We start from the raw sequence: 57,671 nt of genomic DNA, 5'->3' as shown, positions 1-57,671 counted from the left end.
CGGCGGGTTTTGCCGCATCGGATTTTACGTCGGCTTTTCCCGCATCGCCCTTTGCCGCACCGTCTTTCATCTTGAGCGCTTGCCCCGGAAAGAGTTCGGTACGTAATTTTTTTTCGATATTTGCGGCAAAATCTTTATTCGTTTCGAGGAACTGCACTGCGTTTTCTTTACCCTGTCCGATTTTATCTTCTCCCGCCGAATACCACGCGCCTCTCTTTTCGATGAGGCCGTGCTTTACTGCGGAATCGAGGAGGCTCGCCGAAGCGGATACGCCTTTTCCGAAATAGATGTCGAGTTCGACTTTGCGGAACGGAGGAGCGACTTTGTTTTTGACGACTTTTACGCGTACGCGGTTTCCCATCGCCTCTTCGTCGCCCTTCCCTTCGATCGATTCTATGCGGCGGATTTCGAGACGCACCGACGAATAAAATTTAAGCGCATTGCCGCCCGTCGTCGTTTCGGGATTTCCGAACATGATACCGATCTTCATGCGGATTTGATTTATAAACACGAGAATCGCATTCGACTTGCCGATGATCGCCGTGAGTTTTCTGAGCGCTTGGCTCATAAGGCGCGCCTGCAAACCCATGTGGCTGTCGCCCATCTCTCCTTCGATTTCCGCCTGCGGAGTTAAGGCCGCGACCGAATCGATAACGATGATATCGACCGCACCGGAGCGTATCAAATCTTCTGCGATCTCAAGCGCCTGTTCTCCCGTGTCCGGCTGAGATACCCAAAGGTCGTCGATATTGACGCCGAGGCTTTTCGCATACTGCGGATCGAGGGCGTGCTCCGCGTCGATAAAAGCGGCGATGCCTCCGAGCTTTTGCGCTTCGGCGATCGCATGGAGGGCAAGCGTCGTCTTTCCCGAAGACTCAGGTCCATACATTTCGATGATGCGTCCGCGCGGATAGCCTCCGATGCCGAGCGCTTCGTCGAGCAAAATCGAACCGGACGGAACCACATCGAAACCAGCAGTGTCCGCTTTCGTGCCGAGCTTCATCAGAGAACCCGCGCCGTATTGCTTTTCGATCTGGAGCCGAGCGGCTTCCAAAGCCTTTAATTTTTCCGACTTATCCGCCGGCTGGTTTACAGCTGCCGTTGCCATTACACACCTTCCTTTATCAATTTTTTTCCGCACCGCTTTCGCACAAAACGGGGCGCCGCAAAACTCGGACAGGCTCCAAAAACCGAATCGATTTTTTAGAGCTGCCCTCTATAATATCGCCGAAACTTTGCCATTTTACGCGGAAATCACATAAAAAACTACAGTCTACGGCGTTTCGAGAAAATCCTTTACGTTTTGATACACCGATCTCCCTTCAAGGCTCAGCTTTCCGTTATCGAATACGATCTTTCCGAGTACTTTAACCGGAAGTGCGCTCGCAATTCCCGGATCGGATTGGAATTGTACCGGCACGATGCCGACGACTTTTTCCATCGTTTCGTAGCCGACAAGCAAATCGAAACGGTATGAAGTACCCTGTGTTACGGCATTTGAAACGCGCCCCGACCATGAGGCATAGCAGTCTTCGTAGAGCACGGGATTTTTCACCGCATCTTCATACGAGGGATTGTCGGCTATCGTGTCGAAAGTCGGAGGTGAAAGATAGCTCATCAAAACGCGCGCTTTTTGTTTGATCGAAAGCGATGCGTTCGAATGTAAAATCCGGTTGATTTCGATCTGTGCCGCATTGTCGCGATAGGCTTGAAAATACCGCTGAGAACGCGCATAGCTTTCGGTTATCTCTTTGTTCGACAGGATAAACGCATAGGCTGAAGACGCCATATCCTTTTCCTGAGCGTATTTCGTTTCGTCGGAAGAAAGCGCGAGTGCCGATAAGTCCGCCCGCTCCCCCTCGGGAGCGTTTCGCGGAAATCGGATAATGAGCAGCACAAACAGCGCGCCGAGCACGCAGGCCGCCGCAGGAACGGCGATTCCTAAAATTTTTCCGATATTCGCGCCGAGCGGCGGATAAAACCGTTCGATCTTTCCGTTGTCGATCCACCGGCAAATCGTATCGTAATCGCCCTGCGTTCGGATAAATTCAAGCGCTCGCTTTGCGGTTTTATTTTCGGGATCGCCGTCGAGCACTTCCAGATAATACTGCACCGCGCGGTCGGTATTGCCCCTGCGCAAAAAAAGAGCGGCTTGTCCCAAAAGCAAGCCGGTGTCGGTAAGTTTTATCTCGCGCGCCTTTTGATAATACATCGACGCCGTTCCCGCATCCCCCGCATAGAGGCACGCGTTTGCGAGCAAAATATAGTAATCGAAATTACCTTCGTAAATTTCGCTTCGCCCTTCGAGGAGCTTTATCGCAGACGGAAAATCCCTGCGAGAGAGCATTTTTGAAGCGACATCGAGAACATCGCGCGGCATAGCTTACTGCTGCCTCAGCTGCTCGAGGATCGCGTCGAGTTCCGCATTGAGCGCGTCGAGTTCGTCCGTATTATCATCGTAATCGCTCAATGCCCGGATCCTTTGCAAAAGAGAGTCGACGTATGCTTTGTTGAGTTTCCATTCGGGAACGGCTCTCTCGGACGCGATTTTCGTTTCCGCTTCATCCGGAAGTGTTTTATCAAAAGAAGCGATATACGCCTCTCCTTTGGGCGGATTCCCGTCTGCGGAAAGCGCGATGTAAAAGACGATATTCGCTTCCGCCCCGCTTTCAAGCACCGCTTTCGGCCAATTTACGGCGAGCGCGGAATTGTTATACGACGTCACGCTGTCGAAAGAACGGGCGGGAACAAAAACCGGACACCACATCGGGAGGGAAAGCACGTCTTTATTGCCGAGCGTCGCCTCTTCGATCTTTGTCGTATCCGCTCCGTACAATAAAAACTGCACGGCCGCTTCCTGCCCCTGCGACAAAATCCAGCGGGATACGCTCATATCGTGAAACTGCGTTTCCGCATTGATCGATTTTATATCAGCCGTCGAAAAATGCCTTTGCGTTTTTTCTCCGAGTACCGTATCGAATACGCCCTTGAGCGCAAAGGTATTCCGCTTTTTCCCCTTATTGATGACGGAAACGCGCACTTTTACGATATCGTCGAAAGGGCTTTCGGGAGACCTTGCAAACGAAAAATCGACCGTTACGTCCGCAATTTTGTACAGCTTATAGACGAGCGTCCCGCCGTCGGGATTCGCTTTCGCCCCCGTTGCGGCTCCGCCGGACGAACTTAAAAGGTATTCTTTTTTTCCGGCAAGAAGCGAAAAATACGTCGATGTAAACGCGTCCGCTCCGGAAAAAACCGCCGTTTCGCTTCCGTCTTCTCCGAGCGCGTATATCTGAAATGTCCCTCTCTCGCCCCGAAGCACGAGTTTTACGCTTCCCGAAGATACTGTGACGGTCTTCGCCTGCGGCCCCTCTTTTGCAAAGAGATTTCCGGACATCGATAAAACGAAGCAAACGGCAAAGACGGCGCCTCTCAAAAAAAATCGTCCGTTCACTGTGCGCCCTCCCCCATCAGCGCTTCCACTTCGCGCGCTTTCGCTTTGAGGCGGAGCACGCGCTGGTTTGCTTCGGCTTTTTGAGCAGCGAGGCGGTTTTGCAGATCGGCAAGCTCCGCCTGCAGGCGTTCGTTTTCCGCCGCAAGCGCTTCGTTTTTTTTCTGCAGATCGGCCGCTTTTTTTTCGCTTCCCGAAGAAGTGATGCTCACCGCATCGTACATGTGCAGCTGCTTTTCATAATCTTCTTTTGCCGCCAAATACGCTTCCCCCGTTTTTTTCAGGAGATACAATAATTTTTCTTCGCGCGTACGCTGCGCGATCGCTTCGATGCGATGCTCTGCCGCCTGAGCTTTTGCGTCGGATGAAAATTCGCGTACGATGCGCTCGTACAGCGGAAGCGCTTCATCGTAATTGTAGCCGGCATAAAAGGATTCGGCGATCCAAAACAGAGACGATGCGTACATTTCGTGATCGGCATGCTGATGACAAAAATCGCTCAAAAGCAAAACCGCTTTTTCGTATTCTCCGAGATAAAAAAACGCCCTCCCTTTTTGATACTGCACGTACGACGCGTATTTCCCATCCGGAAAGCGTCGAAAATAATAATCACAGTCGGCAAGCGCTTCCGTATATGCTCCGGCATACATTTCCGCCGCAATGAGCATATAGCGCGTATCAGCCGTATCGTTTTCGGGATAGGTCGCCGCTTTGCGGAGGGAAATCATCGCCGAATGCCAATCGTTCGATTTAAATGCGTCACAGCCCTGAGCAAGAGCCGCCTGTCCTTCACGGGATGCGGAGAAAACGGCTGCCGCACAAAAAACGAGAGCGGCAAGGACGAACGCAAAACGTTTTACGCTGACGATCATATCGACTCCAAATCGAATTCGCCTTTAAAAAACGCGGAACCCGACACGAGAATGTCGGCACCCGCGCCGATCACGAGAGGCGCCGTCGCTTTATTGACGCCTCCGTCGACGGAAATATCAAATGAAAGATTTTTCGCTTTTTTAATTGCCGAAAGCTCTTCGATTTTGCCCACACACGACGAAATCAACGCTTGTCCGCCGAAGCCGGGATTTACCGTCATGACGAGCACGAGGTCGACGAGGGGCAATATTTCGGAAAGCGCGGAAACGGGCGTCGACGGAACGAACGCGATGCCCGCTTTTTTGCCGAGCGATTTGATGTGCTCGATGAGCCGATGAACGTGTACCGTCCCTTCGATATGAAAGGTGATCCAGTCGGCGCCGCAATCGGCAAAAGAATCGACTTGAAGCTCGGGATGTTCGACCATGAGGTGTACGTCGAACGGCAACTTCGTATGTTTTCTCAAAGAAGCAATAACCGGCTGCCCGTACGAAATCTGCGGCACGAAGCTTCCGTCCATCACGTCGATGTGCACGGAACCGCTGTGGTTCTGTTCGATAAATTTAAGCGCCGCCTCCAAATGCGCAAAATCGGCGGAAAGCAGCGACGGAGAAAGCCTAACCGTACTCATTTTATTTATTATATCAGAATACGGGCAAACTGTCTATTATCGTTTCGATGTATCGCGGCAGGTGACCGTACCGGAAACTATTTTATAAAACATATATTAAAACGGAAACCGCTCAGCCTCTTTCTTTCAGCGCTTCGTATTGCTCCGTTCGCTTCATGAGTTCGGCGTTCACTTTTTCGGCACCGTACGTTTCGACGAGCGTTTTTTCACCCGAATAAAGCGAGCGGCCGAAGCCGAGAGCGCGGCCTTCGATCGTACAGCCGATGCTTTCGAGCATGGTCGGAAACATATCGTAGGGGGCAAAGCGCCGGTTTTTTTGTACGGATTGCGGCGGCGTCAAAACCGAATTGACGATAAGGTCGAGCCAGCGCCGCTCGGCATTTGCGCCTCTAACGGGACTTTCGTCGACAATAAAATTATTGTGCGGAGCGACGAGAAAATTGTGGTCGCCCATGATGACGACGGTCGTATTGTTCCACCACGGCTCGCCTGCCATCCAGCCGATAAGATCGCTCACTTGCTTATCGGCGCAGCGGATAACGTTCATAACCTGCCGTTTATCCGTATCGGGACACAGCGGGCATTTGTAACCGTCGGGAAAATGCGTGTCGACGGTGAGCATACCGAAAAAAAACGGTTCATCGCCCTTTCCCAATTCTTCAAGCTCGCGACGGGCGAGCGGATACAATTTTTGATCCTCGAATCCCCAAAACACTTGATACTGCATGGGAATCAATCCGTGCGCTTTATACCAGTGGATATCGTGAATTTCGACGCCGTGATTTTCGAGAAAAATATCGCGATTTTCAAACTGTTTGTCGCTTCCGAAAGCAAAGCGGCAGCGGTAGCCGTTTTCGCTTAAAATATCCGTGAGCGCGACGGCGCTTTGAAGACAGCTGAGTTTTCCGTCTTCGGTCTTGGCAAAGGGCGCAAAATACGGAAGCCCGCTGAACTTCGAAATGATGCCGGCGGCTGTCCACGACGTGCCTGCAAGGTTTTCCCCGCCGCCGAGTTTTTCGTTTTGGCTGAAATTGACATTCGCCTTTGCAAGAGCAGTGATGCCGGGGATGAGGTTTTCGCGAAAGAGTCCGCCCTCTTCGATCGACGCAAACGACGACTCGACCGATTCCATAAAGATGACGACGAGATTGCGCTTGGTTTCGGGAAACTCGATGCGTACCGATGCGGGATCGACATAGTGCGTATCGTAAAAATCGGAATGCACCGGAGTTTTATGTACTTCGTATAAAATCTCAGCGTACTTCCACGCGCGGAGCGTTACGACGGTTATCGCGGCGGCCAAAATCACATACGAAATGCCAAACACAAAACACTTATCCGCATCCGCCAAAACGGAACGGAATTTCCGTCCTTTGATTTTTTTATACGCTTTTGCAAGGGCAAAGTTACAGAGCAAAACAAAAACGTATATGCTTCCTGCCGGTACGATGACGCTTTTAAAGTACGATAAAAACGTACCCGAATCGTGTCCTTTCATATTTGCACCGACGACAAAAAACACCGCATAGGCGTTATCCATCGGATACTGTATTCGAGACCAGCGGAGCGCAAATAATGTTGCAACTGCAAGGATACATAAAACGTGGGCGATAATTAATTTAATTGATATTCTACGCATGAATCACAAATCCGTTGTGCTACTGTAGCAAAAAACGGCGATCTGTACAATAAGGCGCAAATCGATACATTTCACAAGGATTGCAAAAGGCGCTTCTATGCGATATCATATACCGTATGTGGATTTCAACCGTTCTCTCATTTGTATTAAGCGCTTGCTCTTTCCCGTTTATCATAGCCCTATGTAAACGCTATCGGCTCTACGATCCGATAAGCGCTCGGAAAATCCACTCCGGCAATATCCCGCGATTAGGCGGCATCGGTATCGTAAGCGCATATTACATCAGTCTATGCGTCTATTCGCTTATTTTAAAAAGGCTTTCTCTGTTGATCCTTCTTCCGATTTTTATTTCCGGCATCATTATCTTTGCGTTCGGCATACTGGACGATCTTCGCGCTATGCCGCCGGTATATAAACTCATCGCACAGATTATCGCCGCATGCATCGTCATATACGGAGGCTTCGAATACCGGCAAATATTCGGCATCATCTTGCCGCGCTGGATAAGCATACCGTTTACGATCCTTTGGATTATCGGTATAGTCAATGCGTATAACCTCATCGACGGTCTCGACGGTTTGTGCGGGGGGCTTGTTGTCCTTACGACGCTTACGCTTTTTATTCTTTTCCATAAAATAGCAAATCCGATTGCCGGACTATTTTTGCTTATCGCAGCGGCAGTATTCGGTTTTCTGTTGTTTAACGAACCGCCTGCAAAAATTTTTATGGGCGACGGAGGAAGTCAATTTTTAGGCTTCATCGTAGCGACAGCTCCGCTGTGCTTTGCTTCGGAACCATTTGAATTCAATAAATTGCTGATAATGTTTGTCCTCATATCGATTCCGATGTTGGACACGATTGCCGCTATTTGGCGGCGCGTTCGCGATCACCGTCCCATCATGACTCCCGACCGCGCGCACTTGCACCACAAATTGCTCAATATCGGTTTTACCGCAAAACAAGCAATGATTACGCTCGTTTCCATTCAAGCGATATTGTGCAGTGCGGTTTGCTTTACAATATACTTAAACAAAACACAGAGCACTGTTTTGCTTTCCATCGCATACGCATTTATGATTTTTTTCTTTTCGATGATTCATTTTATAAATAGGGCGGTCAATAAACGACGACACCCTCGATCCGAATAAAAAAAGCGCACTTTTCGCCGTGCGGGATTTTCCGCTAAAAACTGTACGTGCGATTTGTTTTCGAGGGATTGATGACGAAGTTTCTTATCAACGGAAATTTTTTGTGCCGAAATCTCACCGGCATCGAACGCTTTGCATGGGAAATCTGCGCTCGGCTTGACGCGCTTCTCACTCCATTCGACGACGTATCGATTTTCGTTCCGGCAAATGCAAAGAGCGTTCCCGAATACGCGCATATCAAAGCGATTAAATCCGATACCGCGCTCAAAAGTTTTCCGCTTTGGGATTTACTTGTGTTCGCAAAAGCGTGCCGAACGCACGGCGCAACTGCGCTCGATTTTTCAAATACGGCGCCGCTCGGCAAAACCTGCGGCGTCGCGTTTATCCACGATATATATGCAAAAGACTTTCCGAACGATTTTACATCGTTTCGAGATAAGCTCGTCGCCGCCTATTGCCGCTTCCATTACCGGAGCATCTGCAAAAATGCGCGCCTCGTCTGTACCGTGTCGCATTTCAGCAAAGAGAGAATTGCAAAAGTCTACGGCGTTTCCGAAAACCGCATCGCCGTCATCGAAAACGGTTGGGAGCATTTTAAGGAAGTGCAATCCGATACGGGCGTTTTTACGCGTTTTCCGAAATTAAAAAATAACAATTATTATTTTACGCTCGGCAGTTTGAGCAAACGGAAAAACCTCGCATGGATAGCATCTCATGCGGCACAGTATAAGGACGAACTTTTCGCAGTCAGCGGAAAAGCGATCAGCGGTCTCGTGCCGCAAGAACTCGAATCGCTGAAAAAACTTTCAAATGTCGTGCTTTTAGGCTATGTATCGGACGGAGAAGTAAAAGCGCTCATGGAAGCGTGCACCGCTTTTATCTTTCCGTCGTATTACGAAGGTTTCGGTATACCGCCGCTCGAAGCGCTTTCGTGCGGTACATGTGTCATCTGCGCAAACTCGGCGAGTCTGCCGGAAATCTATCGAAACTGCGTGCACTATATCGATCCGAAAAATTCTGCCGTCGACCTTCCCTCCCTGCTTGCACAGCCTGTTGCCGCGCCCGATGAAATCCTCGCTGCCTGCACGTATGAAAACGCCGCGAAAAAATTATACGCCGCGCTCAACAGCCTGTAGCCCTATCGACAGGGGTGCTGCAAGACGATAAAAGTCGAATACGAAATTCGCTTTCATTGAAAAATATTTTCCCTTACGCTATACTTTCCGGTATGGCTCATTTTCTCTATACGATTATCATCTATCCGCTCTATCAAATCATAGAATTCGCATTTAAATTTTTCGGCGATGTTTTCAAAAATACCGGTATTTCAGTTATAGGCGTCAGCATGGCCGTTTCGATACTCTGCCTGCCTCTGTACATCGTCGCCGAACGATGGCAGCAGATCGAACGCGATACGGAAAAAGCGCTCGAAGGCGGCGTGAAGCGCATCAAATCGGTTTTTTCGGGTGACGAACAATACATGATGCTTTCGACGTATTACCGACAGCACCGCTATCATCCGCTCATGGCGCTCCGCTCTTCGTTCGGCCTTTTAATTCAAATTCCGTTTTTTATCGCAGCCTACGTTTTTCTTTCAAACCTGTCCGCGCTGAGAGGCGAACACTTTTTGTTTATCCGCGACATGGGAGCCGAAGACGCTCTCTTCCGCATCGGAAACTTTCCCGTAAACGTACTTCCGATCGCGATGACGCTCATCAATATCGTCGCGGGAGCCGTCTATACGAAAGGCTTTAAGCTCAAAGACAAACTGCAGATTTACGGCATGGCGCTCGTGTTTCTCGTTCTCCTGTACAAATCGCCGGCGGGTCTCGTCCTCTACTGGACGATGAACAACGTCTTTTCGCTCGTAAAAAATATCTTCTACAAAATAAAACGCCCGCTCCTTGTCCTGTATGTTATACTGTGCGCCTGTATTTTAGGAGCCGATTATTTTTTGCTATTTAAACATAACGGTTTATTGCATAAACGGATTTTGCTTACCTGCGTCCTTTCGCTGCTGCTTTTTGCGCCGCTTGTCGTAAAATTTTTGCAGCGTCTGCTCGATACCGCGCTTTCCCCGCTCGTCGAAGATAAAAAACTGCGCTTTACGCTTTTTATCGCTTCGGCAGTATCGCTGTGCGTGCTCGCAGGCTTTGTGATCCCTTCCTACGTTATCAATTCCTCAGCCGTGGAATTCGCCGACATCGACGGTTACGGAAGTCCGCTCGCTTTTTTGCTCGAGTCGACGATGCAGATGCTCGGTCTCTGCGTTTTTTGGCCCGTCTGCATCTATTTTTTATTCAGGGCCCGCATACAAACGCTCATCACGCTTTTTTTGACGACGGCGCTCATCGCAGGTATCGTCAACACTTTTTGCTTTTCGGGCGATTACGGAACCTTGTCGCGCCTCATCACTTTTTCGACATCGCTTTCACAGCCGCCGAAATTGTTGATTATTATTAACATACTTGCGATGCTTGCAGTCATTGCTTTTCCGATCGTCGTCGTCGCGCTCGGACGGCAAAAAATTTTACAAGGCATCGTATCGATCGTCCTCATCGCAGAATGCGCCGTAACGGTCTTTCACGCTTTTTCAATACAGAGCGCATATCGATCGTATAAAAAAGATATCGCACATTCGGTTGAAGAAGCGTCTTCGGTTACACCGGTATTTCACCTGTCGAAAGATAAATTAAACGTCGTCACGTTTATGCTCGACAGAGCGGAAAACGCCTACGTCAAACCGATATTCGATGCATACCCAGAATTATACGATCAGTTCGAGGGCTTTACGCTGTACAAAAACACGGTGTCGTATAACGAAGGAACGCTGCTCGGGGCGCCCCCGCTTTACGGCGGTTACGAATACACGCCTTACGAAATGAACAGGCGTGCAGATCAAAAACTCGTCGATAAGCACAACGAAGCGCTGCTCACCGTGCCGCGCATACTTACCGAACAGTCCGATTTTCTGGCAACGGTTTCCGATTTAAGCTGGGCGAATTACAGCTGGATTCCCGACATGAGCATCTGCGATCCGTACGAAAAAATCACCGGCATCAACACCGAGCGAAAATACACAAGCCTTTGGATAAAACAAAATTCCGACAAAGTAAAACCGAATATCACGAGCACCGCTCTCAAACGCAATCTCGTGTGGTTCAGTTTGTTTAAAACGGTTCCCGTCGTCATGAGAGACAGCGTGTACGACGACGGATCGTGGTGGTCGTCGGATAGCCGGACAAACGACAATACGGAATTCATCGATTACTATTCGGGACTCGCTTTTTTGCCCGAACTCACCGATTTTACCGCCGATACGAATATGTACTGTATGATCGTAAATGAAACGACGCACTCCAATCAAACGCTGCAGGCACCGGACTTTACGCCTGCGGCAAATGTCACCGACAGAGGTCCCGAAGCCATCGCGGATTTCGGCGGCATCGGCGGAAACGTCGCTTCTTTTAAACTGCTCGGAAAGTGGTTCGACTATTTAAAAGCGAACGGCTGCTACGACAATACGCGCATCATCCTCGTAGCCGATCACGGTATCGGAACGTCGGACGGCAAAAAGCTCGACTTTCCCGACGACTGGCCGATGTCGTACAATCCCGATCACTTGCATCCGCTTTTGCTCGTAAAGGATTTCAACGCTTCGGGTACTTTGACGATCAATCACGATTTTATGACAAACGCCGATGTGCCGTCGATCGCGCTGAAAGATATCGTAAAAGATCCCGTCAATCCTTTTACCGAAAAACCGATCGTTGCAGTTCCGCCGGATGAAAAAAAAGCGTCGGGCGTCGTGCTGACGCATAACTGGCAGCCGGGCGCAAATTTAATCAATAAATTCCGCGTACCCGATGCGGATTGGTACACGATTTCAAAGGATATGTTCGACGCTGCAAACTGGGAACAGGGCGTTCACTGATCGAAAAAACCTCGCTGTGTACGCGAGTTACAACATCGTATAGGTGCACGAAAGAGAAAGCTCGACGCCGTGTGCAAAGGAGCCGCTCACGTTTTTATTGTTAAAAACAAAGGTATACGAAGTTTGCGCACCGAATTGAAAATGATTATTTAAAATATAGTTTCCTTTTAGGGTAATGCAGTTCGTATATTGCACGATCCCCGTAAGGCGGTGGGTGCGTGCGAGCGAAGCGGCATCGGAAGCGGAAAGCCCCTGTGTGCCGCCCGTTTTTTTATATATCTTATACAGCACGGACGGATAATAGCTGTAATATTTTTTACCGTCTATCTCGATTTCGTTGCCGAAGAGGCCGAACGAGTTCGTGCCGTGCGCGACGAAGAGGTATTCGAAATCCGCCGACCATTTGCCCGGCTGCACGTAGCCGACTCTCGCCTGCGCTCCGATACAGTCCGGGCCGAACGGGGTGCCGATCCACGAACAAATCGGCGTATTGCCCTTGCTCTGCATATTAAAGCGCTCGCGGTACAGCGACCATTCGGCGCCCTGCTTGACGTAGCAAAACGGCGTCGTATAAACGGCTTCCGTCGTCGCGATCCAATAGCCGCCCCTGCTTTCGGGAAAGGTCAGCTCTACGCCGAGCTGCACGCCGAAACTGTCGGGAAGGGTTTTTCCGGTCTCGGACTCCAATTCGATCGCCGACTGTATTTCGTTTTGCGCATACAATCCGTATATACGCACGTTTTTACACGGCACGATATCGAAATCGATTCCCATATATGCGCAGACGTACGCTTCACCGTAATACGGCTCTTCTTCTTTGCCGATATATTCCGTCCACGCGCCGAACGAATGCATGATCATAAGCGGATTTAAAAAACGGAACTCAAAGGGACGGGCGACGAGCGTTCCTTCGATAACACCGGCGCGTATCCATTTGAACGGAGAAGCTTCGATCCTGTGCGTATATAAAAATTTATCCCGCGCGATTTCGACGACGTTCATGCCGTATCTGATGTGCGGCGAATAGAGGTTGAACTGCACGTAGGCATCAGTCTCGAATGTCGAATTATAGATGATGCTGCCGGTCTGCGTTTTTCCGATGCGCATCCCCTGATGAGCGATATTGACATTGACGCCCCATTTGTTAAAATACGCACCCGCGCTTCCGTAAGCGTTGCGCGGCCACAAAAAATCGAAGTCGTGAAAATCGTACGGCAGATTCGTAACGTTTCCGTCGTTCGACATTCCCCAAAAGCTCTTTGCAAAACACGGATCCGTTTCAATGACGAAGGCGTCTGCGAACGTAAGATAGAGCGGAACCGTGACAAAGGGGTCTGCAGCATCGCTTCCGATAAACGACGATGCGGCACCGTAGGGTTTCGGTCCCGCGTGCCCCGTATAATCGGTCGCAAACGTCCAATCGATATCGCCCGAGCTTTTGTACATGAGAGACGGTTTTGCGATCAGATTGAAACCGAAAGCAACGTCTCCGTATTTCAGCGAAAACGCATCGCGCTTCAAAAAACGCTGCACTTTTTCATAGAGTTTTTTTCCCGATGTCGAAAGAGCGTCTTCATCGATATCGGCCATATACATTTTGATTTCCGCAGCTGAAAGGGGCGCGTTGTCCGCAAGGGATGTTCTTCCCGATTCCGAGTTGAGCATATACAGGGCGTCGTATATCCAGTGCTCCGACGGAATGAGCTGCTGGGAACTGTGGATTTGTGCAAAACAAAAATGCGAAATCGATAAGAGAACGCACAGCGTGCAGATTTTTTTTACGCTTGTCATATCGTTATGATAATGATATTCGAGCGGAATGTCGAGATTTTATTCGTTCGGGGATCAAGCGTTCGCCGTAAAGTGCGGGCGTATCTTTTCTGCACATGCGTATGCAGGATTTAAAAATAACGCTTTACGTACAGTTTCCAATCGCTTGTCGTTTGAAAGACGTCGGAACCCTTGTTATAAAAGCCGAATTTTTGATACAAAAAAAACGACAGTCCCGCATAATAATTTTTATACACGCAGTGTTCGTAAGCTGCGTTTCCGTACCAGATGAGATTGCAGCCCGAAGAACCTTCGGGAGGAGCGGAACCGGGTATCGTATAAAACGCACTGAACGCTCCGTCGAGAAAAAAAGTTCCCGCCCAAGGGTTCGCCGCTTTAAATCCCGCCTTTGCGTTTCCGCCGATTCCCAAATCGTAGAGGCGCTGTTCGCTTCCGTCGTATTTCGATTTTCGCTTGTTCGCTTTGAGATTAAAATAATAATCGGACGCACCCAAGTATGTAGCTCCCATGCCGCTTTTCCACTCGATCGTCCACTTGTGCGGCAAAGCGTGTCTTTGACGAACCGAAAAACCGAACGAATTGTTTTGATAATTCAAATCCGTCGCCATGATAAAATCGTACGAAAGATCGAGGGCGAGCGTCGTCGCAGCGGCATCGTTCGCTTCAAAAACCCACGAGCGCAAAAAGCCGTCTGCAAATATTTTTATGTCGTAATAATTTCCGTCAAAACTCGCATCGGTCGAAAGCGTAAACCGTTCGAACGGCTTTTTTACGTCGCGCACGTATGGGTTTCCGTATAAGATGTCGAAACCGATTCCGCCGGAAACTGCATTGCGGTAGCCGTCGTCTTTATAAGCTTTATCGGAAAAACCGAACGCGCTGTCGATGTGATCGATTGAAAGGCGCAGTGAAAACGCTTCGATCCCGCCTTCCTCTCTCGGCGCTTTTTCTCCGGTGAGAAGCCGGTTGAAAGCGGCTTGCGGGCTTGCGATCCATGAAAGATAGGGATACTTATCGTCGAGCGAAAGGTAGATGCGATGGAACATTTCGCCCAAAAAGCTTCCGCCGATCGGAGTATGGATAAAGTCGTTAAAGGAAGGCGGCTCGTTTTCCATCGTATATTCCCACATGAGCGAGCCGAAGGCCGCAAACGCAAACGATTGCCAAAAATTAAAACCGTTCGCTCTGCCTGCCGCAAAATAAATCGATCCCTGATACGGATGGCCGATTTGATTTATTTCGAATTCGTCCTGATCCCACACCCACGGATGCGTGATATTGTGCCCCATCGTAGCAAGTGAAATATCCGCGAATTCCGATCGCGTGACAATTCGATTAAACGTCGTCACGAAGATATTGAATGAAAAGACTTCGCCTGCGGCGATCGCACCGTGCCGAAAATCGGCTTCGGTAAATTCCGCCTTTCCGAAATCGCTTTCAGCCTTTTTAGCGCTGTCGCCCGTACCATCTTTACCGAAAGCGCTCTCAGCCTTTTCGGTAAAATCGATCGTTTGAGCTTCAACGACATCGCCCGCATTTTCTTGCGCGCAAAGAGCCGCACAAACGCACAATAAAAGTACACAAGCCGCAAGCCGTATCGTTTTTTTCATAGAGCCGCCTTTCCGTACAGCCGTACGTTGTTTGAAATAAATTCGACGTGCGGAACATCTCCGTAGAGATTCCATTTGTGATATATAAAATCCGCACCTCCGATTGAAAAATTTTTCCAAAGCGCATGTTCGTAGCGTATGTCGGCATACTGCACAAAGAGCGCCCCTCCGTATCCGCTTTTTCCGTCCGGCAATTTAAATAAAAAATCGCCGTTTGCCGATGCTTGGAATGTACCGAATCGCCTGTTTTCGATCGTTATTCCGAGTCTGGCATACGCGCCGGTATAATAATCGTAAGTCCGCTTCGAATCTTTTTTATAATTTGTTATTTGTTTCATATAATAATTATTTTCAGTCGCATTAATGATATCCCATCCGGCAAAGGCTTCCCACTTGAAACTCCACTTTTCATCGACAGACGCTATGAGCTGTTTGATTCCCGCGCCGCCTGCGGCCGTCGCGTAGTGTGTATCGGATGCGAAAATGACATTGTAGACCGCTTCGACGCCGAAAGTCGACTTCGAGCGTCCTTCGGCCAATATCGGAATCGAATACAAAAGCCCGTTCGCAAAAACTCTCAAACAGTATGAGTCGATAAATCCCGCAATCGAAAGATCGAGCGTAAACTGATCGAGGGGAGCTTCGGTTTTGTGAGCGTAAGGATCACCGTAGACGGCCTTTATGCCGCTTGCAAAAACGGGGACATCGATGCCGCCCGCATTATCGTAGGTATCGGAAAATTTAATAAAATTCGAAAAAAGATCGACACCGAAAAAGAGTTCGAGCGATTCCACTCCGCCGGACACTTCGGGAGCTTTCGTTCCCGTTACAAAACGGTTGAACGCATCCTGAGGGCTTATAAACCACGTAAGCGGCTTGAGCCGTCCCTTCGTCGACAAAAACAGGCGATGCAGCATCTCTCCGTAAAGCGCTCCCGCAAAGGGCGTTACGATCATATCGTTGATCGAAGGCAGGCTCGTTTCCATAAACAGTTCCCAAAAGAGAGAGCCGCCGGCCGAAAACAAAAAACTTTGATAAAAATTAAAACCGTTTGCTCTTCCCGCGTTGAAATAGAGAGAGCCGGCATAGGGGTGCGCAAATTGATTGACGGCAAAAGAGCTTTGATCGAACTCCCACTCGCCGCTTGAAAGATGCTTCCACATAAACGACGGATTCGTCTTCGCAAAATCCGCATTGAGTACGATGCTGTCGAATGCGTTTACGGCGAAGTTTACGCCGAGTATTTCCGTCGATGCGATAAAAAAGCCGCGCAGCCCGGGCTTTGAAAAGACGACACTGTTTTCGGTTTCGATGTCCGCTTTACCCTCTTCCGTGCGGCACGGTACAGAAAGTATGCAAAAAAGCAATAAAAAGACGCAGACGAATTTCATAAATACGGCTGTACTGTATCATAAAAAACGTTCTCTGTAAATGACGGATATTTTATTGATTGAAACGGCGATCCGTGATAAAATAATATTTATACGTACAAAAAAGTTTTTATCTTTTCGATTCAGGTCGACGCTTCGCCGTCCCCTATGCCGTATTCCTGCAGTTTTCGATGCAGCGTTTTCCGGCCTATGCCGAGAATGTCGGCCGTTTTGCTTTTGTTTCCCTTGTTCGCCGCAAGATTTTCGCAGATGATCGCTTTTTCCGCATCGTCGAGCGTCGTGCCGACCGGTATCGTAATCGAAGGCGTGTCTTTCGATGCGCTCACCGTCGGCGGTAAATCTTCCGGAGTAATTTCGTTTCCGCCGCACATAACGACAGCGCTTTCGATACAGTTGCGGAGCTCTCGGATATTGCCAGGCCAATCGTACTTGTACAGGAGGGCACGCGCACGGTTATCGATGCCCGTAACGTCTTTGCCGTTTTCCTTTGCGTATTCTTTTAAAAACGCATTCAATAAAAGCGGAATATCGTCACGTCGTTCGCGAAGCGGAGGCACGGCTATATGCACGACGTTGAGCCGGTAATACAAATCTTCGCGGAATCTTCCCTCTTTTACTTCTTTTTCCATATCGCGGTTCGTCGCAGCGATGACGCGCACGTCGATGTCGATCGTTTTTTCTCCGCCGACACGGATGATTTTATGATCCTGCAGCACGCGCAAAAGCTTTACCTGCACGCTCGCGTTGACTTCGCCGATTTCATCGAGAAAAATCGTGCTTTCGTGCGCGAGTTCGAAACGCCCCTTTTGCATTTTTTCGGCTCCGGTGTACGCGCCTTTTTCGTGACCGAACAGTTCGCTTTCGAGCAGCGTTTCGCTCAAAGCCGCGCAGTGCACTTTTATCATTTCGTGAGCGCTTCTCGGAGAGAGATTGTGGATCGCGTCTGCGACGAGTTCTTTTCCCACGCCGCTTTCGCCGGTTATCAAAACGGACGCTTTCGTCGGAGCGACTTTTTTGATAAGCGTAAACACTTTTTGCATTTCGCCGCTTTTGCCGATCATATTGTCGAGCGTATGAGCGCTTGAAACTTCGGCTTTCAGCTGCGTGTGCTGCAGCGAAAGCTCTCTCCGTTCGAGCGCGCGCTTGACGAGCATCGAAAGCCGATCGAGGTTGAGCGGCTTTGTCAAAAAATCGTAAGCGCCGTTTCTCATCGCATCGACGGCCGCATCGATACTTCCGTGTCCCGTAAGCACGATGACCGGTATGCCGGGCGTTTCCGTCGTCACGCGGCGGAGCACTTCTTCGCCTGAAATACCGTCCATGCGGAGATCGGTGATGACCAAATCGATGTCGCCCTTTGCGATACAGTCGAGCCCTTCTTTTCCGTTTGCCGCAAGGCGCACTTCATAGCCTTCCATTTCGAAGGCAGCGCCGAGCCCTTCGCGGATATTTTTTTCATCGTCGATGATAAGGATTGTGAATTTCATTTTTTCGCCATCTTGTCCGCAATCTTTGCCGAATCGTCTTCGATCCGCTGCGTTTTATGTTCGCCGAGCAATTTTCTGTCCGTCTGCGGCACGGGAAGCGTTATCGTAAAAACGGTACCTTCGCCCGCGACGGACGACACTTGAATATCGCCTGAAAATTCCTTAATAATTTTATACGCGATCGTCATGCCGAGCCCCGTCCCCTTCGCTTTCGTCGTAAAATACGGTTCGAAGATGTGAGAAGCGGTTTCTTCGCTCATGCCGATTCCGTTGTCCGAAATCGTTATGATATAAGCGTCGTCTTTTAAAAACGTTTCGACCGCAAAAAGCCCCGGACACCGAGCGCCCGATCTTGCCGCCGTGCAGTCGGAATATTTTTCCTGTATCGCCGCGAGCGCGTTTTGCGCCATATTGATAAACACGTCTTTAAAAAGTTTTTCATCGATGAGAAGACGCACTGTCCGCTCGCTTACGCGGACACTCACCGTAATGCAGCTGTCGTGAAATTCGGGCGTTATAAAGGCGACATCTTCTTTAATAAGTTTTCCGATATCGATGAGTTCGAGCTTCGCGTTGACGGGGCGCACCGCCATGAGAAAATCCATCACTTTTTTGTTGAGGTTGTCGATCTCTTCGTTTACGGTATCGAGATGCGCTTCGAGGAATTTTTTATCGGGCAGCATACCGCTCCCCTCCCGCGCTTTTTTTATAGCCTTTTGCACGAGCTGCACGTGAATGCCGATGGCGCCGAGCGGATTTTTGATTTCGTGCGCCATGCCCGCCGCGAGGTTCGTCAAGCCCGCAAGATTTTCCATGCGGCGAAGCAATATCTCATGATTGCGTTTTTCGGTGATATCGCGCACGGTAACGATGGAGCCGGATACTTCTCTCTTTTTAACAAGAGGCAAAACCGTAAGCGTTATAAAGCGCACGCTGCCGCCTGCCGTCTCGGTCGTAAATTCGTCGGAAACGTTCGATCGGTTGTGTTCTCTGCAGTCATTTAAAAAATCGGCGATTTCGGCGTTGTCGACGAGGCGCGGGAGCGGAATGCTTTCCGCTTTCGGATCGTCGGGGCGGATCGAAAAGGGTACATAGCGTTCGGCTGCTTTATTCGTCAAAATCAATTTCCAATCTTTATCGACGATGACGAGCCCCGTCGAAAGAGACTCCAAAACCGAATCGAAAATTTCGTTTTCGCTGCATACGTCTTTTAGGAATTCTTTTACCTGCTCGGAAGGAAGCTTTGCGATTTTTTCGCTGACGCGCCTGAAATAATCACTCATAGGCGGCCTTAAAGACGAAATCGTGCGTTTTATTGATTTTAAAAAACGTCCGAGTGAGGTTTTCCAATGCGGCAAGTGGAGACTCGTTGTAGACGGAAAGGGAGAGCCAACACTCCCTGAGAGATGCCATACATTCGGCAGAACTTTCGGCGCCCGAAGCGCTTTTTGCAAGCGGTCTCTGCGCACGCGCGATGCCGTCGAGGAAGATGCGGAACATGAGGCGCGGTTCGAATGAAGCGCAGTCTTTTAATATCTTTGCGCAGTCGGGAATCGCGTTCGATGCAACGCTCTTAAAAAAAGACGCCGCGCAGTCTCTGATTTTTTCGGGCGCGACGGGAAGAAAAGTTTCAAAATATTCGCCGAGAGTTCCGTTCCACGCATCGTCGTGAAAAATACGGCGCACGACTTCAAGCTGTTCGGCCTTTGTCCGATCGCGGAATCGATACGGTCTCACGCGCGAAAGGATCGTCGGCATGACGGACGAACGTTTTTCCGTCGTCAAAATAAAAACCGCGTCTTCCGGCGGCTCTTCGAGAATTTTCAACAGCGCGTTCCGCGCGCTTTCGTTCATGCGCTCGGCGTTTTCCAAAACGACCGTTTTTTTTCCTGCGGACGATTTTATATGCGCCCATGCGGAGACGGCGCGTATGTGTTTTATCGGAATCGCGTCCGGCAAAAAATCGGATTCGAGTTTTCGGCACAGCTTTTGTATTTCGCCGCACGTCTTTTGAAGCGTTTCGGCATCCGGCAATTCGTGCGGAAAATCGATCGTCTCCATGTATTCGTCTACGGAAGCGATGAGGGGCGCGATCTTCGAAAGCTTGTCGTCGTCCTGCAGCACGACGGGATTAAATCGCATCGTCAATTTTCTCACACTGCGCAAAAAAAGATAGCGGGCGCTTCGTTCATAGGGCGCGCTCTTTTTGTGCGCCGAAAGAAAGACCGCAAGACATGAAGCGATTTCAAGCGTGCAGTCGCGCGGACCTGCGAGTATCGTATTTTGATGGACGAGGGCTTTATGACGGAGACACGAAGGACACGTACACTGCCACGCGCCTTTTTCTTCTCCCATGCATGAAAGAACGCGGGCACACTCAAGCGCGCACGAAAGTTTTCCCGAAGAGGCGGGGCCGTAAAAAAGAAGGGCGCCCGGAAGGGACGATGAACGTATGTCGTTTTCAAGAAGCGAAGATGCTTCCTGTCGGATAATGTTTTCAAACATCAGGCAGGCAGCTCCTGAAGCTTCGTTTCCGAAACTCTGATAACGCCGTCGAGCAGCCGGTAAAAGATGCTCGACTCGAAAAGCGGACGCGTGTCGAACCACGGCTGCACTTTGAAAGCGACGATGATGAGGGAGATGACTGCGAGCCCTTCGACGATGCCGAACACGAATCCGAGCGCACGGTCGAGTCCCTGCAAAATCTCTCCCGAAAAGATGCGGCTGACGATTTCCTGAACGATCTTTACGACGAGGAATGCGATGATGAAAATCAATAAAAACGAAACGACTTTTGCCAAAAGCGCGTTACGGATGCCGTCGCGGACAAAGGGTTCGAGAAGCGGCGTACACAAAACAGCAGCGACGATGCCTGCGACAAAGGCGGCTTTACCGAAAAATTCTTTTATCAAACCGCGGGAAGCCGCCGTTATGACAAAAAAAAGCAAAATCAATAAAAAAACGATATCGACCGGCGCATAGGAATACGGCATCGCTCATGATCCTCCGAACATCGCAGTATACACGATTTCGGCAATCTTTTCACTAGGCTTTCCGCATCCGACAAGAGCGGCGCAGTTTTCGCTCATGAGACGCCGCTCTTCGCTCGATGAAAGTTTTTCAAGAGCACGCAAAAGTTCTTCCGAATTCGCCTTTTCCCGCGAAAGCACGACCGCCGCTCCCCTCTCCTCAAAATAGCGCGCGTTGTCTTCCTGATCGCCTCTCGTACCGGAACCCGTAAGCGGGATGAGCACGAGCGGCTTTTTTAAAACGGCGCATTCCCAAATCGAATTCGCTCCCGCGCGAGAAAGTACGATATCGCTTGCAGCGATGACGTCGCTCATTTCGGAATACAAAAACGGATACTGCGCGTAGTCCGCGTGCCGGACAGTGTCGGCGTTTTTTACTCCCGTTTGATGTACGACGAAAAATGACGCACACAAGCGGTCGAGATTTTCTCTGACAAGTTCGTTTATCTGTACGGCGCCTAAGCTTCCGCCGAGTACGAGGAGAACGGGTTTTGTATTGCCGGAGCTATTTAAAAACGCGCGGCCGCGTTCGGGAGAGGCGCGGTAAAAAGCTTCCCGGACGGGATTCCCCGTTACGATTATCTTTTTGCGGTATGCCGTCTTAAAAAAACTTTCGGTTTCTTTATACGATACGAGAATGCGCTTTGCCGCGATGCTGTTGATTTTCGTCGCAAGTCCCGGCGTAAAATCGCATTCGTGCGTATACACGGGAATGCCGAGCAGCTTTGCAGCCGCGCACGGCGGGACGCTCACAAAACCGCCTTTGGAAAAGAGGACGGCGGGTTTTAATTTTATTAAAATCGCAAGAGATGCAAAAAATCCTCCGACGATTTTAAACATATCGGAAACGGTTTTCAGAGAAAAATAGCGGCGAAGCTTTCCCGCAGGAATTCCGTAAAACGCGTCCGCACTTTTCCGCCCCGCTTCGTCGACGTTTTTTTCGACGACAGTTTTATCCATGCCGGAAGAAGATCCGATCCAGCAGATAGTAAGGGCAGCTCCTCGCGCCGCAGCCTTTTTGCGCAGTTCGTCCGCGACTGCAAGTCCCGGATAGATGTGTCCGCCCGTACCGCCGCCCGTAAATACCGCTGTGATCGATGTATCGTTTTTCATATAGTTTAAAAATAAAAAACGGCAGCTGTGCTGCCGTTCGTATGCCACCAGTTGGAATCGGACCAACGACACATGGATTTTCAGTCCATTGCTCTACCAACTGAGCTATAGCGGCATATTGACTACTCTACCCGATTTGCACTTTTATGTCAAGCGCATCGTTGACGATCCCCATGCAATCGATTATTATCGTAGCAATGAATATCTCAAAAAAACTTTCGGCGCTGCCGCTCGTGTTTGCGCTTGCATACGGCAGCATATCCGCACAAGAAGCGTTAAAATCGATCGAAGAAAACTATTACGATTTTCTCTCGCTCACCGGCGTCGTAGAACGCGCTTCGCTCGGGTATCGCACGTTGAGCGATTCGGTATGGAATTTTATCGATGCCGCGGATAAAGACGAAGCGAATGCGTATCCGTTTTGTAACACTGAAAACATTTGGCAAAACAACAATCTCGGAACAACTCGTTTTATCAGCGGGAATAAAAACCTTTCATGGAAAATCTACGGTCCCGAATGGTACCAGAGTTTCAATACGGCCGCTCCTTACGGGCAAAACGACGGCGCTCTGTGGCAAGGGCGCGGCTATAATACGTCACTGACCGGCGGTGCGCGATTGCAAGCGTACGGTGTCGAACTCACGCTAAAGCCGCAGCTTTCTTTTTCGCAAAATGCGGCGTTTGAACTCAAAAATCGTGAAGTTACCGATCCGAATGCCAGTGAATACGGCTATTTTTGGGGATATAAATTATCCGACGGAAGCTATGCCGGCATAGATGCACCGCAGCGATTCGGAAACAAGCCTTTTTTTACGTTCGATTGGGGAGATACGGAAATCCGCTATACGTGGAAAACCCTAACCGTAGGCTTCGGGACGCAGTCGCCGTGGCTCGGCCCCGCCATCCTCAATCCCATGCTCGGCAGCAACAATGCCGCAAGCTATCCGAAAATCGATTTCGGTGTGCGCCGCACGAGCATACGGCTGCCGTGGCTCAAATGGTATGTCGGCGATATCGAAGCGCGTATGTGGACCGGGATGCTGACCGAATCGGATTATTTCGATAAAGATGCTTCGAACGATCATACGATGATAAACGGTATTTCATTGAGCTATGCGCCGTCGTTTATACCGGGTCTTACGGTCGGACTCAACAGAATTTTTTTGACAAAATGGAATTGGAAAAATCTCAAATATATCGGCAGACTGTTTACGACATCACACGCAAACGACGTAAGCGGTGACGGAGAAGATCAAAAGATCGCATTTAATGCTGCATGGCGTTTTCCGCAAATCGGTTTTACAGTCTACGGTGAACTCGGCATTGACGATTATACAACAAGTGAAACAAGAAATCCCTTCCACACGGCTGTCTATACCGTCGGGCTTCATCAATATATTCCATTGCCGCTCTATAAACTGTTTCCGAACAAACTCGCGGGCGTAAATCTGCACAGCGAGCTTTTGTTCGAATGGAACAATTTCGAAATGTCGCAGGATTTTCAACTGCAATGGGAATACATGGGCTATTATGCACATCACCAGATGAAGCACGGGTATACGAACCGCGGACAGTCGCTCGGCGCAGGATCCGGGTACTTCGGGAACAGTCAATTTTTAGGATACCGGGTATACTATCCGCGCGGAAGCACGATGGTGTTTTTTCACCGCTACTGCCCCGATATAAATTACATTCTCAATAAAGCCGTATATAAGAGTGCCAAACCCGGTGACAGCACAATAAAAAAAGATTATTGGGCAAATTACGAAGCCTATCTCACGTGGGGTGCCGAAACGTCGTTTTTCTTTTTCAAATCGCTGTGTCTCACCGGTACCATCGGGTATACGTATATTTCCAATCGGAACTATATACGGAAAAACTACGTATACGGCTTTGAATTTTCGCTGAGAGCGAAATACAATTTTTAATTACCGTTCGCCTGAAGTATTTCAAGCGTTCGGGATACGCCATCTTTTAGACTAAAGCGCGGTTTCCAGCCAAGCGCTTCCAATTTTGTCGAATCGAGGGACGAATTTTCCATAAGATTATAGCTTTTTTTCTCCGCATCCGTCGCATTTTGAAAGATGATTTTTGTTCCCGACGCATCGGCGAATTCCTGCGCGAGACGCCGAACGGTAACCGTTGAATTCGGATTTGCGATATTATATGCGTTTCCCGTTTTCCCCGCCAATAAAACCGTCAATAGAGCCGATGCACAATCCATTACATAGCAATACGAACGCAACTGCGCTCCTCCGCTTTTCATTACGATATCTTTTTTTGCAAGCGCATTCCGAGTAAACTGCGCCGAAGCGCGGCTGTCGGTTTCAGTGATAGTCGGACCGTAAATATGTCCGGGTCGTACAATGACCGTATCAACGGCATATTCTTTTGTATATGAAATACATAAATTTTCAGCGGCACGCTTTGAGCACGGATAACATGCACGCGTATTTAAAACATCGATATAACCGTAATCGTCTTCTCGATACGGCTCGCCGTTATTTTTTATCCCGTAAATTTCGCCGGAAGAAATATACAGCAAACGTTTTATTTTTTTTTCAAACGAGTATTTCAAAAGCGAATGCAATCCGATAATATTTGTTAAAACCGTTTCCACGGGATATCTATTAAGTGAAACCGGATCGGCATTGCTTGCACCGTAAATGATATAATCCGTAGCGGTATCAAGAGAAACATCCATCGTCGCATCAAATCGAATGAATTCGAAATCGGTACCGCATTTAAATGGTGCAAATCTCTTTACTATACGCTCTCGGTTTCTTCCTGCAATACGAATCGTTATATGGGCGTCGTATTTTTTATTCAATGCAAATAATATATCTATCACCGGCGAACAGATCATACCGGAACCGCCGGTGATCAATATGTTTCGATTAAACAATTTTTCTTTGCAATTTATTGCAGAAATCGCCGTATCGATATCGTTCAAATATGATGCAGTATAGTTCATGTGTCTTTTAACCGTGCAGCGCTCTGTTCATTTAACAACGCTTTAAAGATATCGATATCTTCCAATGTCGTCAGTTTTATATTTTTTTCAGATCCCTTTGAAAAAAATATTTTTTTTCCCATTTCAATCATCAAAGTACACGATGCAATACTGTCGGTAATTCCTTTTTTTTGCGCGAGTCTATGTACGGCACAGATAGTTTCCAAATAAAAACCTTGCGGCGTCTGTGTCCGTTTTAATTTATCTCTCGGATAACTTGCGTCCGAAACCAATCCGTCTTCCGTTACAAGCATTGCTTCGGCACAGGGAATAACGGCAACAGCACACCCGTATTCTTTTGTCTTTGCTATACAGTCTGAAATTATCTCACTTGAAACCAACGGACGAATAGCGTCGTGAATTAAAACAACGGCATCTTTAGCATAACGGCGCTCAAGTTCAAAAATGCCGTTCTTTATCGATTCCTGTCCGCAGTTGCCTCCGGATACAATATGATGCAATTTCGTAATATTAAATTGCTTTGCATAGGATTTGAGAGTCTGTTCCCACCCTTTAATGCAGACTACCGCAATCGCATCGACATCGTTATGATTTTGAAACACTTCAAGCGTATATATAATTACCGGTCTTCCGTTCACGACGATAAACTGCTTTGGAATATTTTGTCCCATCCGCTGTCCGTACCCGCCGGCTATGATGAGAGCTACTACACTCATTCCATCCTCACTATAATTTTATTTATACCACGCTTTAAATTGATGACGAAAAACTCGTTTATCTTCAGGCGGAAATTGCATATAGTCGCCGTAAAGGCTATGGAGATACTCATCGTATCCGGAAAATGATTTAAATATTTCGCCTTCAAACGGAACATCGATGTACGAATCAAAAACGGTTTTTCGGATCTGTTCTTTCATGCCGTAACCCGCTACGGAACAAGCGACATATTCCGATGTTGCAAACGAGTTTTGCATCGCTAATCTGTTGATTTTTTTTGCAAGCGAAGATTTTGATTTGAATCGATACAAAAAGAAAACCGATTTGCGAAGCAATCGCTTCGGTAATGATTCACCTTTTGCCGTTTTCTGATACACCATCGTATTGAGCCGCTTCCAAATACGAATTACACTCCAATAGGCGTTACGTTTTTTTTCAACATTCGGAAGCCCGTCACAGGGAAAGAGATCGACGTATACCCCCAACCCCTCAAAAAGCCTGTCACAAGGTTCTTCCAGAATCGTCGTCGTATCTACGAGCTTGGCAAACGGATAATAGTAATCCTGTTTATTAAAACATGTATATACCGCAAGATTATTCGGTAAACGCCTTCCGGCAATTTTAATAAATTGTTCATAATCGCCGCGCGGAAACATAACGTCGATATCATCATCCCACGGTATATATCCCTTATGACGAATCGCACCGATAAGCGTTCCGCCGCACAGAGAATAGTGTAAATTATTCTCAACACAAATAGTGTTTATACATTTGAGAAGCCGCAACTGTATCTGTCTTAATGCTTCGATAGATATCGCTTTCATTTTCCGCCAAAACAGTATATCACCCGATCTCGGCTTTGTACATTACCCGCAAAGAATAAAAAAACATCGTATATTGAAATATTATTATGATTATATTACGATGGCCTCGGTATGGTTTATTGGGTACTGCATAAAAAATTATCTCGCTCGGATTGGTCGAATACGTTGGAAGGCGAACCCGGATATTTTTATGAACAGTTTAAAAATTTTGCTTTTATCGATATAACCGATTTTTCATTTATGGCGAAATTGGAAAACGCATTGAATCCCATCGATTATGAAAAATACGACATATCCGCCATCGATACAACAAAATACATATTCGTAAAAAATAAATCCGATTTCCGAAAACTGCATATAGCGTCTCGAAATACGGACATATTCGTATTTCAATCCTATCAAGACATACGAGTAATCGAGTTCAGCGCTTTTCTTCATGCAATGGGATTCACTACGGCAATTTTTAACCACTGGCAAATGCCGACCGTTCAAGATTTACGATTAAAACGAAACGGCAAATGGTTTTTCAATATTTTAAAAATAAAGAAAAAAATCCTTTTTTTACGGTTTTTAACAAAAATTCACAGAAAACTTTGTCGTCCGAAAGCCTATTTTACATACGCCCTTGCAGGAGGCAATAATTTTATCAAAGAAACTCAAAAAAACTGTTTGCTGGAAACTGTCGTTCCGGTACATTCCATTTCATACGATGAATTTTTAGTAATAAAAAATTCGCACGTACCGAGTCTCATAGGCGAACCGTATTTCGTTTTTATCGATCAAGCACTGACGATTCATCCCGATACACGATTTAAAGCCGACGATACCGAATTATATAAAAAAGAGATACTGAAAACATTCGACTATATACAAAAAAAATATAAAACACAAATCGTCATCGCCGAACATCCTCGCATCAAGTATCCCGACGGTTTTTGGGGAAATTACCGATGTTTTCAAGGACACACGCCGACATTATTAAAATACTGTCAAGGAATACTCGGTCATTACTCTTCCGTAATAAATCTTGCCTATCTGCTGAACATCAGCACAAAGATATTTTTAACAAGTTCTTCTCCTTACTTCTATCTCGACGATACGATACGAAAAGTATTTGCATTTTTCAGCGGGGCTCTGATCGATATGGCAACCGGAACCGAAATAACGCATACCGACGATAACGTATCGCTTAAAGATGATTTTTCTCTGTGTCCTGATGAAGCAAAACGAAATCGTGCAATATTCTACGATTTTTTGTCGCGCTATAACCACGACTGATTTTTACCGCTGAAATTTCAATCGTGAAACTTGTCGGCTCACGCAAAATCTGTTATCATAAAACACTATGCCGCAAAAATCGCTGAAAAAGAATGCGTTTTATAATTTCATACGTTCGTTTATGAATCTCGCATTTCCGATTATTTCATTTCCGTACGCATCCCGTATTTTGATGCCGGATGGAATCGGTAAAATAAATTTTGCGAACTCCGTCATCGATTATCTCGTCATGCTCGCGGGACTCGGTATCACGTCCTACGCTGCACGAGAAGCGGCAAAGATACGGGACGATCCTTTCAAACTGAATAAATTCTCGCGGGAAATTCTTCTCATAAACGGCGTTTCAACGATCATCGCCTATATCTTATTCGCAGTGAGCCTTTTGTGTATCCCGAAATTTCACGACTATCGAATTTTGCTTATCGTCTGTTCTTCCAAAATACTGTTTATCACTATGGGCTTGGAATGGCTGTATGCCGTTGAAGAAGAATACCGGTATATAACGCTCCGTTCCGCTTTTTTCCAAATAGTGAGCTTAGCCTTTTTATTTATATTCGTGCGCAGCAAAAACGATTATGTCGCGTACGCGATTATGGGCATTATTTCAAACGCCGGCATGAATGTCTGCAATATAGTATATGCAAGAAAATTCATCAATATTTTTGAAAAAACGACGCTTGAAATAAAAAAACATATCAAATCCATATCGATTTTTTTCGGTATGGTTTGCGCGGTAAAAATCCATTCGGCTATGGATACCGTTATGCTCGGCTTTATGATGGATGACAGCGCCGTCGGCTATTATACCGCTGCAAGTAAAATACGCAGACTGGTTGTACAGATGATCACCGCGATTACCGGCACGCTGCTTCCGCGCAGCTCCTACTATATAGAATGGCATCAAATACAAAAATACGACGACATGGTAAAAAAAGCGATGGGCGTCGTGTCGTTTTTTTCGTTCCCGGCGACCGCCGGTCTTATCGTCATCGGAAAACCGCTTATAACAGTATTCAGCGGCGAACAGTATTTACCGGCACTTCCGGTTTTATATTGTATGGCGCCGATAATCATCGCCGTTTCGTTTGCGTCTTTTTTGGATAATATAATCCTAACACCGAACCGCGATGAACGTTTTATTTTGTATTCGCAGATTTTCGGCAGCGTTCTCAATATCGTCTTGAATTATATCTTTATTTCGCTCTGGGGCGTTTTCGGCGCAGGGCTTTCAACGCTGATCGTTGAATTTTCGATCACCGTCATTCAGCTGTTTTGTTCGCTGTCTCACTTGAAAAAATTTCTTTCATATCTGGGAAAACAAATTCTACACAGCTTCATCGGAACAATCGCTATGTACGTTTCCGTCTGTTTTTTAATTAGGATAATTCCAAGCGCGACGCTTCAAATCGCAGCCGGCGTTTTAGCAGGCTCGACAATATATGCCGCAGTGGAAATTGCCCTGCGAAACGACACGGCAAAATTGCTGCTCGCATCCGTTCATAGAAGGATACATAGATGAAAAAATTCCGGCTATTGACATCAATAATATGCAAATATTATGATAACCGACATGATTCCGTTTAATGTTCCTCCGGTTATTGGAACTGAAATAAAATATATTCAGGAAGCTATACATAATCGTAAACTTTGCGGCGACGGCCCGTTTACTAAACGATGTACCGAATACCTTCAAAAAAAATTTAACAGAAAAATATTACTCACAACATCCTGTACTTCCGCGCTTGAAATGGCGGCTCTGCTTTGTCATGTTAAAAACGGCGATGAAGTTATCCTTCCCTCTTACACATTCTGTTCGACAGCCGATGCATTTGTACAACGCGGAGCGAAGCTTGTTTTCGTTGATATCCGCCCCGACACGTTGAATATCGATGAAAATAAAATCGAAAAAGCAATTACGCCAAAGACAAAAGCTATCGTAGTCGTACATTACGCCGGTGTCGTCTGCGAAATGGATACTATTATGGATATAGCGCGCCGACACAACATTTTTGTTATTGAAGATGCGGCACAGGCAATATTTTCCACATATAAAAACCGACTTGCAGGCACGATCGGTGATTTCGGCTGTCTATCGTTTCACGAAACAAAAAACCTTAGTATGGGCGAAGGCGGTGCGCTCATCATTAATCACGATAAAGATTCGGAAGAAGCGGAAATGATCCGTGAAAAAGGGACGGATAGGAGTAGATTTATCCGCGGTGAAGTAGATAAATACACATGGCGCACATACGGATCTTCTTATTTACCGAGTGATTTAAATGCCGCTTATTTATGGGGCCAGCTAGAAAGTGCAGATATAATACAAAATTATCGCATGAACGTATGGAATACCTATTTTAATGCGTTTACAAGTGACGCCGTAGAGTCGGTACTCCGCTTGCCCTTAGTGCCCTCTGAATGTAAACATAATGCGCATATCTTTTACCTTATCGCAAAAGATCCTGCAATGCGAAATAACCTCATAGCATATCTTAGGAAAAAAGAAATTCAATCCGTTTTTCATTATATTCCGTTGCACAGTGCTCCTGCAGGGATAATTTACGGCCGTTTTGACGGGAAAGACATCTATACGACACAATACAGCGAACGGCTTATCCGCTTACCCTTATATTACGGTATCCGTCCTGAAGAACAGGACGCGGTTATTACAGCGATACGGCAATACGTTAGTGACCGATAAAGGTATCGTATTATGGCAGAAAAAACGTTCCAAAAAGAAATCAGTATTGTTATTCCCGTTTATAACAGCAAAGATTGTATTGCAGAACTCACCTCACAAATTGCAGACGCTTTAAAAGGAATCGACTACGAGCAGATTATGGTCAACGACTGCAGTCGCGATAGCAGCTGGGATGAGATAAAAAAAATAATAAAAACAAACCCCAGAATGATCGGTATCAATTTAAGAAAAAACGCAGGACAGGACAGTGCCATTCTAGCAGGTCTCAATTATGCAAGCGGCAAATGGATCATTGTCATGGATGATGATCTGCAGCATTCGCCGTATGATATTTTAAAATTATATAATGAAGCGAAAAAGGGCTATGACGTCTGCTATGCAAACTTCTCTGTAAAAGAACAAAAACTTTGGAAAAACATCGGCAGCTGGCTTAACGGAAAAATAAGCGAAATTACGATTCAAAAACCGAAAGATATCTATCTTTCACCTTTTAAAATAATTCATTCATCAGTCGTAAAAGAAATAATAAAATTTAACAATCTATTTCCGTACATCGACGGCCTTATCTTTCAAATAACGAGAAATATTACACAGATATCGATTAAACATCACAAGCGTACGACAGGAAAAAGCAATTACAATTTAATAAAGTCCATACAAGTGTTTTTCCGTATGCTATTCGGATTCTCTACCGTCCCGCTCAACATAGCATCTTGCTTGGGATTTGTTTCCGCATTTGTCGGACTGATTTTAGCTGTCTATTATGCGGTCGTATATCTGCGCGGTAAAGCCGATGTTGCCGGCTGGACAACGCTTGTCATCCTTTTACTTATTATTGGGGGAATGATACTTGTTTCGTTGGGTATAATCGGAACATACGTCGGCCGGATATATTTGACCGTAAATGCTACTCCGAAATTTACTATAAAAGAAATACAATCGGGAAATACCCATGCAGCATCAAAAGAATAATATAATTTACATCTTATTGATGCACTTTGCCTTCCTCATATACAGCCTCTATGCCGTTATCGGAAAATTCGCCGCGCGGGAAACTTTTCTTTCAACGAAATTTATTTTGTTATATTGCCTTATATTTTTTATTTTATGTATCTATGCGATTATCTGGCAGCAAGTATTGAAAGTGATCTCCCTGTCGATTGCGACGGCAAATAAAACGGCGACGATCATTTGGGGAATCGTCTTCGGCTCCTTGATCTTTAAAGAAAAGATTTCCTGCACGATGATCATCGGCGCCGTTATGATACTGTGCGGCATCGTATTTTTGTGTACGGAGAAAAACGATGCATGACATGATCTTTTATATAGCTTTGCTTTTTCTATCGGTTTTCATTTCGGCGTGTTCTCAAATTATTTTAAAAAAAGCCGCCGGAAAAAAATACGCTTCCGTATTTGCCGAATATTTTAACGTTCCCGTCATTTCCGCATATACGATTTATTTTATCGCCGTTTGTATCGATTTAATCGCACTGAAAAAGGTACCCGTCTCGTATATTCCCATCGTCGAAGCGTCAAGCTATATATTTGTCATTTTACTCGGCAAACTTTTTTTTAAAGAACACTTGAGCAAACGAAAACTGATCGCAATGAGCATTATCTTCTTAGGTGTTGTAATCTATTTTTTATAATTACATATAATTGTACCGCACTTGTCGCTGCCTGCGAAAAATAATATACTTTTGTCTATGTTTTTGTATTACATAATAATTTCGCCGCTTAAACAGCTGCTCGAAATTTTTTACATACTTTTTTATGAATTTACCTATAGCGAAGGTTTTTCGGTTATCGGATTAAGCTTTATTGTAACGCTTTGCTGCCTTCCGCTGTATGTCATCGCTGAAAGCTGGCAGGAAAAAGAACGAAACATACAAACGCTGCTTGCTCCGGGTGTCAAACGCATAAAACAAACCTTTCGCGGCGACGAGCAGTACATGATGCTTGCAACATTCTACCGACAGCACCTCTACCACCCGATTATGGCGCTCCGCTCGTCGTTCGGTCTGCTCATCCAAATTCCGTTTTTTATCGCAGCATATTCCTATCTTTCCAATTTGCAGGAGCTTCAAGGCGTTTCTTTTTTCTTTATTAAAGATATGGGAACAGCCGATGCGCTTTTTTCCGTCGGCCGTTTTCCTGTAAATGTCCTTCCGATAGCGATGACCGTCATAAATTGCGTCGCCGGCGCCGTATACGCAAAAGGTCACGGCATAAAAGAAAAAATTCAAATTTTCGCTATGGCGGCGATCTTTCTTGTGCTTCTGTATAATTCGCCTGCAGGTCTCGTTCTTTACTGGACGATGAATAATCTGCTTTCGCTCGTAAAAAATATCTTTTACAAGTTCAAACATCCCGTTCGTGTACTGTATGCCGTATCCGCACTCTGTGCCGTATTTCTTCTTGCCGTTGCGATTTTTTTTACTCATATAAAACCGGAAATGCGCGCTATGCTCACCGTCACCGCTGTTACTGTTATCCTATCGCCGCTCATCGTGCGCCTTTTGCGCGCATTTACCGATACTTATATAAAAAACATATCCGGCACTTTTCTCGCCGCGTCATTCCTTCTTTCAGCGGGAATACTCGTGCTTTTGACCGGCTTTACCGTTCCGTCGATGTTGATGGAATCCGAACCTGACAATTTTTGTTTTGTCGACTCATACAGTTCTCCGTTTATCTTTTTGTTTATAACGTTTTGTAAAGCATTCGGTTTTTATCTTTTTTGGCCGGCATGTTTTTACGGACTGTTTTCTTTACGAATCAAAAAGTTGATTTCATTTTGCGCACTGTTTTCAGCAACGTACGCCGTCGTCAATACGTTTGCTTTTTCGGGTGCCTACGGACCGATCGATCAAACGCTTACGTTTATGGAACCGCAATCGTTTTCCGTTCCGCCGCTTTCGATTGCACTCAATATCGCGTGTGCCTTTGTTATCTTTGCGCTCGCAATGCTTTTATTCAAAAAGAAAAGCACCGCATTCATTCCTTATTCGTACATTGTGCTCATAGGCCTTGCAGGGATCGCTATAAAAAACGGCGCATCTATTTCCGGTCAGTATAAAAAAATGACAAAGCCTGTCGTAAAAGAATCGATCGAGCCGATATTTCATCTTTCAAAGACAGGAAAAAACGTACTCGTGTTTATGCAGGACAGAGCGTTTATGCCTATGGTTCAAGACGTTTTTGAAGAAGCGCCGGAACTTGCAAAAAAATTCGACGGGTTTATATTCTATAAAAATGCCGTTTCGTTTGCACAGTATACCATGCTCGGTACTCCGGGCATCTTCGGCGGATACGATTACACACCGTATGAGATAAACCGCCGTACGGAAAAAACGCTGCAGCAAAAACACAATGAAGCGCTTTTGTCGCTGCCCGTACTGTTTTCGCAAAACGGTTTTTCCGCAACGATAGCCGATATGCCGTATGAAAATTATCTCGAACAGCCCGTAAGCGATATGTACAAAGATTATCCCGAGATACGTCACGTATACGCTCACGGCAGCTATTCCGATTTTTGGTATAAGAGAAACAACTTTACCAAACTGCCGTATATAAGCGATCGCATCAAACACAATTTTATCATGTTCGGTATTTTCAAAACTTTTCCGCCGTTTTTGCGGCGGCTGGTATACCACAATGTATGGTGGAATTCCGAAAATGAAAATGTGCGCCATACGACACAGTTCATCGATAATTATTCCGAACTCGATTTGCTTCCGCTCTTATGTGACGTGACGAGCGAGTCGGACTCATACATCGCAATCGACAATGAAGCGACGCACGAACCTATGTTTTTGCAGGCCCCCGATTACGTTCCGGTAAATACGGTAACCGATTACGGTACGACAAAGTGGGCACACAGCGAACAATATCACGCGCAGGCCGGTGTTTTTCGCTGTTATGCGCGCTTTTTCGACTGGCTTAAAGAAAACGACATTTATGACAACACGCGCATCATAATCGTTTCCGATCACGGCGCCGACATCGAAACGGGGATATTCGACAATACGAACGGCGTTCCGCCATACAAAAAAGAAAGCATCGTTGCCTGTCTTTTGTTTAAAGATTTTAATGCACGCACGCTTTCAGACAATACGACGCTGCAGGAAGATATGACATTTATGACAAACGCAGATATCGGAGCGCTCGCATCAAAAGACATCATCGCCGATGCAAAGAATCCGTTTACCGGGACGCCGTTTATCATACCCCCCCCCCTCAAAAACTCATACGTAAAAATTTGCCATCCGCGCGCGGAAAGCACGCGCAACAGAAACAATACGCAATTTATCATTCCCGACAACGATTGGTACACAGTCCGCGATGATATTTTCGATTCTGCAAACTGGAAGCAGCTGCACGTCGTAAACGGAACGGTTACCGACTTTTGACGACGCAAATTTTTCAAAAGGAAATAAATATGAATACAGTACCCGCAGTAGCGATCGACACGACATTTTTTGCCCATAGTGAAGCACGAAATAAAAAACTTACTTACTCTACATCGATCTTTGCCGCCGATTTACTCAACGCTTTTACGGAACTCGGTTTTTCGAAATATTGCACGCTCATCGTAAGCGAACCTCATGCACAGTTTTTTAGAGAATACTTTCCGTCATACAAGCAGCTGATATTGCGATGGTTTCCGCTTACGCTTCTTTCAAAAATCAGTCACGGTAAATTTGCAGCAAGCGCTCTGATAAAAAAAATCGGTATATATAAAAAAAATATCGAACATTCTTCCTTTAATGCGATTTGGTTTCCCTATACGATTCCGGAATCGTACGTTGATACGAAACTTCCCGGTATTCTTACTATACATGATATGTACCGTCTGCATGCTCGTAATAATGCGCGCGCATACAAAAATATCGCCGACGAAAATCATAACCAAATCGTAGCCATTTCAACTTACACGAAAAACGATATTGTCGCTTCGCTCGGATATCGAAAAGAAATTCCCGTTATTCCGAATTCGATAGATTTCGACGACTCAAAAACGGAGACCGTACAGGGAATTTCAAACCCTTTTATTCTCGATATAAACGCCTACATAGCGAAAAAGAATACAATAACATTATTAAAAGCGTTCAATATTATAAAGGATTCGGTTCCGTTTGATGTCGTCTGTTGCGGCGGATACAAAGACGAAACATATTTTTCTATGCTGCAAGAATACATACATAAATATGCGTTGGAAGATAGAGTTCACATGTTGTATAAAATTTCGGAAGCAAAAAAAACGTGGCTTTTAAAAAACGCAGCATTGTTTGTGACTCCGTCTTTATACGAAGGTTTCGGCAGAACGCCGATTGAAGCCGCCGTTTGTAAGGTTCCCGTCATTTCCACAAAGGAGACATCACTGTACGAGACAACGATGGGACTTGTCAGCTATTACGATAATGCAACCGATGAAAACGAACTTGCAGATACGATTCTTACAGTAATAAGAAACAGTCCGTCTCAAACAACACTCTCTTCCATTGCAAACACTTTTAAAACTACATACGCGGTAAAAAACTGTGCACAAAAATATATTGCACTTTTCAATCGCATTCTATCATCGTAATTGACAACAATATAATTCCAAATTAAAATTATATGTTATGACGGTAAAACATAAAACCGTGTTATTTGCGTACGCCGTAATCGCTATAACCGCTTTGCTGCTTTTTAACAATCTGTTTTACAGTTTTTGCTGGTCTGACGAAGGGTTTTACCTGTCTACGGTAAACCGTATGATGACCGGCGAACGGCTGTTCATCGACGATTGGTCGCCGACGCAAAGCTATGAACCGCTTTTATATCCGCTGTATGCGTTTTTTATTAAAATCGTCGGAAGTACGGACGGAATATATCTTTTTTTTAGAATCGCAACGTTGTTCTTTCAAGCGTTGACGGCAGTCGCGGCGTATTGTATTTTTTCAAAAAAAATGCGCCGTTCGGCTTCATTGACTTTAGCGCTTGTCGCTTTGATCTTTGCACGCGCGTGTATAAACGGACCGTCGTATTATGTGATCGGCTGCGAAACCTATCTTTTGGGTATCGTCGCGTTATATGCATTCTTTGAGCTGCACCGGCATAGGTTGTTTCTTTTTATATCCGGCATTTTTTTTGCGCTAGCGGTGCTGTGCAATCCTTACCTTGCGCTCGTATACATTACAGTATCGGCCGCGCTGCTGATCTTTTCTGCGACGAGAAAAAGATGGAAACTCTGGCTTTGTATTTGGGCAGGTACGGTTTTCGTAGCCGTGATATACATCGCTGCGGTACTGTACAAAACGGATCCTGTAAGCATTTTGAAATCTTTAAAATATATTTTCAACGATCCGGCATACGGACGAAAGCCGATCCACACGATAAAGCGCCTCTATAAATGTCCGCGTCTCATTCTCTTTCCGTATGTAATCACAAATCTGCCGATGATCGCCGCATATATTGCCGTTTTAAAAAAACGCATCGCGCTGACGCCGAAGACAAAACCGCTTTTATTTTTACTTAATACCATCCTGCTCGTCGTAAACGGTATCGTAATCGAAAAAGATTGCGGAGCTTTTATCATGGCATTTTTTCATTACGGTATCTTTACGGCGTTGCTGTTTTCTCCGTATACCCTAAAAAAAGCCGCCGTCGAATACAAAAGAGAATTACTGTACTTTATCATCCCCGGATTAATTTTATCGTATTTTTTTTGTTACGCATCCGATACGGGTTTCGGTGTCTGTTCCATAGGAATGGTTGTAGTTTCCGGCGGCATAGCATCCGTTTATATACAATCGTTCGAAAACGCTTTTCCGTCTGAAAAACTTTCCAATCGATTATTAAAATATCTTCCGCTTGCGATTATCGTGTGCGGTACTTTTTTTTATCGAGTCAATCTGACGTATAGAGATATCCGCCTTTTTCCGCATATTGCGTTTATTCCCTCACGCCATCCGGCAACAGAAAAAATAACACAGGGGCCGGCAAGTGGGCTCTATACCGGCAGTATATACAAACGGCAATACGACAGCATCCTGCATACGCTTGAACGTATCGATACCGAAAAAGGCGACACGATTTTTATTTCGCAGCTTGCGCCGTGGGCGTATCTGGTCGATAAGAATCTTGCATGCGGCGCACCGACAACGTGGCGGCTGCCGCCGAGCGACTACAGAATCGAGCCGTATTACGAAGATTTCGCCGGTCACAGACTGCCGGATTACATCCTTTTTCTCGACAAATCGATACGCGATAACGATAACGAGATATCGGGAAACGAATGGATTATCCGGCGATTAAACGAACGCGGTTACGTGCAGACATCGGTCGCCTGCGGTATTTTATATGCGGCGCAACGCAAAGGATATGCCGAATGAAGTATGTATACGTTTTGGTATCGAGTCCGAACGATCTCTATTACGAACAGGCGCTTATGTCCGTCTATTCGCTCAGGCGTCACATGAAAGATGCCGACGTCGTTTTTCTTGTCGACGATACAACGGCCGCTTCTTTTTTCGGCAAGCGTTCCGAGCTCAAATCCTACGCAGCGTCGGTCATCCCCGTTTCATTCGACGATACCGTAAACGGCGTCGCCCGCTCGCGTATATTGAAGACGACGATTCCCGATTATATTCACGACGATTTTTTATATATCGATTGCGATACCGTAATAACCGGCGAACTATCTTCAGTTGAAAAGCATACAGCCGATATAGCCGGCGTACTCGACGGTCACGTTATGCTGGGCGACCATGTGCACAAAGATTATTTTTTAAAACGCGATAAAAAACTCGGCTTTTGCGGAACGAAAAAAAACGGTTTCCATGTAAACAGCGGCGTATTCTTCGTTAAAAACACCGAAACGAGTAAGCAATTTTTTAAATTATGGCACGAACTGTGGAAATACGGCTATACGGTAAAAAAAGATCATCACGACCAAAGCGCATTTAATGAAGCATGGTATCGGATGCGATTCGGAAATTCGTTTTTGGACGGCGAATGGAACTGCCAGCTGAGCCACGGGGGGCTCGCGTATCTGAAAGACGCAAAAATCATTCACTACTATTCGTCCGAATTCGGCGGAAAAAATTACCTTCCCTACTACAAACTTGCGGACGCATCTCTTCTCAAAAGAATAAAAGAGGCGGGAACGATTCCCGACGATATAAAAACCATGATCGAATCTCCGAAGTTTCAATTTAATAAAGTGCATCTCGTAAACGACAAGCGCATCGTAAGCATCATGCAGTCGCCGCTTTTGTTCACTCTTGCCGATATGAAAGCCCACGCACCGCACGTCTTTAAATTCTTCGAAGCGCAGGCGGGCGGTATTCGCGCATTGGCAAAAAAAGTAAAACGGCTCAAACGATAATGTGTATACTGATGCAAAGCGGCGCCGAGCAGGATATTTTTATCCGTATTTTTTGAAAGATTTTTTTACGGGAGGTTTTTGCTATGAAAATTGCGGTTGCAGGAACTGGATATGTAGGGCTTTCAAACGCGATACTTTTGGCCGAACACAACGACGTATATGCCGTCGACATCGTTCGGGAAAAGATCGATATGCTCAATAACAAAAAATCTCCGATCGTCGATAAAGAAATCGAAACCTATCTTGCAAAAGGGAATCTTTCGCTCACGGCGACGCTCGATGCCCGACTCGCATACGAAGGAGCCGACTTTGTCATTGTTTCGACTCCGACAAATTACGATCCAGAAAAAAATTATTTCGATACGTCGTCCGTCGAAGCCGTTATCGACCTTGTAAAAAAAATAAATCCCGACACGGTGATCGTCATAAAATCGACGGTTCCCGTAGGCTATACGGAAAAAATCAGAAAAGAAAAAGAATTCCCGAACATACTCTTTTCTCCGGAATTTTTGCGCGAAGGTCATGCGCTCTACGACAACCTCTACCCGTCGCGTATCGTCGTAAGCTATCCCAAAGACTGTGAAGCGCTCAAAGAAAAAGCTGAAACCTTCGCTTCGCTTTTAAAAGCGGGCGCAATTAAAAAAGACATTCCCGTGCTTTATCCGCACTGTACCGAAGCGGAAGCGATTAAACTGTTTGCAAACACTTTTCTTGCGCTACGCGTCGCGTATTTCAACGAACTCGACACGTACGCGGAAGTCCGCGGGCTTGACACGCGATCGATTATACGCGGCGTATGCCTCGATCCCCGCGTCGGCGACTTTTACAACAATCCGTCGTTCGGTTACGGCGGATATTGTTTGCCGAAAGATACGAAGCAGCTGCTCGCAAATTACGACCGCGTTCCGAACAATTTAATCGGCGCGATCGTCGAATCGAACAGGACGCGCAAAGATTTTATCGCCGACCGAATAATCGCAAAAAAGCCGAAAACGGTCGGCGTGTACCGTCTGACGATGAAAGCGGACAGCGATAATTTCCGTCAATCGTCGATTCAAGGCGTTATGAAGCGCATCAAAGCGAAGGGCATACGGGTCGTCGTCTACGAACCGACGTACAGCGGCGGCGATTTTTTTAATTCGGAAATAATTAAAGACCTTGAAGAATTTAAAAAGCAATGCGACATCATAATCGCAAACCGCTCGGCGCACGATTTGGACGACGTAAAAGAAAAAGTCTATACGCGCGATTTATTTTCGAGGGATTGATGTACATAGAAATATAAAGGAGCAAATAGAAATGAACGCTTTTTCAAAAAAAACGGATATAACCCTTTTAATTGTATCTACAGCAGCTCTTGCAGTGAGCGTAGCTTTGATCGCATATTCCGCACAGATTTTCACATATATTCAAACCGTTGTCGAAACACAAATGTTACATCGTCCTATAAATCCTGCAAAGGTTCGGCAGACAATTGCTCCGCTTATCGGATTTCCGATTTTTACGGTTATTTTTTTTGACGCTTTGTTTTTTCTTAAATTTTCAAAAAAAACGAAGATAATTTTGATCGTGCAGTTTTTTATCGCAGCTGTGATTTTGACAGAATTCTGTGCTTTTGCGCGCTGCATACAAAACATGGACAGCGATATGGCATCTGAACTCATGCTTGCCAAAGAATGCTTTACGCATAAAACATTTTGGCCGCGCTCATGGCATTATTCGACGGAATTGCGCCTTTTAAACACGCAGCTTGTTACATCGTTCCTCTTTGCATTTACGTCGAGTTGGCTTACGGTAAAAGCCGTCTCTGCGATTATTTTGTGTTTCGCGTTGCCGCTCTCGTTGTGGTTTTTGCTCGGAACTCTCGGTGTAAAAACCCGATGGATAAAGCTTCTGTGTGCACTGTTTATTTTTATACCTTGGTCGCGTACGATGTGGAATATTGTGCAATTCGGAAATTATTATATTCCGCACATCACGATAAGTTTTATATATACGGGGCTTTTTCTGTCACTCGCATATTCGGAGCTTTCGGCAAAAAAAAGAAAAACGTTTGCGATAGTTTTTTTCACGCTTGCCTTTATTTCAGGAGCGTCGGGTATACGATACATTTTGAATTTTCAGTTTCCTATTGCACTTGCAATTGTCGCTTTTTCCGTTTATCGTCTTGTAAACCGAAAAGAAGCATTTTATTTTTCCCATTTTTTTATAAAAGACAGGCCGACGTTCTATGCCGTGATGAATATTTTTTTAAGCGGTTTCGGATATATTGTAAATTCATTGGTGCTGAAGAGGCTTTTTTCATTTTCAACATGGAACGATATACGATTCAATACTATCGGAGACGTCAGTTTTTCAGATGTTCATCGATCGATATTTGAGATATTCGGTTATCATAACGGTGTGCTTGTTTTCGGACCTGCAGGGATAAACAACGTTATGCTATATAGCGCGTTTATATTTTTTATCGTGTGTTTTGTCGTATGCATAAAAAAACATGAATCGGAGCATAAACGATTTTTCTTTATCATAGCTGCAGTTATGATTGTTTTAAATTCATTTGCAATAATTCATACAGAATACAAGGATCGATATTTTATTCCGTCTCTTGTTTATTGTGTCCCATGCTTTGCGCTGTTTCTAGAAAGCCCAAATCTTTCCGTGCTGAAAAAATACCTTGTCGGCGTGTCGTTTTCTGTTGCCCTCATTTTAGGGGCATTTACCACTTATATCGATGTTTTAACTTCAGATGGGAATCTTGATAAGCGCGCCGTATGCCGCTTTCTCGACGACAACTACGATTTCGGTTATGCGACGTTTTGGAATGCAAATGTTTTTACGATGATGACGGACGGCAGAGTTGAATTCGGAAATCTTTATTATGATACGATAGACGGCGTCAAATATATTCCAACTAAATTTAAATGCGATTTATGGCTGACACCCGAGCGTTTTTATCGCGATGATTACAAAGCGAATGAGCCGATTTTTTTCCTTGTAACTCAAAAACAATACAACGATGCTTCCCAGCGTGCCGTATTTAAAAACGGGACTCAGGTCTATTCGGACAATTTTTATCGTGTGTTCGAATTCAAAAACAAAAAAGCGTTTATCGATGCGTTTTAATAAGTCTGATAAAAAAGCTTCGGAATTAGGATGAGCGATATTTTCTGCCGCGCAACAGTTCGCAGTTGAAAACCGTACGCGCGATTTATTTTCGAGGGATTGACGGCGAGGATTTTCAGCAACGAAGCGAATGCGACGCTCATGCGAACGTTGACTTGCGCGGCACATTGCTCAAAGCGTATAAAATCGCTACAATCGTACGCATGAAACCGACGCTCATAAAAGATCTGCTTGCATCAAAGCCCGACGGAAAAGCCGTCACCGTGTGCGGCTGGGTGAGAACCGTGCGCGATTCGAAAAATCTCGTCTTCATTCAAGTAAACGACGGCAGCTCGTTTGCATCGATCCAGCTGACTTTCGACCGTACATCCCCTTCCGCCGGAGCCGACGTCAAAGCGATAGAAGAAAATATCGCAAAAGCGAATACCGGCGCTTCGGTGCGCGCCGAAGGCCTTCTCGTCCCTTCGCCCGCGTCGGGACAGGCCGTCGAAGTGACGCTCGAAAAGCTTATCGTTCTCGGAGAATGTCCGAGCGACGCTTATCCGCTTCAAAAAAATAAAATGTCTATGGAATATCTCCGCGAAAACGCTCACCTCAGAGCGCGCACGAATACTTTCGGTGCGGTGTTCCGCATGCGCAATCAAATGGCGTTCGCCGTTCACTCGTTTTTTCAGGAAAACGGCTTTCAATATATCAACGCGCCGATCATCACGTGCAGCGACGCCGAAGGCGCGGGCGAAATGTTTCAAGTGACGACGCTGTCGCTCGAAAAGATCGCGGAGATCGGTGTCAAAGCGGGGAATGCCGGCAAAAAGGCCGAAAGCGCTTCATCCCTCGTAGATTATTCGAAAGACTTTTTCGGCAAAAAAGCGAGCCTCACGGTGAGCGGACAGCTCGAAGCGGAAACGCTTGCGACCGCCCTTTCGCGCGTGTACACATTTGGACCGACGTTCCGCGCAGAAAATTCGAATACTCCGCGGCACTTGTCCGAATTTTGGATGATAGAACCCGAAATGGCCTTTTTCGATTTGGATGACGATATGGATTTGGCCGAAAGTTTTATCCAATACCTTTTGCGCTGGGCGCTTGAAAAGTGCCGAAGCGATTTGGAGTTTTTCGACAAACGCATTCAAAACGGCCTCATCGCGATGCTCGAACACGTCGCCGAAACGCCGTTTAAGCGGATTTCGTACACCGAAGCGATCGAAGCGCTCGAAAAACATGCCGACAAATTCGAATACAAACCGTTTTGGGGCTGCGATATTCAAACCGAACACGAGCGCTACCTCACCGAGCAAATCTACAAATGCCCCGTCATGGTTTACAATTATCCGAAAGCGATCAAAGCGTTTTATATGAAACAAAACGACGACGGCAAAACGGTCAAAGCCCTCGACGTCCTCGTTCCGGGCATCGGCGAAATAATCGGCGGAAGCGAGCGCGAAGAAAATTACGACAAACTGCTGGCTGCATGTAACGAGCGCAATATGGACATGTCGAATTATACGTGGTATCTCGACTTGCGCAGATTCGGCACGGTACCGCATTCGGGTTTCGGCCTCGGATTCGAGCGCCTCCTCCGCTACGTTACCGGTATGTCGAACCTCCGCGACGTTATCCCCTACCCGCGCGCGCCGAAGCTGGCGGATTTTTAAAAAGCGCGCTATAATTACAAGCGTTGATGAAACGGCGGCATAAAAAACGCTCGGCAAAAAATACGGTCGGTCAGCTCATCTATTTGACGGCGTCGTTTTACGCGCGGAACAATCTCTATACGTGCGCAGCTTCCTGCGCGTTCGGTTTTCTCTTTTCGTTTATCCCGATCGTCATGACGGTACTCGCCGTCCTCGTGCGCATCATCCATGCGTCGCCGGAAATCATCGATTCGGTTTTATCGCGCGTTTCCGAATACAAAACGATGTTCGACGCCGAATCCTTTATCGACGGTATACTGAAAGTAAAAACCTTCGGCCGGATCGAATTCGTACTTGTACTTTTTATCGTGCTGATGGCGAGAAAATCCTTCGCCGCAGTTATGCAGGGCATGCGCCGCATCTTTCATAAAAAAATAAAAACCCGCGCGATTTTCAACCATGCGCTCATCGTCATCGGAGAGCTTGCGCTCATCGTCATAGCGACGCTCATCATATTGCTGCTCTTCGCGCTTCGAAATCTTTTTACGCTGTTTCCGTTCGCCGCTCTGCCGGTCGAACTTCCGCCGCTCCTCGTTCTTTCGCCCGTTGTCATCACCGTATCCGAATTCGCCCTCATATTTGTCATCGTACTGCTCGCCTACCGCTATGCGTCGGAAACGAAACCGAACGTAAAACTCTGCGCATTCTGCTCCTCACTGTGTACGCTTTCGTTTTTTACGGCGGCAAAATTGACAAACGAATTTCTCAACATGGCAAACTACAATATCATCTACGGCGTGCTCGGCGGACTTATGGTTTTCCTCTTCCAAACGTATATCTTCTTTACGCTGTTTTTTATCTTCGCGCAAGTGGTATATATCGTGCAGTTTTTCGATCCGCTCGTTTTAAGCGAATTATACCTCTTACCCGACCGCGACGACACAAAACTCAATTCGATCGTAAAACGCATACTCTTTATCACGCCGTCGGCGATTATGAACGACGACAACGTCGAAAACTATACCGCTGGCTCGATCATCTACGCAAAGAACGAGCGCTCCGACGATTCGTACTACGTCGTCAGCGGTGCGGTACTCATCAACAGAAACGGAAACCTTTCGTACTGCGACACGGGCTCGTTTTTCGGCGAAGAGACGTGCATACTCGACCAACTGCGCACGTCGGAAGCGAAAGCGGAAACCGACTGCAAGCTGATGAAAATTTCCGCCGAAGAGTTCCGAAGCCTTCTTGAAATAAATCACAAAACGGCGGAAAAAGCGCTGTCGCACATATCCGAATATGTTTCGCGCGTTTATGGACGAACGGAAACTTTCCTGCTATAATGATAAAAATGGCTAAGTATATATTCATCACCGGCGGAGTCGTTTCGGGACTCGGCAAAGGCATCGCTGCGGCATCTATCGGGCTCATCTTAAAAAGCCGAGGATACAAAGTCGTCAATCAAAAATTCGACCCGTATTTGAACATCGATCCGGGAACGATGAATCCCTACCAGCACGGCGAAGTTTTCGTCACCGACGACGGAGCCGAAACCGACCTCGACTTGGGGCACTACGAGCGCTTTACCGACGCTTCTCTTTCCCAATCGTCGAATACGACTGCAGGCCGCGTCTACCTCGCCGTTTTAAACAAAGAGCGCGAAGGCGGATTTCACGGCGGAACGGTGCAGGTCATTCCGAACATCACCGAAGAGATCCTCCGCCGTATGATGCTTTCGACGGCGGAAACAAATGCCGACGTCATCATTACGGAAATCGGAGGTACCGTCGGCGACATAGAATCGCTGCCGTTTATGGAAGCGATCCGTCAGATGAAATACAAAGTCGGCGAAGAAAACTGCTGCTACATCCACTTGACGCTCGTGCCCTACATGAAAAAATCGCAGGAGCTCAAAACGAAGCCGACACAGCATTCGGTAAAAGAGCTGCAGGAGCTCGGCATCCAGCCCGACATCATTATGCTCCGAACCGAAGAGCCGATCGATACGGGAACCCGCGAACGGCTTGCCTCTTTTTGCAATGTCGACACGAATCACGTTATCCAAAATCTCACCGCGAGATCCATCTACGAAGTGCCGCTTCAAATGGAACACGAAGGACTCGGAAACGCGGTATGCGAAGCGCTCGCCCTTAAAAACACGCCCCCCGATCTCGCCGATTGGCAAAAGATGGTCGATAAATTCAACAACCCGAAACGCAAAGTGACGATAGCGCTCGTCGGAAAATACGTCGAACTGCACGACGCATACCTTTCCGTCGCGGAATCGCTCGTACACGGCGGCATCCACAACGAAGCGGACGTTACGATCGATTGGATCGGTGCGGAAAAACTCCCCGACGACAAAACCGCCCTCGCGCACTTAAAAGCGGCCGACGGCATCATCATCCCCGGCGGTTTCGGCGGACGCGGCATCGAAGGCATGGTCTACGCCGCGAAGTACGCGCGCACTCACAAAGTGCCCTACTTCGGCATCTGCCTCGGCATGCAGATTCAAGTCATCGAATATGCGAGAAACGTACTCGGCTTAAAAGACGCGAACTCTTCGGAGATGGACAAAACGACAAGCGATCCCGTCATCGATTTAATGCCCGACCAAAACGGAAAAATACTCGGAGGTACGCTCCGGCTCGGAAAATACGAATGCAAAATAAAGCCGGGTACGCTCGCCGAAAAAGCGTACGGCGCCAAAACGATTTGGGAGCGCCACCGTCATCGCTACGAATTCAATAACGCCTACCGCGACAGATTGATACAAGCGGGTCTCATCATTTCGGGCGTAAACCCCGAACGTGATTTGGTTGAAATATGCGAAGCTCCCGATCACCCGTGGATGGTCGGCGTGCAGTTTCACCCGGAGTTCAAAAGCCGCCCGAACCGCGCGGGTCCGCTCTTTCGCGAATTTATTAAAGCCGCGTGCGAGTATTCGGTAAAAAATAAAACGCAAAAATAATTAATAATTATTAATTAAATATAATTTATTATTATAATAAAAAAGAATAAAAAACAATTTTAAAATCAGTACGATATCGCGTATAACCTTCGCGGTTGAATGTTGTTATACAAACGTACGGTATTCGGTAATGTCTGCTGCGAAATCCGCTCTCGCAAATATTGACTTACTCAAAACCGTATGCTATGCTTTATGCGCTTCGCTTTTTATTAGCCTGCTGCTGCGACAATGAATCGCAGCATAGACATACTAAAAACGACGGAGCGTGGAACAGTTGTTTTAAATTTATTATATATAATATAATAAATTTTAGGAGATGCAAGTATGAGTACATCAATGAAACGGAATCGCCTCGCGATTCTTTTGGTTTCCGTTTTTTTTGTTTTGACAAACTGGTCGGCTTTTGCCAAAAAGGCGGAACCCGAACTGGTCAAACAGGAAGAAGGTTATTATTACGGCTACGGTAAAGGAGCTACAGCAGCGGAAGCGGAGTTCGCGGGAAAACGCGACCTCGTCGAAAGTGCGTTGACCGCCGCGCTTCGCTCCGTAAATCCGAAAGCGCCGAGGGTACAGGTAAGCGATGCGTCGGTCAAAGCCCGCATCACCGACATCAAACCCTATTCGCAATCCAAAAAGAATGAACCGCCGGCTGTCACCTACCGGATGAAAATCGTCGATTGGGACAAAAAAGAAAAACTCTATACCGATGCGCTTCGCGCCGATTTGAGCGCGCGTCTCGCTACAAGCAAGAGCAAAAAAAATCCCGCCGACAAGCTTTCCGGAGCTGTCGCAATCCTTGAAAAATTGGTCGACGAAGGCGAAACGGAACTGCTTTCGGCCGTGCCCGACGGTACGGAACTGCTTTCGCGCAGAGCCGAAGCGCTGTGCACCGATGTCACAAAAAACCTCGGCTTTACGTTTTCGGTAAAAGACGGCATCGTCAATGCATCTACGAAATTTTCGATTAAGGTCGCCGATACTTCCGGCAATGCGGCCGGCGGACTTCCGGTCACCGTTACGTGGGAAGCGGCGGATCTTCCGACAGATGCCGGCGAAGTCGCCGACGTTCGCACGCTGATCAAAGCCGACGCACTCGGTACGATCTCCGTCGCTTTTCCCGCCGATGAAAACTTTCGGAACAGGGCGGTAACGCTTACCGTGCAGACCGCATTGGCTAAGTCCGTTCCGTCGTCCGCCGTTTTGAAAAAGCTCGATACCCAAACGATCGCTGACGCGCACTATGTCCGTTTCGACGACATCAACGCGGCATTTCCGTCGGTCGTCGTTCCTGAGGGTGAATTCAATGCGGGAGCCGTTCCGCAGGATACCCGCGCACAGAAAAAAGAAGCCGCACACACGGTTTCGACCGTTTCGTACGCTATCGACGTGACGCCGGTCACGAATGCGCGCTATGCGGCCTTTCTCCACACGACGAGAGCCGAAAGCGCCCCCGATTATTTCGACAATCCCGATTACAATCAAGGAAAACAGCCGGTCGTCGCCGTCAGCTACAGCGACGCCGAAGCATACGCCGCGTGGCTCTCCGAGCAGACGGGTTTTACCTATCGACTTCCGACTGAAGAAGAATGGGAAAAAGCCGCTCGCGCCGGTGCCGACATCATCTATCCGTGGGGAGATGAAAATCCGACGGACGGAAAACGGGCGAATTACAAAGGCAACGGTAAATTTACCAAGACTTCTCCCGTAGGTTCGTTCGAAAACGGCAACAACGCATGGGGTCTCGTCGATATGTCAGGCAACGTCGCCGAGTGGACATCGTCGAGCCACGGCATCGAAGGAGAGACGAATCTTCGCACCGTCAAAGGCGGATCATGGATGGACGGCCCGACCGAATTACGCATTTCCAATTACCGCAATATCAACAGTCAAAACGGATACGCCGATGTCGGCTTCCGCTTAGTTAAGGAGGTTTCCGAATGAAAAAATACGCGCTTATCGTTTCGGCAATTTTTGCCGTTATGCTTATTTCCTGCGCTACGGGAGGCAAAGAAAATCCCGATGACAGGGCAATCGCTGCCGGTGTCAAAGCGTGGAACGACCGCGAACCCGAAGCGGCCGCTCCGTATTGGAACGAAATAAAAGACGAAAAAGTAAAAAAGCAATATCTCAACTATGTCGCCGCATATAAAGCCGGAACGGATGCACTTGCAAGCACCGATTCGACGAAAAACGAAGCGAAATTGCTTGCGGCCTGCAATACGGCGCTTGACAAATTCGGCTCGCTCGATCCCGCTCTCAAACTTCAGTCGGACGTCTCCGAAAAAGGCGCTTCTCTTTCGGCAAAACGCATCGACGGTTTGGTTGCTGCGGGAAAAATCACTCAAGCGAAAAAACTCTATGCGTCCGCAGTAAAAATATACGGAAACACCGATGAGCTGACGCAGGCGAACAAAGAAACCGATGTCGTAAGCGCTCTGTTCGCAAAGAGTTCCGCACTCAACAGTCAAATCGAAAAAGTCCGCTCAACTCCGGATTTTGAAGAAAAAATCGCAGCCTACGATTCCGTACTCGCCTCTTATGCAAGTGCCGAAAAAGAAATCGATTCTGCGGCAAACAATGCAGGCGTCGCAAAAACCGCAGGCGTTTCCGCAAATATCCGCGCGTTTAAAAAGACGCGTCAGGATTTGGCGATCGAACGCGCTTCTGCCATCCGCGCACGCGCATACGAATATAAAACGCACATCGACGAAGAATTCGCACGCACACCCGAAAACGCAGGCGAAAACGGCAAGATGCCGCTCGAAGCGATTCTCGCCCACTATCAGTCGATTCAAACGAATATCGACGCAACGTACCAGGATTTGCTCGCATTTGCGGCAAAATATCCGAACGATATCGGCCAGGATATTATCGACGATATAAACGCGCAGAAAAAAGATCTCGAATCGAAGATCGCTCAAGTCAACGCCGAAATCCGCACCGCGCAGGAAATTGCAAGCCGCGGCAAAGTCGTCTTCCCGCTCATGATCGGTCTGTTCAATCCCGATCCGCGCTCGACGGCTGAAAGCAAAAGGAGCCGCCCGGCGAAGTTCAGCGCGAAAAACGCAAAAGGCAACGAATACTGGTGGGGCATGGTTTCCATTCCGCGCGGACAGATGAACGACCTCGTCGTCACGCTGAAGGATAACCGTACCGTCCGTGTCTTTGCGGAAAACACGAAGAGCGGCCGGCTCATCGAAAAAAACAATATGAAAGACCTCGTCAACCGCAACGCAAAAATCGGAAACTCATGGCCGGTTCTCAACGCAGGCGGACAGTTGACGAGCAACAAATATTTCTTTGAAATACAAAAGGGCAAAACGCCCGACTATGAAGGCGAAGTCGTCGTCTACAGTTCATTCATTGTGAGGATGCGTTAATGAAGATCAACAAAAAAGGCATTATTGCCGTTATTATCATCGCGCTTATCGTACTGATATCGGCGGGCGCGTTTATCGTGTGGAGAGCTCAGCCGAAAGGCGCGGTCATCGCCGTGTCGACGCTGCCGGATTCTTTGAACCCCGTACTTGAGCAAAATACGTCGGGCTTGAACGCTGCCGAACTCTTGTTCGACGGTTTGGTCAACTTTGAAGTCGATAAAACCAGCGGTTCGCTTTACTCGGATCTCGCGCTTGCCGAAAGCATCGTGCAAAATCCCGCAGACAAAAAAACGTATACGGTTACCCTCAACGACGTAAAATGGCATGACGGCAATCCCGTCACTTCGGACGACGTCGTCTATTCGTTTGCCGCGTATACGGACGAAGCGAACAATTCTCCGAAGCGCGACTATCTTATGTCGTTTATTAAAAGCGTTACCGCCGAAAACGACAGAACGGTAAAGGTCGAATTCATCAATCCGATACCGGAATTCCGCGCATATCCCGTGCTCACGTTTAAAATCGTTCCGTCGAAATATAACGGACAGAATATGCAAGTCAATATGCGTGCGGGCGAAAACGAACGTAAATTCGCAACCGAACCTGTCGGAACGGGTCCCTTTAAACTTGCGACGTGGGAAATCGGCAAATGGGTTACCTTCGATGCGAACGGTACCTATTTTAAATCGAAGCCGCAGACGTCGAGCCTCGTCATGAAGCGCGTCATCGACCCGATTATCCGCATGAACGAAATGCGCAAAGGCCGCGTCAATGTCATCCTCGAAACGAACCCGATGGACAGAGCCGAAGTCGCGAAGATTCCGAACGTCGATATCAATTCGTACATCCCGTACGCGTTCTACGAAGTCGCGATCAATACGAAACTCTTCCCGAACGCCGACGGACGCCAGGCTATGGCAATGGCGCTCGACCGCGAAGTGCTTATTCCGTCGATCACCGATCAAAAATCGGGCGTCATCTTAAACTACGGTCCCTTCCCGTCGAACCTCTTTTCGGCGAATATTCCCGAATACGTCGACAAGCCGATGCCGACATTCCTTGCTTACGACCTTAACAAAGCAAAGAGCCTCGCTTCTTCCGGCGGCGTTTCAGGCCAAAACGCGATCCTCCTCTACCCCGACTCTATGGGCGAATTCGGTGCCAAAATGGCGAGCGGCATCGTCAAACAGCTTGCCGAAATCGGCTTGAACGTTGAAGCCAAGCGCACCGGCGACAGAGTTTTCGATCGCATGGTACATACCGAAAAATCATTCGAACTCGCGCTCATGTACTGCGAAGGCTTTGATAACCTCTATTCGAGCTTGGGCGACTGGTACCGCTCGAACGGTTCGAAAAACGTCACCGGAATCGCGGACAGCAAATTGAATAGTCTGTTTGACGCGTGGGAAAAAGAGATCGTTACCGCAAACTGGATCGATCTGACGCTTCAGATAGACAAGCGCCTCTGCGAACTTTCGCCTGCGCTGTACTTGTGCTCGCTGGAAAAAGACGTATACTCCCGCGGTTTAGACAACGTTGCGATCGCTACGGACAATCCGTTCCTTTCAGCCGAAAATTGGAAAATTAAATAGGGAGTGCTATGCGTTTTCTACGCTTTTTGATCCGAGAATTCATCATCCACGGCATCGTATTTGCCGTGGCGGGAACACTCGTGCTTTCGGCATTTTATCTGCTTTCGATCGGCGCGCCGCTTGAAAGCTATGCCGAAGCGGCACGGTCGTTTTTGCTGCTTATTTCGGGATCGGAAGATTTTTCCATTGCACATCCCGGTTTCAGCTCAGGTCAGATTATCGCATCGGGAGCGGCCGTCACTTTACCGCTGACGCTGCTCGCGCTCTTTATTTTGACCGTCATCGCCCTTGCCTCTTCCGCGTACACCGTAACGGGACAGTATATGTCCGAGCACCACGAATCCGCCGGAGCCGAACGCTTCGGAGGATTTTTGGGCTTGGTCACGTCCGTTCTCGCTGCGGTGCCGCTGTTCGTCGGCTTTTGGGTGCTGGCGAATGCGTTCGGAAGCGACGCCCCGTTTATCATCATCGCGCTTATCACCGTTGTGCTCGGAGGGCTTTCGTGGGATGCGACGAACTTTCTCAAAGCCGATATGCTCAGACAGGTCAATTCGACTCACGCGGTCGTGTTTTCAACGCTCGGCCGTAATTTGGGACGATTTTTTCCGCTGCCGGAAACCTATTCGGGCTATCTTTTTTCTTCGAGTCTGCCGCGCTTTATCCCTTACCTTGCGGGTAAAGTGCCGGCGATCATCGGAGGAGTTACGATCGCGGAAATCGTATTTTCATTTCCCGGACTCGGCAGTACGCTGCTCGATGCGTTGCTTGCTACGAACACCGATTTGCTCGTAGCGTCGGTGTTTATCCTTTTGTGCGTCAACGCGGTCGTAGCATTTTTGGTAAAGACCATTCTATTCCTGATTTATCCGAGGTGGTATGAAAAAGCTATTTAATGTTCTTAAAATACTGTGCATCGTCGTTTTGATATCGCCTCTCGCACTTTCGTGGCTTTCGCCGTCGTATTTTGCAGGTTTCGCACCGCAAAGGATCGTCGACTCCGGTTATTTTACGTCGCTCGTTTCGTCGTTTAAAGAGCTGTCGATTACGCTTGCGGCGACTGTGCTTTTCGCGATGTTGCTGAGCTTTATACTCGGCTACATAAGCGTATTGAATATGCACGTCGGGCGAAGTTTCGCAAATATCCTCAATGCGGTGGAATCGATTCCGGCGATCCTCGTAGCGCTCTTTTGCTACGCTCCGGTATCGGGCTACCTCGCACGCCATACGAGTGCGGCATCGACGATGATGTCGCTCATCGTATTCGTGCTCGCGGCAACGGTGACGACGCTGCCGGAAGCGGTTCGCAGCATCGCGATCCCGCTCATCGATCTGTACAACCGAAAATACAGCTTGTCGTTCCGCTCGTACGGATTTCCGAAGATGCGCATTCTCGCCATTTTGATGACGACCGACTTGATGCGCAGTACATTCCGCCGCGTTGCGGCGGGCATTTTGCTGAAAACGCTCGTCCTCGACTGTTCGTTCGGTTTTATCATTCAGCTCGGTTTCGGCAGTTACGGCACCCCTGCTCACTTGAGTCCGGGCGCACTCATCGCCGCGCACCGAGACGCGCTATTTGAAGGAGGCGACCCGATCCTCCTTTGGATTCCGTCCGCCATACTCATCGCGATCAGCGTCGCCTTTTTGATCGTGCTGAACGAAAAAGAGGGAGGAAACGCATGACACCTATTTCGCTTGATAATTTTTCGATCCGTCTCGGTGAGCGCGTGCTCCTCAAAAACTGCAGCTTTTCGCTTGAATCGCATGCTTCCGCCGTCATCATGGGACCGACGGGTACCGGTAAATCGGTGTTTTTGAAATCCGTCGCCGGAATTCTCTCTACGAAGATTTTTACCTTCGAAGGGGCCATGAAAGTGAACGGGATTCCCGCGTACTTCAACCACAAGCTCGGCTTCGGCGAATGGTCTCAGATCGCACAGTCGGGACTCATGTTCATACCGGCGGAAACCGCCCAAGTTATGAACCCCGCTTTAACCCTCGATCAAAACCTTGCCCTGCTCGCTCCGGGACAACGGCCGGTTATCGTCGAGCGGCTCACAAAATATTTTTCACTCGATTTTGAAGCGTTTGCGCGCCTCTATCCCGACGAGATTTCGGGCGGTGAAATGCAGCGCATCACGCTCATGATTCTTTTGTCGCGGAAAGGAAATCTCATCCTGTTGGACGAGCCGACCGTAAACCTCGACCGCAATCTCCGAAAGCACTTCGTCACGTTTTTGAACAACGAAATACTCGGCCCGAAAGATAAAACCTTCCTCATGGTCAGTCACGATCTTGACTTTATCAAACGGCTCACGCTCGACAAAGCGTTTATGCTCAAAGACGGCATCATCGAACAGATGAAAGAGCTTCCCGAAATGGAAGGCTACGAAAAGCCCGATGCGAAAAAAGGCGCGTCGGGAACTGCGATCGAATTGAAAAACGTGTCGCAAACGTATTTTAAGCGCGGTATCTTCGGAGAGCGCACCTTTACCGCATTTAAGGGATTGAACCTCAAATTCGAACGTTCGACCGTGTACGGACTCACCGGCCCTTCAGGCTGCGGAAAGTCTACGACGATTAAGGCGATCCTTCGCCTGCTCGACAGTACCAAAGGACAGATCCTCATGGAAGGTTCCGATTTGGTCGCCTTAAAGCCGAAAGAAACGGGAAGAGATCCGAAAGCATTTAAGCCGTTCCGCCGCCGTATGACGGTCGTACAGCAGGATTCGCGCTTTTCGTTTTTCCCCGATTTGAGCATCCGCGATTCGTTTAAACAGATTTCCGCGTCAAGCGAAGGCGGCACGATCGAAGAGCTCGAAAAGAACCTCGAAAAGGTCGGCCTTACGAGCGCAAACCTCGACGAGCGGCCGCAGCAGCTGTCGTCCGGAGAGATGAAGCGCATGGATATCGCACGTGCGCTCACTGCAAAGCCGGATATCCTCCTGCTCGACGAACCCTTCGCGCACATCGATTTCGAAACGCGCCTCAAAGTCATGCAGGCAATTTCCGAATACCTCGCCGTCCACGCGACGATTTTGGTTATCGTCACGCATGAGGATTTCGACCTCCGCTACTTTGTCGAAAAGAGTTTCGATTTCCCCGAACTGGTCGGCCAGTTCACCGGAAATTAAACGGCTCTTATGCGCCCCCGCGTAAAATCGCAGGCGCGCCTACCGTCGTTTTGAAACGTCCCGCCTCCCGCGGGGCGTTTTTTTTATTGCCGGACGGAAGATATGTGTACGTAAGTTTTTTTTCTAAAAGGTTCAAGCATATTACTTGTATTCATAGACGTCGCGCCTATGCCCGACGTCTACAACGAGAATACAAAGCTCATCATTTTTTATATCACAAAGGATTCTGTAATCTCCAACACGATAGCGCCATAAGCCGATATAATTTCCGACTAAAGCCTTGCCTCTGGCTCTCGGATCATCGAGTTTCGAAACCTCGTCCATATAGTCAAGAATTCTTACCTTGACCGAGTTATCTAATTTTTTTAACTGCTTTCTCGCATCTCCCGAATATACAACTCTCACAATCCGAATTCCTTCCGGAGTTCATCACTTGTATATGTCTTTCCATTACTCTTTTTAAATCTTTCCAAAGCGGCAATGGCGACATCATAATCCGCCTTATTTTCCAAACAGTCTTTCATAAAGCTGCTGACAGCCTTATTAATAAACCAACTGCGCGAACAACCGCGCTCTTTACAATAAGCATCCACTTCATCAAATACGGTACTGGTAATGCTGAAACTCATAATTTTGGTCTTAGTTTTCTTTCGAACACTCTGCATAAAAACATCCCGTAAAACATCAGGGCACCTCTAAAAACTGCAGTTTTTAGAGATAACTTTTAAAATACCTAAAAGCTTGCATCCGATACGATAGTACAAGTTATTTTTAATAATATTATCAACACTATTAGTATTTGTCAAGCACTCTCCAAAAACATAAAAATGCCGTCCTAATGCTCTCACAATGCGTGTACGCGAGCGCGCACAAAAAAGCGATACTGTGATATAATAAGCGAACGGTCGGCGCATTTTTGAAAAATCGATATTTTTGCAATGCCGTATTTTAAACACTATTTTTTATAGACAGGAAACACTATGCCGCTCTCAAAAATCATCGTTCTCGATTTCGGAAGTCAATACGCGCACTTGATCGCAAAGCGTTTCCGCGCTCTCGGTTATTATTCCGAAATCGCCCTCCCCTCCGCTTCTCTTTCGGAAATCGAAGGGGCAAAGGGGATCGTTTTAAGCGGAGGCCCCGCTTCGGTGTACGACGCGAATGTCCCCGTCTTCAACAAATCGATTTTGGATTCCGACATTCCGATTTTGGGGCTCTGCTACGGACACCAGCTCATGGCGCAGCATTACGGCGGAAAAGTGGAAAAAGGAGAGGCGGGAGAATTCGGTATAGCGCATCTTACGATCGATCCACACACCGCGTCCCCGCTTTTTTCCGGTATCGCTTCTCCTATGCAAGTATGGATGAGCCATCAGGATGAAGTGACGAAGATCGCGGACGGATTTGAAAAAACGGGCAGCACGGAAAACTGTAAATACGCAGCTTTGCAAAACCTTGCAAAAAAGCGCTTCAGTCTGCAGTTTCACTGCGAAGTTGCCGACACGCCGTGCGGAAACGCAGTGTTCGAAAACTTTGCTCGATTTTGCGGCATGGAAAAAAATTGGGATGAAAAAGCGGTTTTGGAAATGATCATAGGCGACATACAACGCGAAGCAGAAGATAAAAACGTGCTGCTTTTTTTAAGCGGAGGCGTCGACAGCAGCGTCACCTTTGCGCTTTTAAATAAAGCGCTCGGACAGGATCGCGTGCTTGGACTGCATATCGATAACGGCTTTATGCGTAAAGGCGAAAGCAAAGCCGTCGCCGAACACTACCGTGCGGCGGGCTTTACCAATTTTATCGTCGAAGACGCGAGTGAGCGTTTTTTGAAAGCCGTGAGCGGCCTTGTCGATCCGCAAAAAAAACGCGTTGCGGTCGGAGAAACCTTTATCGCCGTTCGAGACGCCATCGTCGCCGAAAGGCACTTGGACGGGGAATCATGGATGCTCGCGCAAGGTACGCTCTATCCCGACATCATCGAATCGGGCGGGACGAAAAATTCAAACGTCATCAAAACGCACCATAACCGCGTCGAAGGAATTCAATCGCTCATCGAAAAGGGCTTGATAATCGAACCGCTGAAAAATCTTTACAAAGACGAAGTGCGGAACATCGGAAAAAAGCTCGGTCTCGCCCCTTCCCTCATCCGCCGCCATCCCTTCCCCGGCCCCGGCCTTTCGATCAACGTATTGTGTTCGGACGGTACGATGAGCGAAAAAGACAAAAGTGATTTTAAAAACGCTGAAAAAGAAATAGAGGCGATGCGCATTCCGCTTTCACAAACCCTAACGGAGCGATATGCCCTTCCGGTGCGTTCGGTCGGCGTGCAGGGAGATTTCCGCACCTACCGCTTTCCGGCAGTGCTTTCATTCGAAACGCTTGCAGACGGTTTTTACCGCACACCCGAAGATTGGGATGCGCTCGAAGCGGCATCGTCCCACATCACGAATAAGGCTTCTTTTATAAACCGCACGCTCATCCGCCTCTACCGAAAGCCGGGCGTAAAGCTTTCGCTGCAAAAAGGCTATTGCGATAAAAAGCGGCTCGACCGGCTTCGCGAAGCGGACGACATCGCACTCGAAGCGCTTTACGAATCGGGATGGTACGATAAAGTGTTCCAGCATTTGACGATCGACTTGCCCTATGCGTCCTCGCCCGACCGCGCAAGCTTCGTGCTGCGTCCGGTATGCAGCGAAGACGTGATGACCGCGCGCTTTGCGCACTTGCCGCAGGATGTACTTGAGCGCATCGTACAAAAAATTGCCGCCCTCCCCTTTGTCGATGCGGTCTACTACGACGCGACGAATAAGCCGCCTGCGACATTCGGCTGGGAATGATCGATACGCGCGGAATTATTTTTGCGGGAATT

At 47.3% G+C, this 57,671-nt stretch carries 45 protein-coding genes and 1 tRNA gene (1 of these 46 running past the window's edge); 26 read left to right on the top strand and 20 right to left on the bottom strand.

Annotated elements, in window-relative coordinates; genetic code table 11:
• The 6 genes from recA to HMPREF0860_RS07965 all read right to left on the bottom strand — a co-directional run.
• Positions 1–1,108: the 5' portion of a recombinase RecA gene (recA, locus tag HMPREF0860_RS07990; RefSeq protein ID WP_021330857.1), read on the bottom strand. 98 nt of this gene lie to the left of the window's left edge; 1,108 of the gene's 1,206 nt are visible here — the first part of the coding sequence; the start codon lies at positions 1,106–1,108; its stop codon lies off the left edge, out of view.
• A 165-nt stretch (positions 1,109–1,273) separates the two neighbouring features.
• A complete protein-coding gene (locus HMPREF0860_RS07985; RefSeq protein WP_021330875.1) occupies positions 1,274–2,380 on the bottom strand; it encodes a tetratricopeptide repeat protein in 1,107 nt (368 codons plus the stop codon).
• 3 nt (positions 2,381–2,383) lie between these two features.
• Positions 2,384–3,454 (bottom strand): hypothetical protein, encoded by a 1,071-nt coding sequence (locus HMPREF0860_RS07980; RefSeq protein ID WP_021495659.1) that lies wholly within the window; start codon positions 3,452–3,454, stop codon positions 2,384–2,386.
• Entirely contained in the window at positions 3,451–4,323 is an 873-nt protein-coding gene (locus HMPREF0860_RS07975; RefSeq protein ID WP_021330870.1) for a tetratricopeptide repeat protein, read from the bottom strand. Before HMPREF0860_RS07975 ends, HMPREF0860_RS07980 begins: the two co-directional genes overlap by 4 nt.
• Entirely contained in the window at positions 4,320–4,955 is a 636-nt protein-coding gene (rpe, locus tag HMPREF0860_RS07970) for a ribulose-phosphate 3-epimerase (protein ID WP_021330851.1), read from the bottom strand. The genes HMPREF0860_RS07975 and rpe overlap by 4 nt, the downstream gene beginning before the upstream one ends.
• A 112-nt stretch (positions 4,956–5,067) precedes the next feature.
• Entirely contained in the window at positions 5,068–6,495 is a 1,428-nt protein-coding gene (locus tag HMPREF0860_RS07965) for an LTA synthase family protein (protein ID WP_021330876.1), read from the bottom strand.
• 215 nt (positions 6,496–6,710) lie between these two features.
• Here HMPREF0860_RS07965 and HMPREF0860_RS07960 point away from each other — a divergent pair, with 215 nt between their 5' ends.
• The 3 genes from HMPREF0860_RS07960 (at position 6,711) to HMPREF0860_RS07950 (ending at position 11,676) form a co-directional block, all read left to right on the top strand.
• On the top strand, positions 6,711–7,742 hold the full coding sequence (locus tag HMPREF0860_RS07960) for an MraY family glycosyltransferase (protein ID WP_051169976.1): 1,032 nt from the start codon (positions 6,711–6,713) through the stop codon (positions 7,740–7,742).
• A 71-nt stretch (positions 7,743–7,813) separates the two neighbouring features.
• Complete coding sequence (locus tag HMPREF0860_RS07955) at positions 7,814–8,878, top strand: glycosyltransferase family 4 protein (RefSeq protein WP_021330858.1); 1,065 nt, start codon at positions 7,814–7,816, stop codon at positions 8,876–8,878.
• Between the two features lie 92 nt (positions 8,879–8,970).
• Positions 8,971–11,676, top strand: a complete 2,706-nt coding sequence (locus HMPREF0860_RS07950; RefSeq protein ID WP_038081437.1) for a YidC/Oxa1 family membrane protein insertase — start codon at positions 8,971–8,973, stop codon at positions 11,674–11,676.
• Positions 11,677–11,703: 27 nt separating this feature from the next.
• On the opposite strand, the gene HMPREF0860_RS07945 is transcribed toward HMPREF0860_RS07950, so the two are convergent.
• The 9 genes from HMPREF0860_RS07945 to HMPREF0860_RS07905 all read right to left on the bottom strand — a co-directional run bounded on the left by HMPREF0860_RS07945 (position 11,704) and on the right by HMPREF0860_RS07905 (position 22,212).
• Entirely contained in the window at positions 11,704–13,467 is a 1,764-nt protein-coding gene (locus HMPREF0860_RS07945; protein WP_021330883.1) for a hypothetical protein, read from the bottom strand.
• 110 nt (positions 13,468–13,577) lie between these two features.
• The gene (locus tag HMPREF0860_RS13300) at positions 13,578–15,077 is read right to left on the bottom strand and encodes a DUF3943 domain-containing protein (protein WP_021330884.1); all 1,500 of its coding nucleotides are present in this window, start codon (positions 15,075–15,077) and stop codon (positions 13,578–13,580) included.
• The gene (locus HMPREF0860_RS13295) at positions 15,074–16,468 is read right to left on the bottom strand and encodes a DUF3943 domain-containing protein (RefSeq protein ID WP_021330887.1); all 1,395 of its coding nucleotides are present in this window, start codon (positions 16,466–16,468) and stop codon (positions 15,074–15,076) included. Before HMPREF0860_RS13295 ends, HMPREF0860_RS13300 begins: the two co-directional genes overlap by 4 nt.
• A 122-nt stretch (positions 16,469–16,590) precedes the next feature.
• Entirely contained in the window at positions 16,591–17,955 is a 1,365-nt protein-coding gene (locus HMPREF0860_RS07930; protein ID WP_021330853.1) for a sigma-54-dependent transcriptional regulator, read from the bottom strand.
• Positions 17,952–19,238 carry a two-component system sensor histidine kinase NtrB gene (locus HMPREF0860_RS07925; RefSeq protein WP_021330864.1) on the bottom strand — a complete coding sequence of 429 codons (1,287 nt, stop codon included), beginning with the start codon at positions 19,236–19,238 and terminating at the stop codon, positions 17,952–17,954. Before HMPREF0860_RS07925 ends, HMPREF0860_RS07930 begins: the two co-directional genes overlap by 4 nt.
• Positions 19,231–20,460 (bottom strand): DNA polymerase III, delta subunit, encoded by a 1,230-nt coding sequence (locus HMPREF0860_RS07920; RefSeq protein ID WP_021330854.1) that lies wholly within the window; start codon positions 20,458–20,460, stop codon positions 19,231–19,233. Before HMPREF0860_RS07920 ends, HMPREF0860_RS07925 begins: the two co-directional genes overlap by 8 nt.
• On the bottom strand, positions 20,460–20,948 hold the full coding sequence (locus tag HMPREF0860_RS07915; RefSeq protein WP_021330863.1) for a CvpA family protein: 489 nt from the start codon (positions 20,946–20,948) through the stop codon (positions 20,460–20,462). The genes HMPREF0860_RS07920 and HMPREF0860_RS07915 overlap by 1 nt, the downstream gene beginning before the upstream one ends.
• A 3-nt stretch (positions 20,949–20,951) precedes the next feature.
• Positions 20,952–22,097 (bottom strand): undecaprenyldiphospho-muramoylpentapeptide beta-N-acetylglucosaminyltransferase, encoded by a 1,146-nt coding sequence (gene murG, locus HMPREF0860_RS07910; protein WP_021330865.1) that lies wholly within the window; start codon positions 22,095–22,097, stop codon positions 20,952–20,954.
• Positions 22,098–22,139: 42 nt separating this feature from the next.
• Positions 22,140–22,212, bottom strand: a tRNA-Phe gene (locus HMPREF0860_RS07905).
• Between the two features lie 82 nt (positions 22,213–22,294).
• On the opposite strand from HMPREF0860_RS07905, the gene HMPREF0860_RS07900 reads away from it, so the two are divergent.
• Positions 22,295–24,025 carry a capsule assembly Wzi family protein gene (locus HMPREF0860_RS07900; RefSeq protein WP_038081443.1) on the top strand — a complete coding sequence of 577 codons (1,731 nt, stop codon included), beginning with the start codon at positions 22,295–22,297 and terminating at the stop codon, positions 24,023–24,025.
• On the opposite strand, the gene HMPREF0860_RS07895 is transcribed toward HMPREF0860_RS07900, so the two are convergent.
• The 3 genes from HMPREF0860_RS07895 to HMPREF0860_RS07885 are packed head-to-tail and all read right to left on the bottom strand — an operon-like array spanning position 24,022 to position 26,612.
• On the bottom strand, positions 24,022–25,071 hold the full coding sequence (locus HMPREF0860_RS07895) for an NAD-dependent epimerase/dehydratase family protein (protein WP_021330867.1): 1,050 nt from the start codon (positions 25,069–25,071) through the stop codon (positions 24,022–24,024). The two genes, HMPREF0860_RS07900 and HMPREF0860_RS07895, sit on opposite strands and share 4 nt — an antisense overlap.
• Positions 25,068–25,787, bottom strand: a complete 720-nt coding sequence (locus HMPREF0860_RS07890) for an IspD/TarI family cytidylyltransferase (protein ID WP_021495656.1) — start codon at positions 25,785–25,787, stop codon at positions 25,068–25,070. Before HMPREF0860_RS07890 ends, HMPREF0860_RS07895 begins: the two co-directional genes overlap by 4 nt.
• 18 nt (positions 25,788–25,805) lie before the next feature.
• Positions 25,806–26,612, bottom strand: a complete 807-nt coding sequence (locus HMPREF0860_RS07885) for a LicD family protein (protein WP_021331042.1) — start codon at positions 26,610–26,612, stop codon at positions 25,806–25,808.
• Between the two features lie 111 nt (positions 26,613–26,723).
• On the opposite strand from HMPREF0860_RS07885, the gene HMPREF0860_RS07880 reads away from it, so the two are divergent.
• The 21 genes from HMPREF0860_RS07880 (at position 26,724) to HMPREF0860_RS07780 (ending at position 54,802) form a co-directional block, all read left to right on the top strand.
• Positions 26,724–27,890: a hypothetical protein gene (locus HMPREF0860_RS07880; protein ID WP_021331045.1), complete on the top strand. Its 1,167-nt coding sequence runs from the start codon at positions 26,724–26,726 to the stop codon at positions 27,888–27,890.
• 67 nt (positions 27,891–27,957) lie between these two features.
• Entirely contained in the window at positions 27,958–29,409 is a 1,452-nt protein-coding gene (locus tag HMPREF0860_RS07875; protein WP_021331047.1) for a flippase, read from the top strand.
• Between the two features lie 39 nt (positions 29,410–29,448).
• Positions 29,449–30,591, top strand: a complete 1,143-nt coding sequence (gene rffA / locus HMPREF0860_RS07870) for a dTDP-4-amino-4,6-dideoxygalactose transaminase (RefSeq protein WP_021331041.1) — start codon at positions 29,449–29,451, stop codon at positions 30,589–30,591.
• A gap of 12 nt (positions 30,592–30,603) precedes the next feature.
• On the top strand, positions 30,604–31,563 hold the full coding sequence (locus HMPREF0860_RS07865; protein WP_021331040.1) for a glycosyltransferase family 2 protein: 960 nt from the start codon (positions 30,604–30,606) through the stop codon (positions 31,561–31,563).
• A 19-nt stretch (positions 31,564–31,582) separates the two neighbouring features.
• Positions 31,583–31,903, top strand: a complete 321-nt coding sequence (locus HMPREF0860_RS07860) for an EamA family transporter (protein WP_231364423.1) — start codon at positions 31,583–31,585, stop codon at positions 31,901–31,903.
• Positions 31,896–32,240, top strand: coding sequence for an EamA family transporter (locus HMPREF0860_RS07855; RefSeq protein WP_038081557.1), 345 nt, complete (start codon positions 31,896–31,898; stop codon positions 32,238–32,240). Before HMPREF0860_RS07860 ends, HMPREF0860_RS07855 begins: the two co-directional genes overlap by 8 nt.
• A gap of 57 nt (positions 32,241–32,297) precedes the next feature.
• Positions 32,298–35,003: a YidC/Oxa1 family membrane protein insertase gene (locus tag HMPREF0860_RS07850; protein WP_156005610.1), complete on the top strand. Its 2,706-nt coding sequence runs from the start codon at positions 32,298–32,300 to the stop codon at positions 35,001–35,003.
• A gap of 29 nt (positions 35,004–35,032) precedes the next feature.
• A complete protein-coding gene (locus HMPREF0860_RS13290) occupies positions 35,033–36,181 on the top strand; it encodes a glycosyltransferase (protein ID WP_156002213.1) in 1,149 nt (382 codons plus the stop codon).
• Between the two features lie 37 nt (positions 36,182–36,218).
• Positions 36,219–37,970: an ArnT family glycosyltransferase gene (locus HMPREF0860_RS07840; RefSeq protein ID WP_021495661.1), complete on the top strand. Its 1,752-nt coding sequence runs from the start codon at positions 36,219–36,221 to the stop codon at positions 37,968–37,970.
• Positions 37,967–38,965, top strand: a complete 999-nt coding sequence (locus HMPREF0860_RS07835; RefSeq protein WP_021331512.1) for a glycosyltransferase — start codon at positions 37,967–37,969, stop codon at positions 38,963–38,965. The genes HMPREF0860_RS07840 and HMPREF0860_RS07835 overlap by 4 nt, the downstream gene beginning before the upstream one ends.
• 83 nt (positions 38,966–39,048) lie before the next feature.
• The gene (locus HMPREF0860_RS07830) at positions 39,049–40,233 is read left to right on the top strand and encodes a nucleotide sugar dehydrogenase (RefSeq protein WP_021331505.1); all 1,185 of its coding nucleotides are present in this window, start codon (positions 39,049–39,051) and stop codon (positions 40,231–40,233) included.
• Between the two features lie 322 nt (positions 40,234–40,555).
• Positions 40,556–42,091 (top strand): hypothetical protein, encoded by a 1,536-nt coding sequence (locus tag HMPREF0860_RS07825; protein WP_231364454.1) that lies wholly within the window; start codon positions 40,556–40,558, stop codon positions 42,089–42,091.
• Positions 42,092–42,294: 203 nt separating this feature from the next.
• Positions 42,295–43,746 carry an asparagine--tRNA ligase gene (gene asnS / locus HMPREF0860_RS07820; protein ID WP_038081876.1) on the top strand — a complete coding sequence of 484 codons (1,452 nt, stop codon included), beginning with the start codon at positions 42,295–42,297 and terminating at the stop codon, positions 43,744–43,746.
• Between the two features lie 26 nt (positions 43,747–43,772).
• Complete coding sequence (locus HMPREF0860_RS07815; protein ID WP_021331507.1) at positions 43,773–45,068, top strand: YhjD/YihY/BrkB family envelope integrity protein; 1,296 nt, start codon at positions 43,773–43,775, stop codon at positions 45,066–45,068.
• 8 nt (positions 45,069–45,076) lie between these two features.
• A complete protein-coding gene (locus HMPREF0860_RS07810; RefSeq protein WP_156005608.1) occupies positions 45,077–46,696 on the top strand; it encodes a CTP synthase in 1,620 nt (539 codons plus the stop codon).
• Between the two features lie 324 nt (positions 46,697–47,020).
• A complete protein-coding gene (locus HMPREF0860_RS07805) occupies positions 47,021–48,637 on the top strand; it encodes a formylglycine-generating enzyme family protein (protein ID WP_021495664.1) in 1,617 nt (538 codons plus the stop codon).
• Positions 48,634–50,076 carry a hypothetical protein gene (locus tag HMPREF0860_RS07800; protein WP_021330153.1) on the top strand — a complete coding sequence of 481 codons (1,443 nt, stop codon included), beginning with the start codon at positions 48,634–48,636 and terminating at the stop codon, positions 50,074–50,076. The genes HMPREF0860_RS07805 and HMPREF0860_RS07800 overlap by 4 nt, the downstream gene beginning before the upstream one ends.
• Positions 50,076–51,668 (top strand): ABC transporter substrate-binding protein, encoded by a 1,593-nt coding sequence (locus HMPREF0860_RS07795; RefSeq protein WP_021330156.1) that lies wholly within the window; start codon positions 50,076–50,078, stop codon positions 51,666–51,668. Before HMPREF0860_RS07800 ends, HMPREF0860_RS07795 begins: the two co-directional genes overlap by 1 nt.
• An 8-nt stretch (positions 51,669–51,676) precedes the next feature.
• Positions 51,677–52,561 (top strand): ABC transporter permease subunit, encoded by an 885-nt coding sequence (locus HMPREF0860_RS07790; protein ID WP_021330150.1) that lies wholly within the window; start codon positions 51,677–51,679, stop codon positions 52,559–52,561.
• Positions 52,545–53,351 (top strand): hypothetical protein, encoded by an 807-nt coding sequence (locus tag HMPREF0860_RS07785; RefSeq protein WP_021495660.1) that lies wholly within the window; start codon positions 52,545–52,547, stop codon positions 53,349–53,351. Before HMPREF0860_RS07790 ends, HMPREF0860_RS07785 begins: the two co-directional genes overlap by 17 nt.
• Entirely contained in the window at positions 53,348–54,802 is a 1,455-nt protein-coding gene (locus tag HMPREF0860_RS07780) for an ATP-binding cassette domain-containing protein (protein ID WP_021330154.1), read from the top strand. The genes HMPREF0860_RS07785 and HMPREF0860_RS07780 overlap by 4 nt, the downstream gene beginning before the upstream one ends.
• Positions 54,803–54,943: 141 nt before the next feature.
• Here the strand turns inward: HMPREF0860_RS07780 and HMPREF0860_RS07775 are convergent, their stop codons facing one another.
• Complete coding sequence (locus tag HMPREF0860_RS07775; RefSeq protein ID WP_038080887.1) at positions 54,944–55,207, bottom strand: type II toxin-antitoxin system RelE family toxin; 264 nt, start codon at positions 55,205–55,207, stop codon at positions 54,944–54,946.
• The gene (locus tag HMPREF0860_RS07770) at positions 55,204–55,467 is read right to left on the bottom strand and encodes a hypothetical protein (protein WP_038080885.1); all 264 of its coding nucleotides are present in this window, start codon (positions 55,465–55,467) and stop codon (positions 55,204–55,206) included. Before HMPREF0860_RS07770 ends, HMPREF0860_RS07775 begins: the two co-directional genes overlap by 4 nt.
• Before the next feature lie 315 nt (positions 55,468–55,782).
• Here HMPREF0860_RS07770 and guaA point away from each other — a divergent pair, with 315 nt between their 5' ends.
• Positions 55,783–57,639, top strand: coding sequence for a glutamine-hydrolyzing GMP synthase (guaA, locus tag HMPREF0860_RS07765; RefSeq protein ID WP_021330149.1), 1,857 nt, complete (start codon positions 55,783–55,785; stop codon positions 57,637–57,639).
• The last annotated feature ends 32 nt before the right edge of the window (positions 57,640–57,671 follow it).

The sequence above is a fragment of the Treponema socranskii subsp. socranskii VPI DR56BR1116 = ATCC 35536 genome (genome assembly GCF_000468115.1).
Classification (GTDB): domain Bacteria; phylum Spirochaetota; class Spirochaetia; order Treponematales; family Treponemataceae; genus Treponema_D; species Treponema_D socranskii.
The sequence above is the reverse complement of the archived record's forward strand: the minus strand, read 5'-3'. Positions and strand labels throughout refer to the sequence as shown.

Coding starts and splice junctions, on each gene's coding strand:
- HMPREF0860_RS07830 (WP_021331505.1), top strand. CDS start 39,049: ATGAAAATTGCGGTTGCAGGAACTGGATATGTAGGGCTTTCAAACGCG.
- HMPREF0860_RS07840 (WP_021495661.1), top strand. CDS start 36,219: ATGACGGTAAAACATAAAACCGTGTTATTTGCGTACGCCGTAATCGCT.
- HMPREF0860_RS07915 (WP_021330863.1), bottom strand. CDS start 20,948: ATGCCGTATTCCTATGCGCCGGTCGATATCGTTTTTTTATTGATTTTG.
- HMPREF0860_RS07790 (WP_021330150.1), top strand. CDS start 51,677: ATGCGTTTTCTACGCTTTTTGATCCGAGAATTCATCATCCACGGCATC.
- HMPREF0860_RS07860 (WP_231364423.1), top strand. CDS start 31,583: ATGCACTTTGCCTTCCTCATATACAGCCTCTATGCCGTTATCGGAAAA.
- asnS (WP_038081876.1), top strand. CDS start 42,295: ATGAAACCGACGCTCATAAAAGATCTGCTTGCATCAAAGCCCGACGGA.
- HMPREF0860_RS07835 (WP_021331512.1), top strand. CDS start 37,967: ATGAAGTATGTATACGTTTTGGTATCGAGTCCGAACGATCTCTATTAC.
- HMPREF0860_RS07875 (WP_021331047.1), top strand. CDS start 27,958: ATGCCGCAAAAATCGCTGAAAAAGAATGCGTTTTATAATTTCATACGT.
- HMPREF0860_RS07895 (WP_021330867.1), bottom strand. CDS start 25,071: ATGAACTATACTGCATCATATTTGAACGATATCGATACGGCGATTTCT.
- HMPREF0860_RS07850 (WP_156005610.1), top strand. CDS start 32,298: ATGTTTTTGTATTACATAATAATTTCGCCGCTTAAACAGCTGCTCGAA.
- HMPREF0860_RS07885 (WP_021331042.1), bottom strand. CDS start 26,612: ATGAAAGCGATATCTATCGAAGCATTAAGACAGATACAGTTGCGGCTT.
- HMPREF0860_RS13300 (WP_021330884.1), bottom strand. CDS start 15,077: ATGAAAAAAACGATACGGCTTGCGGCTTGTGTACTTTTATTGTGCGTT.
- HMPREF0860_RS07800 (WP_021330153.1), top strand. CDS start 48,634: ATGAAAAAATACGCGCTTATCGTTTCGGCAATTTTTGCCGTTATGCTT.
- rpe (WP_021330851.1), bottom strand. CDS start 4,955: ATGAGTACGGTTAGGCTTTCTCCGTCGCTGCTTTCCGCCGATTTTGCG.
- HMPREF0860_RS07930 (WP_021330853.1), bottom strand. CDS start 17,955: ATGAAATTCACAATCCTTATCATCGACGATGAAAAAAATATCCGCGAA.
- HMPREF0860_RS07880 (WP_021331045.1), top strand. CDS start 26,724: ATGGTTTATTGGGTACTGCATAAAAAATTATCTCGCTCGGATTGGTCG.
- HMPREF0860_RS07805 (WP_021495664.1), top strand. CDS start 47,021: ATGAGTACATCAATGAAACGGAATCGCCTCGCGATTCTTTTGGTTTCC.
- HMPREF0860_RS07950 (WP_038081437.1), top strand. CDS start 8,971: ATGGCTCATTTTCTCTATACGATTATCATCTATCCGCTCTATCAAATC.
- HMPREF0860_RS07855 (WP_038081557.1), top strand. CDS start 31,896: ATGCATGACATGATCTTTTATATAGCTTTGCTTTTTCTATCGGTTTTC.
- HMPREF0860_RS07795 (WP_021330156.1), top strand. CDS start 50,076: ATGAAGATCAACAAAAAAGGCATTATTGCCGTTATTATCATCGCGCTT.
- HMPREF0860_RS07770 (WP_038080885.1), bottom strand. CDS start 55,467: ATGCAGAGTGTTCGAAAGAAAACTAAGACCAAAATTATGAGTTTCAGC.
- guaA (WP_021330149.1), top strand. CDS start 55,783: ATGCCGCTCTCAAAAATCATCGTTCTCGATTTCGGAAGTCAATACGCG.
- HMPREF0860_RS07865 (WP_021331040.1), top strand. CDS start 30,604: ATGGCAGAAAAAACGTTCCAAAAAGAAATCAGTATTGTTATTCCCGTT.
- HMPREF0860_RS07955 (WP_021330858.1), top strand. CDS start 7,814: ATGACGAAGTTTCTTATCAACGGAAATTTTTTGTGCCGAAATCTCACC.
- HMPREF0860_RS07960 (WP_051169976.1), top strand. CDS start 6,711: ATGTGGATTTCAACCGTTCTCTCATTTGTATTAAGCGCTTGCTCTTTC.
- HMPREF0860_RS07780 (WP_021330154.1), top strand. CDS start 53,348: ATGACACCTATTTCGCTTGATAATTTTTCGATCCGTCTCGGTGAGCGC.
- HMPREF0860_RS13290 (WP_156002213.1), top strand. CDS start 35,033: ATGAATACAGTACCCGCAGTAGCGATCGACACGACATTTTTTGCCCAT.
- HMPREF0860_RS07785 (WP_021495660.1), top strand. CDS start 52,545: ATGAAAAAGCTATTTAATGTTCTTAAAATACTGTGCATCGTCGTTTTG.
- HMPREF0860_RS07945 (WP_021330883.1), bottom strand. CDS start 13,467: ATGACAAGCGTAAAAAAAATCTGCACGCTGTGCGTTCTCTTATCGATT.
- HMPREF0860_RS07815 (WP_021331507.1), top strand. CDS start 43,773: ATGAAACGGCGGCATAAAAAACGCTCGGCAAAAAATACGGTCGGTCAG.
- HMPREF0860_RS07920 (WP_021330854.1), bottom strand. CDS start 20,460: ATGTTTGAAAACATTATCCGACAGGAAGCATCTTCGCTTCTTGAAAAC.
- murG (WP_021330865.1), bottom strand. CDS start 22,097: ATGAAAAACGATACATCGATCACAGCGGTATTTACGGGCGGCGGTACG.
- HMPREF0860_RS07925 (WP_021330864.1), bottom strand. CDS start 19,238: ATGAGTGATTATTTCAGGCGCGTCAGCGAAAAAATCGCAAAGCTTCCT.
- HMPREF0860_RS07810 (WP_156005608.1), top strand. CDS start 45,077: ATGGCTAAGTATATATTCATCACCGGCGGAGTCGTTTCGGGACTCGGC.
- HMPREF0860_RS07965 (WP_021330876.1), bottom strand. CDS start 6,495: ATGGATAACGCCTATGCGGTGTTTTTTGTCGTCGGTGCAAATATGAAA.
- HMPREF0860_RS13295 (WP_021330887.1), bottom strand. CDS start 16,468: ATGAAATTCGTCTGCGTCTTTTTATTGCTTTTTTGCATACTTTCTGTA.
- HMPREF0860_RS07985 (WP_021330875.1), bottom strand. CDS start 2,380: ATGCCGCGCGATGTTCTCGATGTCGCTTCAAAAATGCTCTCTCGCAGG.
- HMPREF0860_RS07890 (WP_021495656.1), bottom strand. CDS start 25,787: ATGAGTGTAGTAGCTCTCATCATAGCCGGCGGGTACGGACAGCGGATG.
- rffA (WP_021331041.1), top strand. CDS start 29,449: ATGATAACCGACATGATTCCGTTTAATGTTCCTCCGGTTATTGGAACT.
- HMPREF0860_RS07900 (WP_038081443.1), top strand. CDS start 22,295: ATGAATATCTCAAAAAAACTTTCGGCGCTGCCGCTCGTGTTTGCGCTT.
- HMPREF0860_RS07975 (WP_021330870.1), bottom strand. CDS start 4,323: ATGATCGTCAGCGTAAAACGTTTTGCGTTCGTCCTTGCCGCTCTCGTT.